This window comes from Streptococcus koreensis (assembly GCF_003627135.1).
GTDB lineage: Bacteria > Bacillota > Bacilli > Lactobacillales > Streptococcaceae > Streptococcus > Streptococcus ilei.
The window spans coordinates 1,184,729-1,242,399 of record NZ_CP032620.1 but is presented as its reverse complement, the minus strand read 5'-3'; the positions used below and the strand labels follow the sequence as shown (position 1 = coordinate 1,242,399).

At 42.7% G+C, this 57,671-nt stretch carries 50 protein-coding genes and 1 tRNA gene (2 of these 51 running past the window's edge); 8 read left to right on the top strand and 43 right to left on the bottom strand.

Annotated elements, in window-relative coordinates; translation table 11 throughout:
- From D7D50_RS06255 to zwf, 3 genes are all read left to right on the top strand, one after another.
- Positions 1–368 carry the final stretch of a permease gene (locus D7D50_RS06255; protein WP_117744490.1) on the top strand. The gene continues 538 nt to the left of window position 1, outside the view, so the window shows 368 of its 906 coding nt (coding positions 539–906); its start codon lies off the left edge, out of view; the stop codon is at positions 366–368.
- Complete coding sequence (locus tag D7D50_RS06250; protein ID WP_120701753.1) at positions 365–1,180, top strand: TIGR03943 family putative permease subunit; 816 nt, start codon at positions 365–367, stop codon at positions 1,178–1,180. The genes D7D50_RS06255 and D7D50_RS06250 overlap by 4 nt, the downstream gene beginning before the upstream one ends.
- Positions 1,181–1,343: 163 nt before the next feature.
- Complete coding sequence (gene zwf / locus D7D50_RS06245) at positions 1,344–2,810, top strand: glucose-6-phosphate dehydrogenase (protein WP_120701752.1); 1,467 nt, start codon at positions 1,344–1,346, stop codon at positions 2,808–2,810.
- 217 nt (positions 2,811–3,027) lie between these two features.
- Here the strand turns inward: zwf and ftsY are convergent, their stop codons facing one another.
- The 13 genes from ftsY to ccpA form a co-directional block, all read right to left on the bottom strand.
- The gene (ftsY, locus tag D7D50_RS06235) at positions 3,028–4,695 is read right to left on the bottom strand and encodes a signal recognition particle-docking protein FtsY (RefSeq protein WP_120701751.1); all 1,668 of its coding nucleotides are present in this window, start codon (positions 4,693–4,695) and stop codon (positions 3,028–3,030) included.
- Positions 4,695–5,516 carry a Cof-type HAD-IIB family hydrolase gene (locus D7D50_RS06230; protein ID WP_120701750.1) on the bottom strand — a complete coding sequence of 274 codons (822 nt, stop codon included), beginning with the start codon at positions 5,514–5,516 and terminating at the stop codon, positions 4,695–4,697. The genes ftsY and D7D50_RS06230 overlap by 1 nt, the downstream gene beginning before the upstream one ends.
- The gene (locus D7D50_RS06225; RefSeq protein ID WP_120701749.1) at positions 5,513–6,310 is read right to left on the bottom strand and encodes an HAD family hydrolase; all 798 of its coding nucleotides are present in this window, start codon (positions 6,308–6,310) and stop codon (positions 5,513–5,515) included. The genes D7D50_RS06230 and D7D50_RS06225 overlap by 4 nt, the downstream gene beginning before the upstream one ends.
- Positions 6,300–9,845, bottom strand: coding sequence for a chromosome segregation protein SMC (gene smc / locus D7D50_RS06220; RefSeq protein ID WP_120701748.1), 3,546 nt, complete (start codon positions 9,843–9,845; stop codon positions 6,300–6,302). The genes D7D50_RS06225 and smc overlap by 11 nt, the downstream gene beginning before the upstream one ends.
- Positions 9,836–10,537 carry a ribonuclease III gene (rnc, locus tag D7D50_RS06215; protein ID WP_117744497.1) on the bottom strand — a complete coding sequence of 234 codons (702 nt, stop codon included), beginning with the start codon at positions 10,535–10,537 and terminating at the stop codon, positions 9,836–9,838. The genes smc and rnc overlap by 10 nt, the downstream gene beginning before the upstream one ends.
- A 158-nt stretch (positions 10,538–10,695) precedes the next feature.
- Positions 10,696–11,058 (bottom strand): YbaN family protein, encoded by a 363-nt coding sequence (locus D7D50_RS06210; protein WP_023023915.1) that lies wholly within the window; start codon positions 11,056–11,058, stop codon positions 10,696–10,698.
- A gap of 83 nt (positions 11,059–11,141) precedes the next feature.
- Positions 11,142–11,951, bottom strand: a complete 810-nt coding sequence (locus D7D50_RS06205) for an MBL fold metallo-hydrolase (protein WP_048689535.1) — start codon at positions 11,949–11,951, stop codon at positions 11,142–11,144.
- Between the two features lie 8 nt (positions 11,952–11,959).
- Positions 11,960–13,306: a cell wall metabolism sensor histidine kinase VicK gene (gene vicK / locus D7D50_RS06200; RefSeq protein ID WP_117744499.1), complete on the bottom strand. Its 1,347-nt coding sequence runs from the start codon at positions 13,304–13,306 to the stop codon at positions 11,960–11,962.
- Entirely contained in the window at positions 13,299–14,000 is a 702-nt protein-coding gene (gene yycF, locus D7D50_RS06195) for a response regulator YycF (RefSeq protein WP_117744500.1), read from the bottom strand. The genes vicK and yycF overlap by 8 nt, the downstream gene beginning before the upstream one ends.
- A gap of 371 nt (positions 14,001–14,371) precedes the next feature.
- Positions 14,372–16,315: a threonine--tRNA ligase gene (gene thrS / locus D7D50_RS06185; RefSeq protein WP_120701747.1), complete on the bottom strand. Its 1,944-nt coding sequence runs from the start codon at positions 16,313–16,315 to the stop codon at positions 14,372–14,374.
- A gap of 806 nt (positions 16,316–17,121) precedes the next feature.
- Positions 17,122–18,444, bottom strand: a complete 1,323-nt coding sequence (locus D7D50_RS06180; RefSeq protein ID WP_120701746.1) for a glycosyltransferase family 4 protein — start codon at positions 18,442–18,444, stop codon at positions 17,122–17,124.
- A 1-nt stretch (position 18,445) separates the two neighbouring features.
- A complete protein-coding gene (locus D7D50_RS06175) occupies positions 18,446–19,444 on the bottom strand; it encodes an LTA glycolipid anchor biosynthesis glycosyltransferase, IagA/BgsA family (RefSeq protein WP_120701745.1) in 999 nt (332 codons plus the stop codon).
- A gap of 361 nt (positions 19,445–19,805) precedes the next feature.
- A complete protein-coding gene (gene ccpA, locus D7D50_RS06170) occupies positions 19,806–20,810 on the bottom strand; it encodes a catabolite control protein A (RefSeq protein ID WP_120701744.1) in 1,005 nt (334 codons plus the stop codon).
- A gap of 160 nt (positions 20,811–20,970) precedes the next feature.
- Between ccpA and D7D50_RS06165 the strand changes: the two genes are divergently transcribed.
- Positions 20,971–22,053, top strand: a complete 1,083-nt coding sequence (locus D7D50_RS06165) for a M24 family metallopeptidase (protein ID WP_120701743.1) — start codon at positions 20,971–20,973, stop codon at positions 22,051–22,053.
- A 24-nt stretch (positions 22,054–22,077) separates the two neighbouring features.
- Positions 22,078–22,416 carry a cytochrome O ubiquinol oxidase gene (locus D7D50_RS06160; protein WP_117744506.1) on the top strand — a complete coding sequence of 113 codons (339 nt, stop codon included), beginning with the start codon at positions 22,078–22,080 and terminating at the stop codon, positions 22,414–22,416.
- Positions 22,417–22,787: 371 nt separating this feature from the next.
- Here the strand turns inward: D7D50_RS06160 and D7D50_RS06155 are convergent, their stop codons facing one another.
- The 4 genes from D7D50_RS06155 to D7D50_RS06140 all read right to left on the bottom strand — a co-directional run bounded on the left by D7D50_RS06155 (position 22,788) and on the right by D7D50_RS06140 (position 27,722).
- Entirely contained in the window at positions 22,788–23,237 is a 450-nt protein-coding gene (locus D7D50_RS06155; RefSeq protein ID WP_023023935.1) for an Rrf2 family transcriptional regulator, read from the bottom strand.
- 143 nt (positions 23,238–23,380) lie between these two features.
- On the bottom strand, positions 23,381–24,223 hold the full coding sequence (locus D7D50_RS06150) for a metallophosphoesterase family protein (RefSeq protein ID WP_120701742.1): 843 nt from the start codon (positions 24,221–24,223) through the stop codon (positions 23,381–23,383).
- A 68-nt stretch (positions 24,224–24,291) separates the two neighbouring features.
- On the bottom strand, positions 24,292–27,009 hold the full coding sequence (locus tag D7D50_RS06145) for an FtsX-like permease family protein (RefSeq protein ID WP_120701741.1): 2,718 nt from the start codon (positions 27,007–27,009) through the stop codon (positions 24,292–24,294).
- Positions 27,010–27,020: 11 nt separating this feature from the next.
- The gene (locus tag D7D50_RS06140) at positions 27,021–27,722 is read right to left on the bottom strand and encodes an ABC transporter ATP-binding protein (RefSeq protein WP_023023941.1); all 702 of its coding nucleotides are present in this window, start codon (positions 27,720–27,722) and stop codon (positions 27,021–27,023) included.
- A gap of 546 nt (positions 27,723–28,268) precedes the next feature.
- Between D7D50_RS06140 and D7D50_RS06135 the strand changes: the two genes are divergently transcribed.
- Together D7D50_RS06135 and nt5e are read left to right on the top strand one after the other, a co-directional pair.
- A complete protein-coding gene (locus tag D7D50_RS06135; protein ID WP_023023946.1) occupies positions 28,269–28,829 on the top strand; it encodes a TetR/AcrR family transcriptional regulator in 561 nt (186 codons plus the stop codon).
- A gap of 323 nt (positions 28,830–29,152) precedes the next feature.
- Positions 29,153–31,354, top strand: coding sequence for a cell surface ecto-5'-nucleotidase Nt5e (gene nt5e / locus D7D50_RS06130; protein WP_120701740.1), 2,202 nt, complete (start codon positions 29,153–29,155; stop codon positions 31,352–31,354).
- Between the two features lie 70 nt (positions 31,355–31,424).
- Here the strand turns inward: nt5e and D7D50_RS06125 are convergent, their stop codons facing one another.
- The 20 genes from D7D50_RS06125 to D7D50_RS06030 form a co-directional block, all read right to left on the bottom strand.
- Complete coding sequence (locus D7D50_RS06125; RefSeq protein WP_023023951.1) at positions 31,425–32,255, bottom strand: PrsW family glutamic-type intramembrane protease; 831 nt, start codon at positions 32,253–32,255, stop codon at positions 31,425–31,427.
- Complete coding sequence (locus D7D50_RS06120) at positions 32,248–33,909, bottom strand: C69 family dipeptidase (RefSeq protein ID WP_120701739.1); 1,662 nt, start codon at positions 33,907–33,909, stop codon at positions 32,248–32,250. Before D7D50_RS06120 ends, D7D50_RS06125 begins: the two co-directional genes overlap by 8 nt.
- A gap of 213 nt (positions 33,910–34,122) precedes the next feature.
- The gene (locus D7D50_RS06115; protein WP_120702337.1) at positions 34,123–34,818 is read right to left on the bottom strand and encodes an LrgB family protein; all 696 of its coding nucleotides are present in this window, start codon (positions 34,816–34,818) and stop codon (positions 34,123–34,125) included.
- Positions 34,818–35,189, bottom strand: a complete 372-nt coding sequence (locus D7D50_RS06110) for a CidA/LrgA family protein (RefSeq protein WP_120701738.1) — start codon at positions 35,187–35,189, stop codon at positions 34,818–34,820. The genes D7D50_RS06115 and D7D50_RS06110 overlap by 1 nt, the downstream gene beginning before the upstream one ends.
- Positions 35,190–35,320: 131 nt before the next feature.
- Complete coding sequence (tehB, locus tag D7D50_RS06105) at positions 35,321–36,181, bottom strand: SAM-dependent methyltransferase TehB (RefSeq protein ID WP_117744514.1); 861 nt, start codon at positions 36,179–36,181, stop codon at positions 35,321–35,323.
- 159 nt (positions 36,182–36,340) lie between these two features.
- Entirely contained in the window at positions 36,341–38,086 is a 1,746-nt protein-coding gene (locus D7D50_RS06100) for a C69 family dipeptidase (RefSeq protein WP_120701737.1), read from the bottom strand.
- 182 nt (positions 38,087–38,268) lie between these two features.
- Entirely contained in the window at positions 38,269–38,736 is a 468-nt protein-coding gene (smpB, locus tag D7D50_RS06095) for an SsrA-binding protein SmpB (protein WP_023023962.1), read from the bottom strand.
- Positions 38,699–41,059 carry a ribonuclease R gene (gene rnr, locus D7D50_RS06090; RefSeq protein WP_120701736.1) on the bottom strand — a complete coding sequence of 787 codons (2,361 nt, stop codon included), beginning with the start codon at positions 41,057–41,059 and terminating at the stop codon, positions 38,699–38,701. Before rnr ends, smpB begins: the two co-directional genes overlap by 38 nt.
- A gap of 126 nt (positions 41,060–41,185) precedes the next feature.
- Positions 41,186–41,419: a preprotein translocase subunit SecG gene (secG, locus tag D7D50_RS06085; RefSeq protein ID WP_006595869.1), complete on the bottom strand. Its 234-nt coding sequence runs from the start codon at positions 41,417–41,419 to the stop codon at positions 41,186–41,188.
- Positions 41,420–41,462: 43 nt separating this feature from the next.
- Positions 41,463–41,612 carry a 50S ribosomal protein L33 gene (gene rpmG / locus D7D50_RS06080; protein ID WP_081453577.1) on the bottom strand — a complete coding sequence of 50 codons (150 nt, stop codon included), beginning with the start codon at positions 41,610–41,612 and terminating at the stop codon, positions 41,463–41,465.
- Positions 41,602–42,801 carry a multidrug efflux MFS transporter gene (locus tag D7D50_RS06075; protein ID WP_227877771.1) on the bottom strand — a complete coding sequence of 400 codons (1,200 nt, stop codon included), beginning with the start codon at positions 42,799–42,801 and terminating at the stop codon, positions 41,602–41,604. The genes rpmG and D7D50_RS06075 overlap by 11 nt, the downstream gene beginning before the upstream one ends.
- A 16-nt stretch (positions 42,802–42,817) precedes the next feature.
- The gene (gene coaE, locus D7D50_RS06070; RefSeq protein WP_120701735.1) at positions 42,818–43,414 is read right to left on the bottom strand and encodes a dephospho-CoA kinase; all 597 of its coding nucleotides are present in this window, start codon (positions 43,412–43,414) and stop codon (positions 42,818–42,820) included.
- Positions 43,415–44,239: a DNA-formamidopyrimidine glycosylase gene (gene mutM, locus D7D50_RS06065; protein WP_120701734.1), complete on the bottom strand. Its 825-nt coding sequence runs from the start codon at positions 44,237–44,239 to the stop codon at positions 43,415–43,417.
- 45 nt (positions 44,240–44,284) lie between these two features.
- A complete protein-coding gene (gene era / locus D7D50_RS06060; RefSeq protein ID WP_016465947.1) occupies positions 44,285–45,184 on the bottom strand; it encodes a GTPase Era in 900 nt (299 codons plus the stop codon).
- A gap of 29 nt (positions 45,185–45,213) precedes the next feature.
- Positions 45,214–45,612 carry a diacylglycerol kinase family protein gene (locus D7D50_RS06055; protein WP_120701733.1) on the bottom strand — a complete coding sequence of 133 codons (399 nt, stop codon included), beginning with the start codon at positions 45,610–45,612 and terminating at the stop codon, positions 45,214–45,216.
- Positions 45,593–46,090 carry an rRNA maturation RNase YbeY gene (gene ybeY, locus D7D50_RS06050; RefSeq protein WP_117744522.1) on the bottom strand — a complete coding sequence of 166 codons (498 nt, stop codon included), beginning with the start codon at positions 46,088–46,090 and terminating at the stop codon, positions 45,593–45,595. The genes D7D50_RS06055 and ybeY overlap by 20 nt, the downstream gene beginning before the upstream one ends.
- A 102-nt stretch (positions 46,091–46,192) precedes the next feature.
- Complete coding sequence (gene tetB(46), locus D7D50_RS06045) at positions 46,193–47,929, bottom strand: tetracycline efflux ABC transporter Tet(46) subunit B (protein WP_120701732.1); 1,737 nt, start codon at positions 47,927–47,929, stop codon at positions 46,193–46,195.
- Between the two features lies 1 nt (position 47,930).
- Entirely contained in the window at positions 47,931–49,655 is a 1,725-nt protein-coding gene (tetA(46), locus tag D7D50_RS06040) for a tetracycline efflux ABC transporter Tet(46) subunit A (protein WP_120701731.1), read from the bottom strand.
- Between the two features lie 403 nt (positions 49,656–50,058).
- Positions 50,059–50,131 (bottom strand) — tRNA-Thr (locus D7D50_RS06035).
- A 50-nt stretch (positions 50,132–50,181) separates the two neighbouring features.
- Entirely contained in the window at positions 50,182–50,751 is a 570-nt protein-coding gene (locus D7D50_RS06030; RefSeq protein ID WP_120701730.1) for a GNAT family N-acetyltransferase, read from the bottom strand.
- 208 nt (positions 50,752–50,959) lie between these two features.
- Here D7D50_RS06030 and ald point away from each other — a divergent pair, with 208 nt between their 5' ends.
- On the top strand, positions 50,960–52,072 hold the full coding sequence (gene ald, locus D7D50_RS06025; RefSeq protein ID WP_023023983.1) for an alanine dehydrogenase: 1,113 nt from the start codon (positions 50,960–50,962) through the stop codon (positions 52,070–52,072).
- Positions 52,073–52,115: 43 nt separating this feature from the next.
- Here ald and D7D50_RS06020 read toward each other — a convergent pair whose 3' ends face one another.
- From D7D50_RS06020 to D7D50_RS05995, 6 genes are all read right to left on the bottom strand, one after another.
- The gene (locus D7D50_RS06020) at positions 52,116–53,120 is read right to left on the bottom strand and encodes a PhoH family protein (protein WP_174705353.1); all 1,005 of its coding nucleotides are present in this window, start codon (positions 53,118–53,120) and stop codon (positions 52,116–52,118) included.
- Positions 53,121–53,211: 91 nt separating this feature from the next.
- Complete coding sequence (locus tag D7D50_RS06015) at positions 53,212–53,427, bottom strand: YozE family protein (RefSeq protein ID WP_120701728.1); 216 nt, start codon at positions 53,425–53,427, stop codon at positions 53,212–53,214.
- A 10-nt stretch (positions 53,428–53,437) separates the two neighbouring features.
- A complete protein-coding gene (gene cvfB / locus D7D50_RS06010; protein ID WP_023023990.1) occupies positions 53,438–54,292 on the bottom strand; it encodes an RNA-binding virulence regulatory protein CvfB in 855 nt (284 codons plus the stop codon).
- 106 nt (positions 54,293–54,398) lie between these two features.
- Positions 54,399–54,956, bottom strand: coding sequence for a ribosome recycling factor (gene frr, locus D7D50_RS06005; protein WP_120701727.1), 558 nt, complete (start codon positions 54,954–54,956; stop codon positions 54,399–54,401).
- Positions 54,957–54,974: 18 nt separating this feature from the next.
- The gene (gene pyrH / locus D7D50_RS06000) at positions 54,975–55,706 is read right to left on the bottom strand and encodes a UMP kinase (protein ID WP_006595852.1); all 732 of its coding nucleotides are present in this window, start codon (positions 55,704–55,706) and stop codon (positions 54,975–54,977) included.
- A gap of 452 nt (positions 55,707–56,158) precedes the next feature.
- Positions 56,159–57,671: the 3' portion of an accessory Sec-dependent serine-rich glycoprotein adhesin gene (locus tag D7D50_RS05995; protein ID WP_120701726.1), read on the bottom strand. 3,179 nt of this gene lie beyond the right edge of the window; the window shows 1,513 of its 4,692 coding nt (coding positions 3,180–4,692); its start codon lies beyond the right edge, outside the window; it ends in the stop codon at positions 56,159–56,161.

The following is a 57,671-nucleotide window of genomic DNA, read 5'->3' as shown; positions in this document are numbered from 1 at the left end:
ATGAGTTTTTCGACACTGGACGGTATCTGGTCTTTGGTTGTTTGTTTGCCAGCGTGGTTCAGGTCTATGTGCCAACTCGAGTGCTGACTTCTATTTCAGCGACACCACTCTTAGCTATTCTCCTCCTCATGCTTCTTTCCTTCCTGCTCTCATTGTGTAGTGAGGCAGATGCCTTTATTGGCTCCTCCCTCCTCTCTAGTTTTGGCTTAGCTCCTGTCCTAGCCTTCCTGGTTATCGGTCCCATGCTAGATGTCAAGAACCTCTTGATGATGAAGAATTATCTGACCAATCGCTTTATTGTCCAATTTATTAGCATCGTCAGCCTAGTTGTCTTGGTTTATGCTTGGTTTGTGGGGGTGGTCCTATGATTCGATTTCTCATTTTAGCAGGCTATTTCGAACTGACTATGTATTTGCAGCTTTCTGGTAAGCTCAACCAATACATTAATATGCATTATTCCTATTTAGCCTATATCTCTATGATTCTTTCCTTCCTTTTGGCTGTCGTCCAGCTCTATATTTGGATGAAGAATCTGCCCGTTCATAGTCACCTAACCAGTAAAAAAGCCAAAGTCATGAGTATCATTTTACTCCTGATTCCTTTGATCGTTGGAATTGGTTTCCCGACAGTGACCTTGGATTCCCAAACGGTTTCAGCCAAGGGCTATCATTTCCCCATCGCAGCTGGCTCTTCTAAGGATATTCAAAACGACGAAGGAACAACCAACCAATATCTCAAGCCTGACACAAGCAGTTATTTTACCAAGTCTGCTTATGAATCCGAGATGAGAGCTGCAGCTAAGAAGTACCTCAAGCAAGATCATATCCAGATCACGACAGAAAACTACATGGAAGTCATGGAAGTTATCTACGACTATCCAGATGAATTTGCTGGAAAAACCTTTACCCTAACCGGCTTTATTTATAAGGATCCTCAAGATCCGGGTAGCCAGTTCCTTTTCCGTTTTGGGATTATCCACTGTATCGCCGACTCAGGAGTCTATGGTCTGTTGACCAAAGGAGCCTCCCAAACCTATGACGATAATACTTGGGTCCAAGCTACTGGAACTCTAAAGATCCAATACCATAAACAGCTTGGCCAAAGTCTTCCGGTCTTAGACATAAGGGAAGCTCATCAGGTAGAAAAACCCGCCAATCCTTATGTTTATCGGGTATTCTAGGCAGTCTATCACTCTGCAGGTTGTGACCTTTTGGTCCAACCTTTTTTTGTGCTTTCTTCTCCTTTTATTTCCTATGAAAGTCAGAATACTTTTACTTTCAAAGAGAAATTTTCTGAATTTTATGGTAGAATATGGTTTATCAAGTTAGAAAATAGGTATGAACATGTCTTCAAAAGTAATTGTAACCATTTTCGGGGCTAGTGGAGATTTAGCTCACCGCAAACTCTACCCTTCCCTTTTTAGACTCTATAAAGCTGGTAATCTTTCAGAGCATTTTGCAGTGATTGGAACAGCTCGTCGTCCTTGGAGCAAAGAATACTTTGAATCAGTTGTCGTTGACTCCATTTCGGATTTAGCAGATAGTCCTGAACAGGCGCAAGAATTCGCTAGCCACTTTTACTACCAAAGCCACGATGTTAATGATACCGAGCACTACATCAAGCTTCGTGAACTCCAAAATCAGCTCAATGACACCTACCAAGCTGACCACAATAAACTCTTCTTCCTATCCATGGCACCCCAGTTCTTTGGAACCATTGCCAAACATTTGAAATCTGAAGGAATTGTGGATGGAAAAGGCTTTGAGCGTCTAATCGTAGAAAAACCATTTGGAACTGACTTAGAAACAGCCAGTCAGCTCAACAAAGAACTGGAAGAAACCTTTGAGGAAGAGCAAATTTTCCGAATTGATCATTACCTTGGTAAAGAAATGATCCAGTCTATTTTTGCCCTCCGTTTTGCCAATCTAATCTTTGAAAACATTTGGAACCATGACTATATCGACAATGTCCAAATCACCTTTGCAGAACGTCTGGGTGTGGAAGAGCGTGGTGGCTACTATGATGAATCTGGTGCCCTCCGCGACATGGTTCAAAACCATACCCTTCAATTGCTTTCTCTCTTAGCGATGGACAAACCAGCTTCCTTCACCAAGGAAGACATCCGTAAAGAGAAGGTAAAAGTTTTTGAACAATTGGTCAATCCTTCTGAAGAAGAATTAAAGAAATTGTTTATTCGAGGCCAGTATCGTTCTGGAAAAATCCAAGGGAAAAAGGACATCTCTTACCGTAGTGAACCAAATGTCAACCCTGAATCCATGACCGAAACCTTTGCTTCTGGTGCCTTCTTTGTGGATAGTGATCGCTTCCGTGGAGTACCTTTCTTCTTCCGTACAGGAAAACGTCTCACAAAAAAGGGAACCCATGTGAATGTGGTCTTTAAACAGATGGACTCTATTTTTGGTCAAGAAATTGAACCCAATGTGCTGACCATCTACATCCAACCAAACGAAGGCTTCTCTCTCTCTGTCAACGGGAAAGAAGTCGGCGAGCAATTCCAGATCGCTCCGATATCCTTGGATTATGAAACTGATGCGACAGCGACCGGTGCTTCTCCAGAGCCTTACGAAAAGTTAATCTATGATGTCTTAAATAATGACTCTACCAACTTTAGCCACTGGAACGAAGTAAAAGCATCTTGGAACTTGATTGACCGGATTGAGAAATTATGGGCAGAAAATCAAGTCCCTCTTCATGAGTACAAATCTGGAACCATGGGACCTCAAGCATCCTTCGACCTCTTGAAGGATTACAATGCTGAATGGGTCTGGCAACCAACGATTGAAGAATAATCTATCCATCTTACAAATAATACAACTGAAAAGAGGCTGGGACAAAAGTCCTAGCCTCTTTTCAGTTGTATTTGGATTGTCGAGCAAGACGCAGTGGTTGAGCGGGCTCTACTACGCAGGTTTCATCAGCTTTTACAGCCCTACTCAACTGTGCGGAGGTGGGATGACGAAATCGAATTCTAACGAATTACCGATTTCTGTCCCACTCTCTTTTTGTTTATATCAAGCCTTCTAACAAGCCACGCATAAAGTTCTCAGAATTGAATTCACCGATGTCATCGATTTTTTCACCAAAACCAATTAATTTTACAGGAATATCCAACTCTTCTCGGATTGCAAGGACCACTCCTCCTCGAGCTGTTCCATCAATTTTAGTGAGGACGATTCCAGTAATAGGCGTGATCTTGGAGAATTCCTTGGCTTGGACCAGAGCATTCTGTCCTGTGGAAGCATCTAATGCCAAGAAGGTTTCGTGAGGGGCTGTAGGATCCACCCTCTTGATAATGCGACCAATTTTTTCTAATTCAGCCATCAGATTGTCTTTGTTCTGAAGGCGACCAGCAGTATCAATCATCAAAACATCGACTTGCTCTGCCACGGCCCGTTCCATTCCATCAAAGACGACACTTGCAGGATCTGACTTTTCAGGACCAGTGACAACAGGCACATCCACACGGCGTCCCCATTCAGCTAACTGAGCAACGGCACCTGCCCGGAAGGTATCTGCTGCGACCAACATCACTTTTTTCCCTTCCTTCTTGTACTTATGAGCTAGTTTTCCGATAGAGGTTGTTTTCCCAACGCCATTCACTCCCACAAAGAGCATGACCGTCAAGCCATCTTTAAAGTTAATTTGCTCATTGTATTGGCCATCTTTTTCGTAGAGATCCACCAATTTTTCAATGATCACGCGACGCAAGACATCCGGTTTCTTGGCATTTTCCAAACGGGCTTCATAGCGGAGCTCTTCTGTCAGATTCGAAGCGACCTGGACCCCTACGTCACTCATAATCAAGAGTTCTTCTAACTCTTCAAAGAAATCTTCGTCGACAGAACGGAAGTTGGCAAAGAAAGCATTAAGAGCTGCTCCAAAGCCGGTCCGAGTTTTCTTTAAGCTCCGATTGTATTTTTCTTGAACCGTTTCTGTAGGTTCAGCAATCTCTGGCTCACTTGCAGGTTCTTCTACTAAAGATTCTTCCTCAGTCTCTTCTGAAATCTCGGATTCACCAGTAGGTTCTTCTACAGGCGATCCCACTTCAAGCTCTTCGGTTCCTTCCTCAGAACTTTCAGCAATTTCTTCTTCAAGGATTGGTGCTTCGCTTACCACATCCAATTCTAGCACACCTTCAGGCTCTTCTTCCACTAGTTTGTCAGACTCTTGAGAAGGGCTTGAAGTCTCAGAAGTTGTTTCAGCCTTTACAAGAACTTCCTCTTCCAGGGCTTCTTGGACAAGATCTGAAGAAGAGTCTGGGTGCTCCTCATCAACACCCACTTCTTGTAGAGCTTCTGCATCTAAAGTCTGATCTTCAGTCACAGGGGAAGTCTCAGATACTTCCTCAGGAGAGGTTTCCTGCTCTACTTGAGAAGGTGCCTCTTCTTCGACAGCTGTTTCTTGATTTACAGGCTCTTCTAAAGGCACTTTTTCACTAGATGCTTTCGACTCTTGAGATGGTCTCGCTGATTCGGCAGCCATTCGCTCTTTTAATTCAGCATAGTAGGCTTCCATTGCCGAAATCTTAGCCTCATCACTTTGTGAAGGCTTATTTGATACCGGCTCAGCTGGCGAGCTTGCTTCTTCCTCGCTTCCCCCAATCTCTTCTGTAAGATCTTGGGTTTGTGGTTTTGTTTCTTCTTTTCTTCCAAATAGTCGGTCAAATAATCCCATTATTGACCCTCCTTCAATACATATTCTTCAATCGCTCTTCCGACTGCATCTTGATCATTGGTGTAGTCCGAGACTAGAGTGGCAATCTCCTTCACCTCATCCACCGCATTGGCCATAGCGATTCCGAGTCCTGCCCATTTTAACATGCTGGCATCATTGGCTTCATCACCGCAAGCCATGACTTGACTAGCATCGATCCCTAAATACTCCACCAAGGCCTCCAAGCCTCTATCCTTTTGAACTCCTTTGGGGCACCATTCCAAGAGCATGTCCCTTGATTTAAAAATCTCAAAACGCTCCCCTAATTCAGGAGAAATCTTTGGAATAGCGCTATCCAAATAGTCCTGATGAAAGGCTGTCACACACTTGTTATAGGAAATCTGACTGGACAAATCTTCAATAGAAACGGGAATAAAGTTCAAGTAAGGATTATAGAGAGGGTAAAGAGATTCTTGATCAGATACAAGTGTATAAACAACCCCTTCGCTGATGGCATCTAGGGGCAAACCAAGGTCCTCTGTCTCTTCATAAATCCGAAGGACATCATCTCGAGAGAAAACTGTTTTGGCAATGATCTCTCCTGTATTCTTTTGTACCAAGCCTCCATTAAAGGTAATGGTGAATTCATCTGACAAGCCGGCAGTCCCAATCTCTTGAAGCAGAAAATCCATAGCCTTGAGGGGACGACCCGTCGTCAAAACTACCTTGACCCCTTTTTCTTGAGCTGCACGAATGGCAGCTAAGTTCCGAGGGGAGATTTTCTTCTCTGAGTTTAAGAGAGTACCGTCCAAGTCTAGTGCGATAACCTTAATCTGACTCATAATTCTTCCTCCATGAAGCGAAGGATAGATCCTGTCGAATGGTGAGCTAATACTTTTTCAGCCAATTCCAAAATCTCTGGACGGGCATTTTCTGGCGCAATTGGATGGCCAACAACCTGCATCATATGAAGATCATTGAGGTTATCCCCAAAAGCTAGGACTTGATCTCGACTAATGCCTAGCTGATCCATTAGTGCTTGGATGGCGACTCCCTTGTCCACATAATCCAAGACAATATCAATGCACTCATAACCAGTGGTCATAGCCTTAACACCCTCAACATTTTGGGTAACCCAGGCTTCCCCTTCCGCTAATACTTCTTGGTCAAAATTGGTGGTCATCTTAAAGACAAGATCATCAATTTCTGAAAAATCAGACACCATTTGAATATTTTCATTGTAGTTTTGTGAAGCAGCTAGATAGTCTGGATCAACGGTTTTTAGAACATAGCTCCCACGTTTTCCCGTTAACAAGCACTTATTTTTATCAAAATAAGGACTTTCTTGTAACTTGGCAAACATGGCTTGGTAAAATTCAGGACTCATGGTCGCTTCATAGACATCTTCACCATGAAACTCAACAACACTGCCGTTTTCAGCTATAAAAATAATCTGATCCTGAACCTCTTTAAAGATTGTCTTCAAAGAGAGGAGAGCCCGACCACTTGCTACCGCAAAGTAGATCCCTTTTTTTTGAAACTTCTTTAATACCTTTAGGAATAAAGCTTGATCAAATTGATGATTTTCATCCAAAAAGGTCCCATCCATGTCTGTTGCGACTAATTTAATTTCCATTATCCATTCCTTCTATATCTTTCAGCTTCACAGATACAATCTTAGAGACTCCAGATTCTTGCATGGTCACTCCGTAGATGGAATCTGCTGCCGCCATGGTTCCCTTACGGTGGGTGACCACAATAAACTGACTTTCCTTATCAAAACGATTGAGGTAATCCCCAAAACGTTTAACATTGGCCTCGTCTAGAGCCGCTTCTACCTCATCCAAGATGACAAATGGAATAGTCTTGACACGAATGATTGAGAAGAGCAGCGCCAATGCTGACAAAGCTTTCTCCCCACCACTCATCAAATTCAAGGATTGAATTTTCTTACCTGGCGGTTGAACAGAAATCTCGACCCCAGCTGACAAGAGATCCCCATCCGTCAAGATGAGATCTGCTGATCCTCCCCCAAACATCTGTTTAAAGGTGATTCGGAAGGATTCACGAATCGCTTCAAACGTAGACTTAAAGCGTTCTTTCACCTCATCATTCATATCATTAATGGTTTCAAGAAGAAGATTCTTCGCTGCCAAGACATCTTCTCGTTGACCAGAAAGGAAATCAAACCGAGTCTTGACCTCATCGTATTGTTCGATAGCATCAATATTGACAGGTCCTAAGGCTTTAATCGCTTTCTCCAAGTCTTTTAAGACTTGCTCAGACTGGGCTAGATTTTCTAGTTCGTTGGCCTGATTAGATGCCTCTTCAAAACTCATCTTGAATTCATCGGTCAGAGCTAACATCAATTTATTTAGCTTATCCGCCAAGCGATCACGATTGGATTCTGCTTTGGCCTGTAGGCGAATCCACTCCTCATTTTGACGACGGGCTTGTTCCATATGACCCGCTACATCTTCAGACTGGCCTTCCAAATCCTCTAATTCAAATTGCTTACGAATCACAGCTTGCTCCAGAGCGGTTTTCTCTTGAAGGGTTGCTTGCAGTTGTTTTTCAAGGACAGAAACATCGATTTGCTCATGTCGATCTTCTCCCTGCTCAATCGCATATTGGAGAGCTTGGATTTCCCGTTCAGTAGAAGCCAACTCTTGCTGCAAGCGTTCGGCATCTGTCTGGTCATAGGTCAATCGACTCTTCAACTCTGTTTTCTGTAATTGGAGCTTGGCAATGGTTGCTCGTAAATTTTCAATTTTCTCAACAACGACATCTTTATTGAGCTTGACTTCTTCAATCTCAGCAGTAACTTGCTCTTTTTCCGCCTCAATTTCTTTCAGTCGCGCTTGCAAGTGATCCCGTTTTTGGAGGAGCTCCTGGTCGCTACCTTCATCCAGCTCTGTACGGATAAGTTCTAACAGTTCTTGGGCATCCAGGAGTTGCTGGTGAGCTTGCTCAAAAGCCAGTTGAAGACGTTGCTCTTCTAATCGAGCTCCTTCTCCTTGGGCTTTCAAAGATTCTAGTTTTTCTTGTGATCTGGTCACTTGTTCCTGTTGCTCTTGAACCTGGCCTTCTACTTCCCGCAAATTCTTCTGAATAGAGGCCAATTCTTGGTGCAAGCGATCCAGTTCTGGTTTGATAAAAATCGAATTATTGGTTCGATTCGCTCCCCCTGCAAAGGAACCACCTGTGCGAAGTTCGGTTCCATCCAGCGTCACCATACGAACCTGGTAGGCGACCTTACGAGCAGCCGCCTTGGCATGGTCAATGGTATCAAAAATAGCCGTAACCCCCAAGAGGTTTTGGAAAATCGACTCTAGGGAAGGATCATAGTCCACCAAACTGCTAGCCATCCCAAGGAAACCGGGACAGGCTTCAATCAGTTCTTGATTCTTTCCAGCTAGGTAGCGTGGTTTAATGGTGGTCAAAGGAAGGAAGGTTGCCCGACCCGAGCGATTCTTCTTCAGATGTTCGATCGCCCGTGTTGCTGCTCCTTCGTCTTCTACGATGATATGCTGACTGCTGGCTCCCAGAGCAATCTCTAAGGCAGTCTGATATTCTGGTGAGAAGGAGAGTTTTTCACTGACAGCTCCTACAATCCCGCCCAGACGAGCCGCTTCTTGCAGGACACTCTTCACACCCGCATAAAAATTGCTATGATTCTTTTGAATCGCCTCCAAACTGTTAATGCGAGCCTGTTTCTCCTTACTTTGATCCAGTAGATCAAACATCTTGGCTTGCCCTGTTTGATAGGCCTGGCGAGCTTCCTCAAACTGTTTCGCTTCTAACTGATAGGTCTCAAGCAAGTGTTTCAGATGCTCTTGAGCGAGTTGATAAGCCTCTTTAGCAACTTGCTCTTTTTCCTGCAATTCTGTCACCAATTGGATTTGATTTTTGTAATCTTCCTTTTTACTTTGTGACAATTGAGCTGAAGCTTCCAATTGATTTTCAATAGTTGTTAATTCATTTGACCGCTCTGCTTCATCCTGCATCAAGGCCACGTATTTTTCACGTAGATACTCGATCACCTGATCTGGATCTTCTGAGAAGCTGGCCAACTCTTTCTCCAGACCTTCAATAGCTTCTTGGCTCTTTTGGAGTTCTTCTTGAAGACTCTTTGTATTGACTTGTTTTTCTTCCAACTGATTCCGAAGAACTTGTAGGCGTTCTTCCAGAGCATTGACCCGCTCTTGATTTTCCTGACGGCTTCGAGCGACCTGTTGCGACTCCAACCGTGCCAATTCGATTTGTTTCTCCAAATCACTTAAGAGGCGAGTTAATTCTATGAGGCTAGCCTGATCATCTGATAATTGGTGTTGAAGGGCCTGACGACTCTGTTTCAATCGGAGGCTTTCTGCCTCGTACTCTTCTCTTTTCTGGTAATAAGCCTTTAATTGCTCCTGGATAGAGGCCTCTTCTTGGACTGCTTGATCATAGTCTTTTTTATTGACTTCGATCTGAGCAATCAAAACATCCAAATAAAGGACTTGGCGTTGTTGATCCAATTCTAAGAAACGTTTGGCTACAAGAGCTTGCTTTTCTAGAGGTTTGATTTGCCCCTCTAACTCAAAAATAATGTCTTCTAAACGGTCCAAATTATCCTGCGTTTGGACCAACTTAGATTCCGTTTCCTTACGACGCGTCTTAAATTTAAGAACCCCAGCGGCTTCCTCAAAAATAGCCCGTCTCTCTTCTGGTTTCGAGTTGAAGATTTCCTCGACCTTCCCTTGGGAAATAATGGAGAAAGAGTCTCTCCCAAGTCCAGTATCCATAAAGAGATCATGGACATCTCTCAAACGGACTTTCTTGCCATCAATCTTGTACTCACTGTCACCCGAGCGATAGATATGACGTTCTACTCGAATTTCCTTAGCAGCATGTTTGATAAAGCCATCCCGATTATCCAGCACTACCGTTACACAGGCGTAATTCAAGGGTTTACGAGTCTCCGTCCCTGCAAAAATCACGTCGGGCATCTTGCCTCCACGTAGGCTCTTGACACTTGATTCCCCTAAGGCCCACCGTAGACTTTCTGTAATGTTTGATTTTCCAGATCCATTAGGGCCAACTACTGCGGTTACCCCTTGGTCAAATATGACCCGAGTCTTATCTGCAAAAGACTTAAATCCTTGAATCTCAATTTCCTTTAAATACATGAGGGATCCACCTTATTTTCCACTGCTTTTTTTGCTGCTTCTTGTTCGGCAGCCTTTTTAGACCGGCCACGTCCTTGACCGATTAGTTTCCCATTGACAGACACTTGAACTTCAAATTCCTTGGCATGAGCTGGACCTGACTCACTCGTCACCTCATAAGTAATCTGTACATCTCCGTGGATTTGAAGGATTTCTTGCAAGCGTGTCTTATAGTCAATCACTTGTTCAAATTGACCTGCCTCGACTTTAGGAATCATGACTTGCTGAATGAAATTCCGAACAGTCTCCACTCCTTTATCCAAGAGCAAGGCCCCTAAAAAAGCTTCAAATAAATCTCCCAAGATGGTATCTCGGTTACGTCCTCCAGATTTTTCCTCTCCCTTGCCAAGTTTGATAAATTGATCGAAACCACAATCACGAGAAAAACCTGCCAGGCTTTCCTCACGAACAATCATGGAACGCATTTTTGACAAATCACCCTCTGGCTTACTTGGGTAGAGGGCAAATAAATATTCGGAAATCACTAGCTGGAGAACAGCGTCTCCTAAAAATTCCAAACGTTCATTATGTGAAATTTTTAAGAGGCGATGCTCATTCGCATATGAGGTATGTGTAAAAGCTGTTTCCAACAATTCTGTATCGTCAAAAGTCAGCCGAAATTTCTCAGCAAGAAGGTTATATAAGGCTTGCATCACGTTTCTACTTTCTTTCTTCATTTATGCATCTGGATCAAATCTTATGACTCATTTCGTCCAAAAGATACACCCCTCTATTATACCAAAAAAGAGTGCGTATCGCACTCCTTTCCCTTGTTTTCACGATAGGATTTATAGGCTATTCTTTCCTTATATCATTCTTCTTTATCCGGAATCACTTTGAACAAATAATAGCTTATAAAAATAGTTAATCCCACTAGACCTAATTTTACAAACCAGAGTGGTGCCAGGTAAATGGAAATCCCCATCAAAAGATAAATTTGTAGAATAATTCTTTTTTTCCGCTTTTTTGAGATCGACTTGGTTTCCCGATAATCCGCTACATAAGTTTGGTACAACTTGGTCCCATGCAACCATTTTTCAAAGCGTTGAGAACTCTTGGCAAAACAAGCCATAGCTAATAAAAGAAACGGGGTCGTTGGTAAAATAGGTAATGGAATCCCAATAATCCCTAATCCTAAGGAAATAAACCCTACTGTTATATACACGTATTTCAAACTAACTGCTCCTATCCTTCCACTTATTTCAAGCTACACTACTGACCTAAAAAGGAGATGAGCTCATCTCCTCTTTTAATCATTTAGATATCTACTAATGGAGTCGCTGTATCTGGAGATGTATCCAAGACGTCAAAATCGTGCCCCACTGCTAGATCTGCTCGAGCCAGTTGATTAACCATGGTCATATGGGCCAATTCCTTGATATTGTTTTCCTTGGATAAGTGGCCCAGATAAATCTTTTTGGTCTTATTGCCTAGGGTCCGAATCATAGCATCTGCGCCATCTTCATTAGAGAGGTGGCCCAAATCGGATAAGATCCGTTGCTTTAATCGCCAAGCATAAGAGCCTGCCCGTAGGATTTCCACATCGTGGTTGGACTCGATCAAATAGCCATCTGCATTTTCAACAATCCCTGCCATTCGATCACTGACATAACCTGTATCCGTCAGCATGACAAAGCTCTTCCCATCCTTCATGAAACGATAGAACTGGGGAGCTGCAGCATCATGGCTAACACCAAAACTTTCCACATCCAAATCCCCGAAGGTTAAGGTCTTACCCATTTCAAAAAGATGTTTCTGGGAGTCGTCGACCTTCCCAAGGTACTTGCTTCCCTCCATGGCCTTCCAGGTAGCTTCATTGGCGTATAGGTCCATCCCGTATTTACGAGCTAACACACCAACGCCATGAATGTGATCTGAATGTTCATGTGTGATCAAAATAGCATCAAGATCTTCGGGTTTGCGATCAATCTCTGCAAGCAAACCTGTAATTTTCTTCCCGGACAAGCCTGCATCTACTAGAATTTTCTTCTTAGGAGTCTCTAAGTAAAACGAATTACCACTCGATCCTGAAGCTAAAATACTATATTTAAACCCTTTTTCATCCATTTGTTTTCTTATTCATCCTCATTATCCCATCCATCATCCCGGATAGCATCTTTATCATATGGTAGAACAATCGTGAAAGTAGAACCTTTTCCATATTCACTCTTGGCCCAAATAAATCCATTGTGCTGCTTGATAATTTCCTTCGCAATGGCAAGCCCTAAACCAGTCCCACCCTGGGCGCGACTACGGGCTTTATCCACACGATAAAAGCGGTCAAAAATACGAGGGAGGTCCTTTTTAGGAATCCCTAAGCCCTCATCCGAAATCGAAATAATCAACTGGGCATCCGTTGTTTTCATCCCCACACGAATTTCCCCACCATCTGGGGAATATTTAATGGCGTTATTTAAGATATTGTCTAAGACCTGCGTCATCTTATCTGTATCAATTTCAACCCAGACAGGAGAAATGGGATATTCACGAACAATATCATATTTCTTCTCTCCAGCCTGATTCTTCATCTTATCAAAGCGGTTCAAAATGAAGGTAATAAAGGCTGTAAAGTTGGTCAATTCAACATCCAATTGACTGGTTTCATTATCAATCCGTGAAAGACTCAATAAATCCGTCACCATCCGCATCATCCGGTTGGTCTCTGTCAAAGATACTTTAACAAATTCCGGTGCAACTGGATCAAAAATGGCTCCGTCATCCAAGGCTTCCAAGTAGGATTTGACACTGGTCAATGGAGTTCGGAGTTCATGACTAACGTTGGATACGAATAAACGACGCTCCCGCTCTTCCTTATCCTGTTCGGTTGTGTCATGCAAAACGGCAACCAGACCAGAAATAAAACCAGACTCTCTCCGAATCAAGGCGAAGCGAACCCGTAAAGAGATGTACTCCCCATTTTCATCCTGCGAATCGATCGTCAGTTCCGGAACATTGGTAATCAAGTCACGCAGTTCATACTCTTCACTAATGCCAAGCAAATCCAGAATACTAGTGTTCATGACCTCTTCGACCACGACATTGAGTTGTTTGGCAGCCATTTCATTAACCAGGATAATCTGTCCTCGACGATTGGTCGCTAAGACCCCATCTGTCATATAGGAAAGAATACTAGTCAAGCGCTTGGTTTCTTGCTCCAAATTTTCATGCGTCAAACGGATAACTTCTGATAAATCATTGATATTGTTGGAAATCTCTGTCAATTCAGGACCTCCTTGTAAATCAATAATATCTGAATATTCTCCGGCAATCAAACTCTTAATTTTATCATTCAACAAACGTAGCTTCATGTTATCCCGGCGATTTTCTAGGATCAGCAAGGCCACCACGATAATAAATCCAAGAGTGATTAATATAAAAACAAAATTATAAGAGGTCATGACTTCTTTGATGTGATTAATCATTGTTTCTCATATAGTAACCGACACCGCGGCGCGTTAAAATATACTCCGGACGACCTGGAATATCTTCGATTTTTTCACGCAAACGTCGAATCGTTACGTCCACTGTCCGAACATCTCCAAAATAATCGTAGCCCCAGACTGTTTCCAGTAAATGCTCACGGGTCATGACTTGCCCTACATGGGTCGCCAAGTGATAGAGCAACTCAAATTCGCGATGGGTCAGCTCGAGCTCTTTGCCTTTTTTCTGAGCAAGGAAGGCATCCGGAATGATTTTCAAATCACCAATCACAATATCTGAATCTGATATAGACTCTGTCTGTGATTCTACCGTTAGTTCTGTCCGACGCAACAAAGCTTTTACGCGAGCTTGAAGCTCACGATTGGAGAATGGCTTAGTCACATAGTCATCCGCACCAATTTCAAGACCGATGACCTTATCAAATTCGGTATCTTTAGCAGATAGGACAATAATCGGTACATTACTGGTCTTTCGAATGGTACGCGCTACTTCCAAACCATCAATTTCAGGAAGCATGAGGTCCAGAATCAAAATATCTGGGTTCTCAGCTTCGAAAACAGCCAGTGCTTCTTTCCCATCGAAGGCAGTCAAGACTTCATAACCTTCTTTCGCCATATTGAATTTTATAATATCCGAAATCGGCTTTTCATCATCTACAACAAGAATTTTCTTCATACATGTACCTACTTCTATTTTTTCTTTGCTTCTTCAAATCTCTTTCCTTTCATTATAGCAAATTTCTTTTAAAAATGGGAGTTATACTTTGATTTGTAAAGAAAGAGAAAGAAAAAGGTTATGCAATGGAAAAATGATATCTAGATAATAGAAGCCACTCGAACAGCACTTAACCATCCACATAAAAGAGGCTGGGACAAAAGTCCTAGCCTCTCAATTGTCTTTGGATTGTCGATCAAGACGCAGTGGTTGAGTGGGCTCTACTACGCTGATTTCATCAGCTTTTACAGCCCTACTCAACTGTGCGGAGGTGGGACGACGAAATCGAATTCTAACGAATGACCGATTTCTGTCCCACTCTCTTCTATCTTTTATTTTTCAACACGAGATTTATTTGCGATATCAGCAAGAATCAATTCGACAAATGCATCTACCGGCATGGTTTCTGTTTCTTTTTGTCCATAGCGACGAACATTGACAGTTCCGTCTTCCATTTCCTTGTCACCAACGATCAATTGGTAAGGAATCTTGCTAGTTTGTGATGCACGGATCTTGAATTGCATTTTCTCATTACGTTCATCCACATCAGCACGGACACCACGGTCACGGAGCTTCTTCGCTACCTCCCAAGCGTAGTCAACGTGTTTCTCGTTAGATACTGGGATGAGGGTTACTTGATGTGGTGCAAGCCATGTTGGGAAGGCACCCTTGTAGTTCTCAATCAAGATAGCTGTGAAGCGTTCCATAGTTGAGATAACCCCACGGTGGATCATAACTGGGCGATGTTCTTCACCATCCGCTCCGATGTATTTAAGGTCGAAGCGTTCGGGAAGCAAGAAGTCAAGCTGGATTGTAGAGAGGGTTTCTTCTTTTCCAAGGGCAGTCTTAACCTGGATATCCAATTTTGGACCGTAGAAGGCAGCTTCACCTTCAGCTTCAAAGTAATCAACGCCCATTTCATCAAGGGCAGCACGAAGCATGGTTTGGGCATTTTCCCACATTTCATCGTTATCAAAGTACTTGTGAGTATCTTGAGGGTCACGAAGAGAGAGGCGGAAACGGTATTCATTCAAGTTGAAATCTTCATAAACATCGATAATCAACTGAAGAGCACGTTGGAATTCTTCTTGGATTTGTTCTGGAGTCACAAAGAGGTGACCGTCGTTAAGAGACATTTCACGTACACGTTGAAGACCAGTAAGGGCACCTGATTTCTCATAGCGGTGCATCATCCCGATTTCAGCGATACGGATTGGCAATTCACGGTATGAGTGAACATGGTGCTTGAAGACTTGGATGTGGTGTGGACAGTTCATTGGACGAAGGACGAATTCTTCCCCATCTCCCATATCCATAGTTGGGAACATGTCTTCTTGGTAATGATCCCAGTGACCAGAAGTCTTGTAAAGTTCTACAGAAGCAAGCGGTGGAGTGTAAACGTGTTGGTAGCCAGAAGCCAACTCTTTGTCTACAATGTAGCGCTCCAACTCACGACGAATGGTCGCACCATTTGGCAACCAGAATGGAAGTCCTTGTCCGACTTCTTGTGAAATCATAAAGAGATCAAGCTCTTTACCAAGTTTACGGTGGTCACGTTCTTTAGCTTCTTCACGCATTTGAAGGTAGTTTTTCAAGTCTTTCTTGTCAAACCAAGCTGTACCATAGATCCGTTGCATCATCGCGTTGTCGCTATTTCCACGCCAGTAGGCACCAGCTACGTTGAGCAAGTGGAAAATTTGGATACGACCAGTTGATGGGACGTGTGGGCCACGGCAGAGGTCTACGTACTCACCCTGGCGGTAGATGGTCAAACCACCTTCGTCTTCAGAGTGCTCTTCAATCAATTCTAATTTGTATGGATCATTTTTGAAGATTTCACGCGCTTCATCTTTAGTCACTTCTTCACGAATAGATGGGAAGTTCTCTTTCACGATTTTTTGCATTTCTTCTTCGATACGAGGAAGGTCTTCATTCGAAATTTGTCCTGCTTGGTTATCTGTATCGTAGTAGAAACCATCTTCGATAGCTGGACCAACACCCAAGTGAATGTCTGGGAAGAGACGACGAGCTGCTTGGGCAAACAAGTGTGCCGCTGAGTGACGCAAAATATCCAATGCATCTTCGTGATCAGGTGTCACGATTTCGATGCTTCCATCTTCAGTGATCGCACGAGTAGTGTCGATGAGTTTGCCGTTGAATTTACCAGCAAGAGCTTTTTTAGCTAGAGAATTGCTGATGGATTGAGCAATGTCAAAAGTTGTAACGCCAGATTCGAATTCACGAATAGCGCCATCTGGGAAAGTAATTTGAATCATGATTTTCTCCTTAAAATTAATCTAAATTAATATCAATAATTGATGTTCTAAACTCATTCATTCTTATACGAAATAGAAGAGTTGAGGAAGTTAAAAAACCTACAAGAGATAGGACTATAAAAACATGTTTCCATAAGGGGAGTGTAGTTCCATCTACAATTGGATAGAGTCGTATTGGATAGGTTGTTAATGCGTTAAAAAGATAGACAGTAGCTGTTAAACTACATAAGTATCCAATCTGAACTTTAAGTTTTGTCTTAGTAAGCATTAGGATGCTATAAAAGGGAATCCCAAAAAATAGAAGCGGTATCCCTAAGGCATAAAGGCTAATAAGAATGGTAACCGGTCCATCCCAAAACATTAGAGAGATAAATAACAACATATATGTGACCAAATAAAATAATATTGTACTGGTCTTAGAAAATAGGATTGTATTTCGACTCAATTAGCCTTCTCCCCTCAATTTTGGTTCAGCCTTTTAAATATGCTTAATCCAAAAATAAAAAGCGACCTCCTCGAAAGGACGTCGCAACGTGGTTCCACCTTCATTTATGTTCCTCAAAAAAGAGGGACACCTCTGATTGGCTCTAACGTAGCCACCGTTTTATGTTTGCATAAAAAGTTTACCGAGTAGTCCCAAATCTATCCTCTACGCGATTTCCAGCCCCACGCGTTCTCTATCAGATTTCCTAGATTTGATATGTCTCTGACTAGTATTATAGCACGATTGAAAAAATTTGCAAGAGGAAATAGCCTCTCATCCGTAAGAGGTCCTTCTTTTGAACCTCTTACGGATTTGATTTACTCTAATCCAATAACTTGGTAATGTTCCGTATCTTTTTCACCTGTTTAAAGGAACCCTTCATGATTCTCACAGACCCATTTACTGGCATAGCGATGACCTTTTGTGGAATTTTCACAATAGACTTGGTTACCCGTTTGGTACGACTTTCCTCAGGATGACGTTCATTGTAAAAATCTTTCGAAATAATGGCATCCAGATAGAACTCATAGACCCTGCGCCCAAAGTTTGTAGAAGAAATTTCATACAGCTTCTCCTCCCACTTAGCCTCATCCTTTTCTGGTGTGGCTAAGGTCGCTTCTAAAATAGCTGCTGCCAAATCTTCTTCCTGGTCATACAAGATTCCGAACATCCGATCATTGATCACATTATCTAAGTAAGGATTACTCTGAGCAATTAGGGGTGTCCCACTAGCGATACTCTCTAAATAGGTCAAGCCTTGCGTCTCACTAGTCGAAGCCGAAATAAAGAAATCCGCTGCTTTATAGTAAAGAGCTGTTTCGTTTGGTGGAATCATTCCTGTGAAGACCACCGCATCTGATACACCAAGCTTGGCCACTTGTTTTTTTAAATCATCCAGATAAGGCCCATCTCCAGCCACAATCAATTTAATATGCGCATTTTCTTCTAACACTTTAGGCAAGGCCGCAATAACGGCTTGGATATTTTTCTCGTAAGAAACCCGAGACAAGCTCAAGAGCATGGTTTCACCCTCTTGAATCCCTAATTTTTCACGAAGGGCTTGCGTCTCCACTTGTGTGATTTCAGGGCGTTCAAATTTTGCCAGCTCAATTCCTGTCGGAATAATCCGCTTTTCAGCCTTAACCTTATATTTCAGCAAGAGGTCATACACGATTTCACTCGGACAGATTACCCCATCCAAGTCATTCATATAACCACGAACGATGTATTTGACCATACTTGGTCGGATAACCATCCCCTTAGCAATATAACGAACATAATCTTCATACTGGGTATGATAGGTATGAATCACTGGAATCCGAAGCTCCTTAGCAATCCAAACCCCGAGTAGTCCTAAAGAAAACTCCGTCTGTGTATGGATCATATCCAGTTTGTATTGTTTGGCAATGGCCAAGGCTTTGGTAAACCCTCGATAAGCAATCCGCCGATCCTTAAAAGCAAAGAAAGGGATACTTGGAATGCGGATAATTTGCCAATCCTCATAGCGGTTAACATCCTTATCCGTCGTCGTAAAGATAAAAACAGTATGTCCCAACTTCTCCAATTCTGTTTTAAGGGTTCGAATACTGGTCGCAACCCCCGATACCTGCGGAAAATAAGTATCTGTAAATAATCCAATACGCATATTACATCTCCAATACCTGCTGATAAGCTTTGACTAGTTGATCGGCTACCAAATCAATTGAGCGGCTTTGAGCGACCCGGTCTCCCGCATCTCGCTTATCCACTTGACCAGACAAGACTTTTTCAAGAGAGTCCACAAATTCATCCACCGAATGACACAATTCTGCCGACTCTTGGTCCACCCAACCATGATAAACTGGAATATCCCGGAGGACGACATGCTGGTGAGCCGCTAAGGCCTCTAGGACAACAATCCCTTCCGTTTCCTCGTAAGATGGGAAGAAGAAGGCATCCGCACCCGTCATAGCCCCTTGGAAAACAGCTCCTTTAAAATAGCCAGGGAATTCCACATTGCTCGGATGATCTTTCTCTACCAGACGACGAATAGCGCGAGGGATCAACCATTTATTAATCGATCCCAACCAAATAAAGCGGACATCTGGCATCCGACGAGCAACTTCTACAAAGTCTTCAATCCCTTTTCGTCTAAAATAGAGACCCGCACATAAAACGACCTTCTCGCCTTCTTGGATATTAAAGTGCTTCCGAAAAACCTCTTCTTTTTTAGGATCTTTTTTATATTTAGACAAATCGATCCCATTGGAAACAGCGACAATAGGAGTCTTGACCCCGTAGGATTGAATCAGCTGCTTAGAATACTCTGAAGGGGTAATAATAAAATCGGCTTTTTTATACATGTGAGCCAAGTATTTGCCAAATAAGGAAGCAAACAAATTGGACCCGATAAATGAATTTTGGAAATCTTCCCGTGTGGAATGCCCATGCATAATGACCTTTTTCCCCCGACGTTTGGCAGCATGTAATAGCAACAAACTCCGAGGGCCATAGGTATTAATATGGACCACATCATAATCTCCTAAAATATCTGTCGTATAGGGAATCCCAGCCAAATCCAAGGCATGCATCTGATGTTGGAGGGCACGGCCAATCCCTGATTTTTGTAAAACGGATTTTCCTTCAAGATACAGTAAAACTTTCATACCCTCTATTATACCTAATTTAGCAGACCCCTTCAAGTTTTACCGGAGATTCATACAGAGACAAGAAAAAAGGAAGCCTTGGCTTCCTTCCAGATTAAAGACAAAGTTCTCTTAGAAACTTTCCTTAGGTGAGTCCGGACGTCAGCGAACTTCAAAGAAGTTCCATGACTTAGTTTTGGACCTAAAGTTCCAAAACTCCCGAGTGTTAGAAACACAATTGTTTCTAACACTTTTCTCACGGCGGAAAGTTTATCTCTGCTTAGATAACTCAAAAAAGCCATTATTTGAAAATTATCTAGCTATTTTGTATTAAAAATTGTTTGTCTACAGTCAAAAAGGAAGCCTTGGCTTCCTTTGGTTTTTACTTCTTCGTGGTCCCACGATGATTGATGGTATGGGCAAGAAGAACTTCTCTTTCTTCCAATTCTTCTTTATGCATAATTTTTGTCAACATCCGCATACTGATAGCTCCCAAGTCATATAGTGGTTGCCCAACAGTTGAAAGGTTTGGACGAGTGTAGCGTGTAATTTGTGAATCATCACTGGTAATCAACTCAAAATCTTCCGGTACTTTCACACCTTGATCAGCTAGACCATTGAGCAAACCTGCTGCCAATTCATCCCCAGTCACAAAGGCTGCTGTCGCTTTGGATGCAATGATGCGTTCAGCTAAGTTATAGCCTTCTTCATAGCGGTATTTAGACTCAAAGACCAAGCCTTCGCTATAAGACAATTTTTTTGCTTTTAAAGCATCTTTGTAGCCAGCCAAGCGAATCTTTCCATTGATATCATCCACTAATGGTCCACTTACAAAAGCAATCTTTTTATTTCGTTTAGCCAATAATGTAACCGCATTTACAGTCGCTTGCTTGTAATCGATATTGACACTTGGCAATTGATGTTCGACATCGACTGTCCCTGCGAGAACAACTGGTGTTCGAGAACGAGAGAATTCAGAACGAATCTTTTCTGTTAAGTGGTAGCCCATGAATATAATTCCATCGACTTGTTTTGAGAAAAGAGTGTTGACAACAGAAACTTCTTTATCATCGTCTTCATCGCTGTTGGCAAGGACGATATTGTATTTATACATTTCTGCGATATCATCAATTCCTTTAGCTAAAGTAGAGAAGTAACTATTAGTAATATTTGGAATCACAACACCTACCGTTGTGGTTTTCTTACTCGCAAGTCCACGAGCAACCGCATTCGGACGATAGTCCAAACGTTCAATGACTTCCAATACTTTTTTACGAGTATTTTCCTTAACGTTCTTATTACCGTTCACGACACGGCTAACAGTCGCCATTGATACACCCGCTTCTCGGGCAACATCGTAAATGGTTACAGTATCGTCTGTATTCATAATACTTCCTTTCTTTATTGAAAATTTCGTTTTCAGTCTTCTATAACAACTATTTTATCACTTATTGTAAACACTTTCAAGCATTTTAACATCTTTTTGCAAACTCTTGATTTTTTAGGAAAAATTTGACAAAATATTATCAATAGAAAGAAGGTAGCTTATGTCTAAATTAGATCAAATTGTAGCATTTCTTGAAACCGAAAAAACGGATATTGCAGTAGTTTCTGACCCTGTCACTATCAACTACTTAACAGGATTCTATAGCGATCCTCACGAACGTCAGCTCTTCCTATTTGTCTATCCAGACCATGAACCACTTCTGTTTGTTCCTGCTCTTGAGGTAGAACGGGCGACTGCTGTTGTGGATTTCCAAGTGGTTGGTTATGTGGATTCTGAAAATCCTTGGGAAAAAATCAAAGGAGCTAGCGCCAATCCAGAAGCCAAAAAAGTCGCTTTGGAATTTGATAATTTGATTTTGACCAAATACCATGGACTTCGTTCAGTCTTTGAACAAGCAACATTTACCAATCTCAGCCCTCGGATTAACCGCATGCGCTTGATCAAATCTGCTGATGAGATCCAAAAAATGTTAGTTGCTGGTCAATATGCGGATAAGGCTGTCAACATGGGATTTGACGCCATCTCTCTGGAAAAAACTGAAACTGATATCGTCGCAGAGATCGACTTTGGCATCAAACGCTTGGGCTACGAAATGAGCTTTGAAACCATGGTCTTAACCGGCAACAATGCAGCCAACCCTCATGGCATCCCTGGAAGCAACAAAATTGAAAAGGATGCTCTTCTTCTCTTCGACTTGGGATGTATGGTTAACGGCTATGCTTCAGATATGACGCGAACAGTTGCGGTTGGAAAACCAGATGACTTCAAAAAAGAAATCTACCACTTAACTTTAGAAGCTCAACAAGCTGCTCTGGATATGATCAAACCTGGTGTGACGGCTCACGACGTCGATCGCGCTGCTCGCAGTGTCATTGAAAAAGCAGGTTACGGTGAATACTTCAACCATCGCCTCGGACACGGTATCGGAATGGATGTGCATGAATTCCCTTCTATCATGGAAGGAAATGACATGGTCATCGAAGAAGGCATGTGCTTCTCAGTCGAACCAGGCATCTACATCCCTGGAAAAGTCGGAGTGCGGATTGAGGACTGTGGCTATGTCACAAAAGATGGCTTTGGCCTCTTTACCGAAACCAGCAAAGACTTGCTGTATTTTGATTAAGTTAGATAATAAGGAGTTTTTTGTATGATTGTTTGGCGTGGTAAAGGCTTGCTCGTTCCCCTCGCTCTTATGATTGGAGGAGCTTTGGCGAATATGATTTATTCCTTCCTGCATCTTAATGTAAATAAGAGTACAGATAGTATCATCTTAGGATGTATGTTGGGGATTCTTGCTGCGGCAGTCAATTATTTGCTAACAAAAAAATTTGTTTCCGATCAAGTTCGGTATATGATTGATGAGGAAACAGGGCAACGTATTGCTTTCCGCGATCGTTCTTCTTTCATGTTCATTCCTAATCGTTACTGGACATGGATTTATGCAATTGGATTTATTCTAGTTAGTGTCTTATTTACTAAAAAATAAAAATTAGATAAACTTTAAATCATTTCATTCAACAAAAAAGCCTTTCAGTTTACACTGAGAGGCTCAGATTAAAGAAATAGTATTCCTAGAAACTTTCCTTAGGTGAGTACGGACGTCATGGAACTTCTACGAAGTTCCATGACTTAGTTTTGAACCTAAGGTTTCAAAACTCCCGAGTGCTTGAAACGAAAACGTTTCAAGCATTTTTCTCACGGCGGAAAGTTTCGGATATGCTTTAATGATTCAAAGCAACATGATAGTTTTTTGAAAAATTACCTAGCTATCTTAAGTAAAAAGTAGTTTGTCTACATTCAAAGCCTTCCAGTATATACTGAAAGGCCTTTTTACATCAAGTTTCTTACAGAATCAAATCAAGAAACGGTTGCTAGCTCCATTTGTTTCTTGGTTTGCTCCACTACTTCTTTGAGGCTGGTCTGAGCCATTTCCTTTTCCATGGCCAATTGAATCTTTTCCAGCTTCCCATCTAGGACGCCATGGATGCTATTTCCAATCGGACAAGCTGGATTTGGATGCTCGTGGAAACCAAATAATTGACCAGTCTTCCCAAGGCATTCAACAGCCTGATAGATATCTAACAAACTAATTGCTTCCAATTCTTTGGCCATCTCGGCGCCACCTGTTCCACGCGCCACATGGATCAATCCTGCCTTTTTTAATTGAGACAAGGTCTTCCGAATAATGACAGGGTTCACTCCAACGCTGCCAGCAATCATATCACTGGTCACCTTGGTACAATCTCCTTTTAAAGCAATCATGACTAATACATGGGTTCCAATGGTAAAACGACTTGAAATTTGCATGGATACTCCTCTCTTCCATCTAGATAGGGATGTCTTAAACTGGATCTAAAGCCATCAGTAACTAGATACATTTACTCTTCCGACGTTAAAGTTCTTTCTTTTAGTCTATTATACCCTTATTTGTTGTAATGTCAACTGTTACACTAGTTGAAAAAATCTCTCAACCATGCGTCTACTTCTACATTGTGTCCCTCTCGCTGGGCTATTTCATGTAGAAGCTCCTGATTATGGGTATGGTGAATCCCATTGACTAAACTTTCATAGTAAACTTGGAAGTAAGGTAGTTTCAGATCCTTAGCGAGTTTGAGTTCTTTCTCAATGTCATAGGACACCCGCCGAAAGTCAACATCTTTCAAACCCGATTCATCAAACTCTAGAATAGCATACATGGCCCGGAGATCCTTTCGAAGATTGGCCTGCAAAAAGAAGGGCTGGCCGATAGAACCTGGATTCAAGATGAGCTCTCCACCACTTCCATATCGGAAAAATTGTTGGTGAATATGACCATAGACTGCTAGATCACAAGGGGGATTGGTTACGAGGCGATCAAAATCTTTCTGGTCTCCTATATGGATCAATTCTCGTCCCCAGTTTTTGTCTGGCAGATGATGGGTGATGCCCACTATTAAGCCAGAAACTTCCCGATGCACTTGCATGGGCAGACTTTGCATGGCCTCTATTTCTTCTGGACGAATTTCTTCTAAGATATACTGACAATGGCGCATCAAATAACGGTGACTAGCCCTTGATGGATCCAGCATCCCCTTCATCGCTCGCCACAAGCTATCTTCCCAATTTCCTAAAATCTGTACGGTGATAGGCAATTCTTCAAGTAGGTTCAAAAGATGTCGTCTACCAGTCCCCGGCATAAGGACATCCCCTAATAACCAGTATTCTTCTACACCTGCCCGCTTGGCATCTTTAAGCACAGCCTCTAAAGCAGTTGTATTCCCATGTATATCCGAAAGCAAAGCAATTTTTATCATGTCTCTTCTCCTTTTCTCATTATACCAAAGCTATTAAAAACTTCCACCCTAGGGTAGAAGTTTATTTTCTATTCAACAGATTTCAAAGCCTCCAGCATGTCTACCTTGCGTAGATGGTGATTGACCAAGATTCCTAAGCTAGCTAGGATCAGAATGACACCAACAATAGGATAAAGATAGACACCAAGAGCTACTCGTGGATAAAAGAGAATGGCATCTGGGGCTATCATGGCAATCAAGAAGCGATGGAGATAATAGCCTCCTACCAAGCCCAATCCTATCCCAACAAGAGATAAAAGGATGGTTTCTCGATAAATATAAAGTGTGACTTCTTGATGATGAAAACCTAATACCTTTATGGTTGATAACTCACGGATTCGTTCTGCAACATTGATATTGGTTAAATTGTATAAAATAACAATCGCCAGCAAAATAGATACTAGAACTAAAATCATCATGGTCTTATTCAATGATTGGGCTACGGAATGAAAGAGAGAAATCAAGGAAGTGTTTTGCGTGACAGCAAGCACGGCTCCATCTTCCATCATGTCCCGACTGACCTTCTGGACCGACTGATGCGAAGGTGACTGTAATCGGACCAAATAGGCATTCTTCTTAGCCTTTTTTCCATAGATTTTCTGATAGTTTGCTTGATTCATATAGACGAAATGGCCTACATAATTTTCAGTAATCGCAGCCACCCTAATCTTATGGCCATCTATCCGTAAGTCATCCCCAACTCCCACCTTAGCTAATTGCGCTAATTTACTACTAATCACCGCCCCATTGGATAGGTCGAGTCCTCCCTCTTCTGAGCGGAGACTGATAAAAGGTTCCAAGCTGTTTTTTGATGATACCATTAATGTAACTGTTTGCTTTCCAAGTCCGGATGGATAAGAAGCCTCCAGTCGTTTTGTAAAAATGGCTTCTGTTTCTTTTATATCTGCCTGCTTCAAGCGCTTCTTCAAGGATTGTTCCTCTTCGTCTGTCAGACTGGATTTGATCGAGAGAATCATATCGTATTTAAGGATTTCCCCAAACTGACGTTGGGGCACTCCACCGACAGATGATTGAATTCCCAGACCCGCAAAGAGAAGGGCTACCGAACCAGCAACACCAAAGATGGTCATAATCATCCGCTGTTTGTAACGAAAAATATTTCTAACGGTCACCTTTTGGGTGAAACTTAGACGTTTCCATAAAAAATGAAAGCGTTCGAGCAAAATACTGGATCCAGAAACTGGTGGCTTGGGGAGTAGGAGCAGACTGGCCTCTTCCTTCAATTCTCTTCTAGCAACCAGATAAGCTGGAAAGACACTTGAAAGGAGAGAAAGTCCTAGGGCTAATAAACTATAGGACCCATAAAAATACTGTTGGCTTGGTCCTACGACCATCCCCTGAGTGATAATTTGCGAAATGGTCCCTGATAAAACATAATGACCGAGAAGAGTTCCGATGCCGGTCCCAATAGTTCCAGCAACAAAGCCATACAAGAGGAATTTTGCCAAGATATCTTTCGTTCGATAGCCCAAGGCTTTGAACAAGCCAGCATGGCTCCGTTCTTCATCAACAAAACGAGTCATGGTCGTAAAGGTGACCATGGCAGCGACTGCGTAGAGCACCACAGGAAATAGATTGCCTACCTCGGAGATACTGGCACTGGCATTACTATACATGAGGTAACCCTGTCCGCCTGGAATGGTTTTTCGATCGTAAACATGATAGTTTGGTAGAGCTAGATTCTCTAATTCTTCCTTTGTCTTTTCCAGGTCCTTTTGTTTAGTTGCTAGTTCTGATTCACCCGTCTGTATGTTGACCAATTCCTGATCTAGTTGCTTTTGGGCTTCTGCCAACTCGCGTCGTCTCGCTTCTAATTCTTCTTTGGGAAAGAGTGTAGACAGTTGATTCAGTTTATTGGATTGCTCCGTCAATTGTGTCTGTGCTTGACCTGCCTTTTCGCGTGCGTCTGCTAACTGTTTGTTGGCAGCATCAAGTTCTTCTTGGCCTTTTTGGATCTTTTGTTTCCCATCAGCCTGAAGTTTTCGATAGCGCTCCTGTCCATTTCCAGCTAGGAGTTTTTCCAACTCCTTTTGATGGGAGGCCAGACGATCTTGGTAGCTAGTTGAGAATGGGTTTAGCCCCCTCAAATCATCAAACCGAATCCGAGCAAGGCTATAAACAGGACTAGTAAAGGCTCCTTTTGAGAGGACCCCATAAGCATCTAAGGAACCACTTCCACTCGTAGCTTGTCCCAAGTCTTTTTCGGACCACATCTCAGCAGACTTTACAAAGCCAACAATTCGATAATTTTTTGACTTTAGAACAGATGGACTTCCTGCCTTTGCATGGATACTTATCTGATCCCCAATCTGGTAACGATCTTTCCAAAATGCTGCTAGAGCGACCTCATCTTGTTTCTGCGGAAGTCGCCCTGAAGTCAGCTGAAAGCGCGAGATGGTTTCTGGAGTGGAAAAGAGTCGAATAGCCATGTCCTTTCCATCTATTGTCACATCCGTCAGGTAGGAAAATTCCAAGCGAGCCCCAGTCAAGCCTCTCAGTTCCTCTTGATCAGTCTTGTCCAAACCAAAATCCCCCATTACTGCTAGGTCCAACATCTCTTGTTGGTCAATAAAGCGTTGGGCAGTCCGATGCATATTTGGGGTCGTTACTTTTAAACCGACGAGGGCTAAGGTTCCTAGCATCATCAGTGTTAAAATGGATAAAAAGCGCCCTTTGGAACTAGTAAAAGAATGGAATAAATCTTTCCAATATACTTTTCGCTTCATGACTAGCCCCCCTAATACTCTAGGTTTTCGATATCTAACGGAGATTTATGGATGGTCACGGTTTTTACTTGGGCATCATGCATCTGAATGACGCGATCTGCTATTGGTGCTAAGGAAGCATTATGGGTGACGATGATCACTGTTGCTCCTTTCTTACGAGACATGTCCTGAAGAATTTTTAAAACCTGTTTGCCGGTTTGGTAATCCAAAGCCCCTGTTGGTTCATCACAAAGGAGAATCTTAGGATTCTTTGCCACTGCGCGTGCAATAGCCACCCGTTGTTGTTCCCCACCAGATAACTGGGCTGGGAAGTTGTTCATTCGCTCTCCCAATCCAACCTCTCGCAAGACTTGTTCAGGATCTAGGGCGTCAGAAACAATTTCAGATGCTAGCTCAACATTTTCCTTGGCCGTCAAATTGGGAATGAGATTATAAAACTGAAAAACAAAGCCAACATCATTTCTGCGATAATCCGTTCGTTGGTGTGATGAGAAACTTGAGATGGCTTTCCCATCCACCAGAACCTCTCCTTCATCATTGGTATCCATGCCTCCCAAAATATTGAGAAGGGTTGATTTTCCTGCGCCTGATGCTCCCAAAATGATGACCAATTCGCCTTTCTCAATTTCAAAAGTAACATCTTTATTGGCAATGATGTGAGTCTCACCTGTTTGATAGCACTTGTAACTATGTTTCATCTCAATATAAGCCATATTTCTTCTCCCACTTAAACACAAGTTCCTATCTTTATTATAGTCCTTTTTCACGGGAAGACCAAGGATAATCAATCTATGAAAACGACTAAAATTCCTGGAATGAACAAGCTCTTGACAATTATAAACTTATGGAGAAATCTGGACTATAAACTAATACTTTTCTATGCAAAAATAGACAATGAATAGGCTTGATCTTATCTAGTTCAAGAGAGAGAATTCTCCAAGCATCATCTGACCTCCTTTTCTTAGTTTGTGATATAATAACAAATATATTCGAATTATTTAATTGGTTTAGATAACTGATATTTCAAGTTTTTTCTTGTTTTTTTATATAATAGCCCCTTTGAAAGTAGAGCTGGGAAAAAATGTTATAATCCTGCCAAAGTGGCTTTCACAGTATAAGAACAAGACCCGATTTTAAGCTATTTAGACTTATAGAATGATACTAAAATTTTATTCTGTTGAGGAATAAATTTGATTTCTGTATAATATGATGATTAGTGAACAATAATTTATACCAAACTACATGATAAAGGAGGAACTATGACCCGAAAAAAGAGAAAAACGAATTCTAAAAATGCTATCCGAAGTGCCCTATCACGCCTACTTCTTGAACAATCACTTGAGAGTCTTACCATTAGCCAATTAACAAAAGAAGCCGGCATTAATCGAGGGACATTCTATCTCCATTATGTAGACAAACAAGATATGTTCAACCAGCTAAAATCTGAACTATTAGGCGAGTTGGGAGAACTATTCGCTACAAGCACTGTCAATCGAGCAAATTTTCTTGCCTCCCTTCAATATATTCAAGATAATTATGATTTTATTTACGCCTTGATGCAGATGGATTACCAAGAGTTTCAGTTTCTAATGAAAAATTTCACCCTGCAACTTCTTGACGATACTCCACACGCCAAAGACCATTTGGTAAATAAATTCCAAGTTCCTTATAAGTATGCTGTTGAAATCTTTGCAGCTACGATTGAAGCAGTGATCACGAAATGGTTGTCAACTGGAGCAAAAGAAGAGCCGATCGAAATCGCAACTGTCGTATTAAGTGTTACTGACTTTACCACTTGGAACCAACCTATAACTGAATAAGAAAATGGAAAGTGGGACAGAAATCGATAATTCGTTAGAATTCGATTTCGTCGTCCCACCTCCGCACAGTTGAGTAGAGCTGTAAAAGCTGATGAAATCAGCGTAGTAGAGCCCACTCAACCACTGCGTCTTGCTCGACAATCCAAAGACAATTAAGAGGCTAGGACTTTTGTCCCACTCTCTTTTTTATTGCTAAGGCCAACTAGATGAAACACCAAAGCTCGCACAAGAATTATTTACCCAAGCATCAGAAATCGTTTTCTTTTTCTTCTATTTTTAGCTATAATATTTAGTACGGAATAAAATAGAAAAGAGGACCGTTTATGAAAAAGAAGAAACTTCTTTTACCGATCTTATTGCTTGCTCCTGCCTTCCTAGCTTCTCAGGTAGCTGCAGATGAGCAAACAGCTCCTGAAACTAGCCTTGAAGCAGCTCCTGCTTCAACAAATGCTACGGATGCTGCGACTCCTGCTTCAACAGAAGCCAGTACTGCTACTTCCGAAGGTGCTACAGAGAGTTCAGCTGAGTTGCCTGAAGCAAATATCCTACATACCAACGATGTTCATGGTCGGATCGTCGAAGAAAAGGGTGTGATTGGAGATGCTAAATTAGCCGCCGTCATCGATGAAGAACGGGCGAAAAATCCATCTACATTGGTCGTAGATGCTGGGGATGCCTTCCAAGGACTCCCGATTTCAAATAGTTCGAAAGGGGAAGAACGGGCGAAAATTTTGAACGAAATTGGCTACGATGCTATGGCAGTCGGAAACCATGAGTTCGATTTTGGTTTGGATGAGGCTAAGAAATACAAAGAAATCTTAAACTTTCCACTTCTCAGCTCCAACACCTACATCAACGGTGCTCGCTTATTTGAAGCTTCAACCATTGTCGATAAAGATAAGAATGTAGTTGGGGATGAGTTTGTCGTTATCGGTGTAACAACTCCTGAAACAGCTACTAAAACCCACCCTAAGAATGTCCAAGGTGTCACCTTCACGGATCCTATATCAGAAGTAAACAAGGTCATTGATGAAATTGAAGCACGTGCTACTGCTGAGGGCAAGACTTACAAAAACTATGTTGTCCTTGCTCACTTGGGGGTAGATACTACTACACCAGTCGAATGGCGAGGATCTACCTTAGCTGAAGAACTTTCAAAAAATCCAAAACTGAAAGGTAAACGCGTCACCGTCATTGATGGACATTCCCATACGGTTCAATCAACCACTTATGGAGAAAACGTAACCTATAACCAAACCGGTAGCTACCTGAACAATATCGGCAAAATCACCTATCAAGCCAACCAATTGCTTGGAAATCCTCAACAAATTTCAGCTGCTTCAACAAAAAATGTAGTACCAAATGCAAAAGTAGCTGCCATGGTCCAAAAGATCAAGGAACAATACGATGCCGAGAATGCAAAAATTGTTCGTGACAATAGTCCTGTAGAACTAAATGGTCAACGGGAAAATGTCCGTGTCCGCGAGACCAACCTTGGAAATGTCGTAGCGGATGCCCTCTACGAATATGGTCAAACCGGATTTAGTCATAAGACTAACCTCGCTGTAACTAACGGTGGAGGCTTGCGCGAAACCATTGCCAAAGATAAGCCAATCACTAAAGGAAGCGTCATTGCTGTTCTCCCATTTGGGAATACCATTTCTCAAATTAAAGTAACCGGTCAGAATATTGCTGATATGTTTACGAAATCTCTTGGATCTATTTTACAAGAAAAAGATGGCAAAACAGTTCTTGATGAAAACGGTCAACCCCTCCTTGAACCAAGCGGAGGCTTCCTCCAAGTTTCTGGAGCAAAAGTTTATTACGATACTACCCTACCAGCTGAAAAACGCGTCCTCTATGTCGAAATTAAAAATCCAGAAACCGGTCAATATGAACCTCTCAACCTTGCTAAAGACTACTACTTGACTACCAATGACTTCTTAGCAGCAGGTGGGGATGGTTACACCATGTTAGGAGGAGCTCGTGAGGAAGGTCCTTCCATGGACGTTGCCTTTGCAGATTACCTTGCTAAGGCAGATCTCACAGCTTATGCAGTGATTAATCCAAATTCTCGTACAATCTCTCTTTCTGCTAGCAAAGATTCAGATGGAGATGGTGTGGCAGATATTGAAGAAATCAAACAGGGAACAGATCCTGCCAATCCAAAGTCCTACCCAGGAAGTAATGACCAACCAGTTATCCCATCTACCGGTAAAAATGAGCAACCAACTAATCCATCTACCGGTAAAAAGGATCAAACATATATTCCAGCTCTAGTTGGTACGAATTCTCCTAATCAACTAACTCACCAAATAAAGAATACTTTACCATCTGCTAAGGATGATAAACAGGTCGATGCCAGCAACTATCACTTGTCAGTGACAGTCGCTAAAACATTCACAGCAGGCTCTGCTACCCTGCCAGAAACAGGAACAACTGACTCTCCTGCTACCTATATGCTCGCTCTGTTGACATCCGTCTTAGCCTTCTTTGGTCTAAAGAAAAAAGAAGAAAGCAAATAGAATCTAGAAAAAAAGCTTAGAAACAAAAGTTTCTAAGCTTTTTAATGTATGATAGCTACTGAATCTTTCCTTAGTTTTTCTTTAAAAGGGCTAGATTCGGTTTTTTATAAGCAAAGAGAACCACCTCAATAAAGGTTCCAACTTGGAAGGCAAAGAGCAAGCCTACCAAAATATTGATCCGATGATCTGTTTCATAGAATGGGGAGTTCCATAAGAAGTGATTCGCCACCGTGGAAACCACACACCAGAGACCAAAGAGCTTTTCTTTTTGTTTGGTGCTCTGAGATAAGATGAGAAAGGCTCCAACAGAGACAACAGCCGTGTAGACTGCATGAGATGCTAAGCCACCAGAAATACGGTTCACCGCCTCCGTTACTGCTGAGAGGTCTCCAGATCGTGTTTGACGCGCCACATAACCAAGATCTTCAATGATTTGGAATCCAAGACCAGATCCAAAACCGGCGATTAAAATCGATTTCAAATCTTTACGACCCAAAATCAAGAGAATCCAGAAGGCCACTAGAGCTTTAAAAAATTCTTCAGCAAATGGGGCTGTCAAAGCATCTGTCCATTTATTAAAGGTACTAACATCCTGAATGAGATGACTATTAAAATGGTCAATTAGGCTGTTCCCTGAAAAACTGAGCCAGCCAGCAACAAAAGCACCGCCAAACATGGTAGCCCACAAAACAAGCAGGGGAACCTCAAATCTTTTTGCAAGTCCTTTAATAAAGAGATAAAGAGGAACGACAATCACTCCTAAAACGAGCAGGTTTAAAACCAAATCTCTCCCTGCTACTTGGCTAAACTCTTGTTGAGAGAGAAAACCTAGCTCAAACTCCATACCAATCCCTGCTAAGACCAGAAATAGGAAGAGCAATATTCGTTGAAACTTATTCATCCTTCTTACCTCCCTTTGCTTTCTTTGTTTTGATGAAGAAAACTCCTACACCGATCACTGTCACAAGGGCTAGGCCAATCGTGATGATGAAGTCATAGTCAAATGGTACCAAATTGATCTCTTCTTCTTGGTTTGCATCTTCTTCATCCGTTAAATCGTCAATGGCGCCTTGTCCATATTGAGCAATCACTTTTTCTTCTGCTTCTTGACGAATTTCTTGTAGACGATCAAAGGTCTTTTGCGCACGAGCCATGCTCGTTTCTGTCGCTTTTAGACTCGCCTGCTCTGGCTGTGAAGCGAGGGCAATTTGTTCTTGGTCACTGATTTCTTGCTCAGCCATCCATTGAGATTCTAAGCGTTCCATTTCGGTACGGATTGCTCCATCTCCAAATAAATCAGGATATTTAGCAACTAAATCATTGATCCGAGACATAGTCCAATACCAAGATTGGGGATTATAGGCTGTTCCTAATTCTTGATAAGCTTGATAAGTATTGGTGATGTTTCCATAGTATGGAAGATATGGGGCATTTCGTGGGCTTCCCATCGCTAACCACATGGTTCCCCCACCAGCACTATCAGGAACATTGTCCTTTAGTTGGAAAATATGGGCTTCCATAACATTCGGATTCGAAATCGGGTATTTATAGACTTCATCAAACTTCCCTTTTTCTGGGATCCCTTTTCCATCTAACTCCATTTGATCTTGTGGTTTGAAGTCTGTTCCTTCTAAGCGATTGCGTTGGAGATTCATCGCATCTCGTAGCGTCAATTTCCGATCCGTTGTATGCATCAAGTCAAAATAGTCGTCATCATAGTTCACATCTGCATCTGGATCCAGTGATTTAATACCAGACCAAACACGAGAACGGTCCGCCTCATGCAAAGGGGGATTGTAGGATTGAGATACATGGAATTGGCCATCGATTTCTTTATAGGATCCTGCATCACGGGCAACTTTTTCAACATCCTTGGAGGCAATCGTCCGTTCTGTATTTGTAAAATCTACATGTCCTAAGAAGAAGGTATTTGGGAAGACAGCATAGCGATCTTCTGGGAAGAGAATCGCTACATACTGGTGACCAGAAAGAATCTCCATGTACCAGATTCCTTCCTTGTCCGCAATCGTCACAATATTACCTTCTGCCGCCCCTTTTTCTTCCACAATTTTTGCAATTAGCTCGACTCCTTCACGAGCCGTTTTTACACTCGGAAGAACAACACTAGTGAGAGCAGACTCAGCCAAGCCGTCTTTTACATAAGGATCGACCTTTTGAATCTTGTCATTTGCAGAAGCTGAGACAGTCGCTGAAATGGACACTCCATGCTCATTAAAACCAGCTTCATCAAATACACCCTGTTCTGGTGTCACATCTGGGACAGCTGTATATTTATAACTTACTTCAGGGAGCTCATACTTAAAGCCATTGGTGGCATCTTCAAAGACATCCCCTTTCTTGTTATAAGTTCGTTCTCGCACCACAAAGTTCTTATTGTGGTTCGGTTCTAAGTCCTCTGTACGTCCGTACAAAGCATTCCCATCTGCTGTTAATTTTTTTCCGATGATAAAACCTGTACAGGCCTCTACCGGTTGGGCAAAGAGGAAGAGAGCAGTGATCAAGCCCAAGGCTGATCGAGCATATCGTTTCTTCATATTGAACTCCTTTAACTAAATATTAACCGTATAACCTCTTTTAGTATACCTTTTGATCCAAGGTTTGGCAAGCGCTTACAACTACTGTAACCAATTAGTAATCTATCTGAAAATTATTTGATTTTCAAATTATCATATCCCTCTCTATCTACCTGTACAATAAAAAAAACTTGGAACTTCTTCCAAGCTTTTTTCTGAACACTATCATCCTTTTTAGGAAAGAATAAGGCTCGCCACAAGGGGACTTACAAAGACGTAGAAAACACCTGTTATCCCAATTGCTAAACCTCCCATAGCCCCGGCTACTTGACCATACTGAAAGGCTGTACCAGTACCAACCGCATGGCCTGTGCCCCCAAGAGCCAAACCAATGGCAACAGGATCCTCTACTTTTAGGAATTTAAGAATAGTCGGTCCTATGACACTGGTTAGAACCCCTGTTGCTACAACGACAACCAAGGTAAACGTAGTAATCCCCTGCATTTTCTCAGTAATCCCCACTGCCATGGCTGTTGTCACAGACTTAGGAAAGAGGGAAATAGCTAGAAAGTACTTCATCCCATAAATCTTAGCCAAGACAGCTGTGAAAACTGTGTTAACCACTACTGCTAAAAAACTACTAAGAAGAATACTCTTGGCATGGTGCTTCATCAAATGGAAACTCTTATACAATGGAATACCTAAGACAACCGTTGAGGGGACAATCAAATTGCTGAGGTAAGTCCCCCCAATATTATAGGCCTTATAGGAAATCCCTGTCAGTTTCAAGAAGGCGATGACCAACACCGTAGCAACTAAGAGAGGAGTCGTGATGGGATGAGGGAAGCGACGAAAAATCATCATCCCAATTAGATAGGCAAAGATGGATAAAGATATCCCAAAGAGAGGATTTGACCATAAATTTTCCATCATTTTTCCCCTCCTTCATAATTACCCTCATATCTGGTCTTGATAAATCCAACAACAAGCGCAATGAGACTAATATTGATGATGATAGCTCCCAGAATAATCAACACGATTGGAAATAAATAAGGCTGGATGACATCAAACTTATCCATAATCCCAACCGCTGGAGGTAAAAATAAAATGGTCATATTGGCTAATAGAAAAGACCCTACCAGGTTCACATGACGGAGGCGGAGCCATTTTAATTGCAAACAAAGAAATAGAATCAATAAGCCAATCATACTACCAGGAACTGGTAAATGAAATAATGTCGATATTCCCTCCCCGACTAAAGAGATGGTAAAGATAATCATCAGTTGAACATAGAGCTTCACATGTTTTACCTCAATATTGTTAAAAGATACACTACCAGTCTACTCCTTTTCTGTAAAAAATCAAGTGTTCTCAGAAAGTTTTCAAAAAAGACAAGGTGCCTCCTCAAAGGGAACCTTGTCTAGCTAATTATTTATTTTTTCTTTGCCAACATAGTCGCAAAGCGTAAGGCAATCCGATTGCCATGCTCATCTCGTCTATGAAGATGACCTGGATTCTCATTGTATTTAATAAGTTCCCAATCTTTGTAGTAGTCTGCAAGTTCGCCTTCTTTAAAAGTAAAGGAGAAAGGAACCTGGCAAGGATAGTCCTCTGTATCCATGGCACAAACAATCAAGTTATAGCCACCAGGATTGGTCTGGTCTTGCATATTTTGGATAATAGCTGGAATGCGATCTGCTTGTAAGAACATGAGGACTACCGTTGAAACAATCAAGTCATAGGTTTGCGTCAGGGCTGCTGAGTTAATATCATAGAGTCCCACCGTCATTTCCAAATCTTCTTGTTCCACAATACTTTGTAGGATTTCCAGAGCCAATTCATTTTGATCGACCGCCGTCACTTCAAAGCCCTGTTGGGCTAAAAATAGGGCATTGCGTCCTTGCCCACATCCCAAGTCCAGGGCCTTCCCTGGAGAAAGGGACTCCATAGCTTCTAGTACTTCTGAATGGACGGGGTTGCTATTATATTTTTTTGGGAAATAATCTTTGGGCTCACAGTAGAATTCTAAAAACCATTCCACATCATCTGTAAGGGCCTCTACACGGTGCCAAGCTTGCGGTTGTGCCATAGGATTATCCGCACCTGCTTCAAAAACATGGCTGGCTACTTCTTCCCCATCTTCTGTCAGCTCGACAAACTTCAACTTTCCTTTGAGGACGGTAATCTTTCCCCAGGTTCCTATCTTGGTATTGTGCTTTCTTTGGACTGCTTCTGGCATGGTATCCTTAGTCCACAAAGGCATCCGCTTATAGGCAATCAATTTTTTAGGCATCCGTTTCTTCTCCTTCTTTCTATCTATTCCTATCATACAAAAATTGCAAGCAAATAACAATAAAAAGAGTGGAATTGCAAGCTTCCTTTGTGAAGACTTCTATTCCACTCTCTAAGAATCCATTTGAGACAGGAGGCTTATCTATCAGTCTCTATCTTCTTATTCTTCATTTTCATTCTTTTTTGATTTTTTAAAGTAGAAACCTGCCAAGCCAAATCCTGCAAGAGCTAAAACTCCTAAGATGGCGGATAAACTGCTATTTGAATCACTTGCCTTCGTAGAAGACTGACTAGAAGCTGTTTCTTCCTTCTTATCTGTTTCTTTTGCTGATGCTTTTTCAGCTTCAGCTGCTGCTACCAGATTGGCCTTGTTATAGCCGTCATAAACAAAGTCTGCTTCCAAACCTTTTTCCGTACGAATCTTATCTTCCATCTCGCTTTCAACTTGCTTGATTTGTTTGAAGATGGTTTCCGCACGTTTGAGAGAATCACTTGTTACTTCGTCTGCAGTAGCTTTCGCTTGATCATCAGTGAGTCCACTGTATTTTTGATCCAAAGCTGCTTGTTCCTTAATCCAACCTTTTTCCAATTCTTTCCACTTCTCTTGGATGCTGTTGCCAAAGAGGTCTGGGTATTTCATGACCATTTGGTCAATATGCCAAACAGCCCAGTACCAAGAAGTTGGATCGTACTTAGCAGAACGAACCTTGAATGGTGCATAGGTATCATTGACAATACCATAGAATGGCACATAAGGGGTGTTCCGGCTTTGAGCGAGCCCCAACCAAACGACACCACCAAATGGAGTTGGCAAGTCCTTCTTAATTTGGTAAACGTGGGCGTTGATGACGTTTTCATTTCCAAGAGCATACTTATACTTATTGGTATCTACTTCTTTACCTGGTTCCACCAAGTCATCTGGAGTATATTGTTTGAGGTGTTCGAAACGGTTCCGTTGTTCAGCGAAAACATCCTCTAGACTATACTTCTTAGAAGGATCCGTTGGTTTGCGCAAGAGGTCAAAGTGCTTATCATCATATTTGACATCCGCTTTCGGATCCATCAAGGTAATCCCTGCATAGGTCCGTGAGCGGTTGCGTTCGGTATATTCATCTGGACCATAAGAGTCTGCGATATGGAAGTTCCCATCTTTATCAGTCTTGTAGTGGTCTGCTTTTTTAGCAACTGCTTCCACATCTTTCGAAGCAATGACATTGTCCTTGTCCTTGAAATCCACATTTCCTAGATAGTAGGTATTGGCAAAGATGGCATAGCGGTCTTGAGGGAATTTAATGGCTACATATTGGTGTCCAGATAGGATTTCCATGTACCAGAGTTCATTTTTATCTGCTACAACAATAATGTTTCCTTCGGCAGATCCTTTTTCATCAAGTACCTTGGCAACCAATTCAATTCCTTCACGAGCTGTTTTGGCACGTGGAAGAACCAAGTCTACCATAGCAGCCTCAGCCAATCCATTTTTCACAAGTGGGTCTGCTTCCAAAATTTTATCGTGTGGGGTTGCAGATACTGTAGAAGTCATGGAAACACCAGCTTCATTAAAGCCGTGTGCTCCAAAGTTCCCGTTGGAACCATCTCCATGTGCCGCATCATAAGTTGCGGTATATTTCATTTCATGACTCAAGTGCGGATAAGCAAAGCCGTTGGATTCATCCTCCAACATATCCCCATCCTTATAGTCCTTGGCAGGTACCACTTCGTAAGTTTTATTGTGGCGACCACCATCGGGAGCATAAGGATAGTCTTCAGTCCGCCCGAAGAGCATGGAACCATCTGTCGTTAGCTCCTTCCCAACAATGATGGCTGAGCAAGCCTGAGCAACTTGAACGGGAATCAAGGCAAAGGCCATGAAAGCAATCATTAGTTTGACCAGTAGTTTTCTCATAGTCGATCTCCTTTATGACTACAAAAGAGGCTAGAAAAAATTTTCAAGCCGACGAAAAACAACTATACCAACGCTACCTTCAGTATACCCTTATCCAGATAGAAATGCAAGCGGTTTCAAAAAAGATCATTAAAAATAGGAACAGTTTTAAGCCTTTGCTTCAGCTGTTCCTATTTCTTGTTTTAACGTGTATTGTATTGTTTCATCACACGAGCAATATCGCGATTTTGTTCCCGCCGTTTGATGGATTCACGTTTGTCATAATCGTGCTTCCCTTTTGCTAAGCCCAGCAAGAGCTTGGCATAGCCGTCTTTAATGTAGACTTTAAGTGGGACCAGCGTCATCCCTGTTCCTTTGGTTTCTTGCTCTAATTTCTGGATTTGTTTTTTATGAAGAAGAAGTTTGCGACGGCGCTCTGGATCTTGGTTCCAGATATTGCCTTCTTCATAAGGAGCGATATGAACATTGCTCAACCAAACTTCCCCATTTTTCACTTGGGCAAACCCATCTTTCAAATTGATACGAGCTGCTCGCACACTTTTTATTTCAGTTCCTGTCAGAACCATTCCTGCTTCTAGCGTGTCTACAATTGTATAGTCATGGTGCGCCTTTTTATTTTGTGCGACGACCTTTCCCTCGCCCTTTGCCATGCTTGACTCCTTTCTTTGCTACTTCTTTGTAAAAAGGTTTCTTACTCTTTTTCTTCTTGTCTTTTGGAGAATGCTTGCGCTTGTTATCTCTAAAGCCTCCTTGCTTTCGCTCTCCTTCTTTCTTGGAAGGACGGCGTTTAGAAGATGGACCTCCTTCCTTACGCCCAGAAGCTTTATGGCCTTTTTCAATCAGATCCAGCTCACTTGGGATATAAGAAAAATCGATTTCTCCAGTCATCTTATCCGCTCTTTCAACCCTAATTCGGATCTCTTGACCAACTCGGAAGGTCACGCCTGATTTTTCCCCTCGCAAGGTCAAATCACGCTCATTAAAATGATAAAAACCAGGTAAGGTGGTGATGTGGATCAAACCTTCTACAGTATTTGGAAGTTCAACAAAGAGTCCAAACTTGACGACACTGGATACCAGAGCATCGTACTCTTCGCCAACATAGTCCTCCATATACTCTGCCTTCTTCATGGCTTCTACTTCTCGCTCCGCATCAATAGCGCGGCGTTCCCGACTAGAGGATTGGCTAGCGATATCTGGAATAACCTGTTCAAAATGACTAGCCACTTCAGAATCTTTTCCATACTCTCGCACCATACGGTGGACTAATAAGTCTGGATACCGGCGAATCGGACTGGTAAAGTGAGTATAGAACTCCGCAGCTAGCCCATAGTGACCATGGTTGTGCTCGGAATAGCGCGCCTGCTGCATGGAACGAAGCAACATCATGGACAAGACATCAGCATAAGGTTCCCCTTCTACCTTCTTCATGATATCCTGCAAGGTTTCCTGACTCATCGAACTAGCTGTCCCATAAATAGGTATGCCAAAGCTAGAGGCATAATCGATAAACTTTTGCACCTTCTCTGCTTTAGGTTCTTCGTGAACCCGGTAAATGAAGGGAAGTTTTCGTTTGGCAAAATGCTCAGCTACTGTCTCATTGGCAATTAGCATAAAGGATTCAATCATCCTTTCTGCAATTCCCCGTTGACGCAAGACGATGTCGACCGGTTTTCCTTGAGGATTGACCAGGATTTTAGCTTCACTGGTATCAAAGTTAAGGGCTCCCCGCTTTTCCCGCATTCCTTCTAAGATCTGATGAAGGCCAACCATAGCTTCAATACTTGGAACAATAGCTTGGTATTCCTCACGCTTCTCTTGGTCTCCTGCAATGATCTCATTGACATCACTATAGGTCATCCGGAAGGTCGTTTTAATAACTGTTTGGGTAATCTGGTAACGAAGGACCCGACCACGCTCGTCAATCTCCATAATGGCTGATTGGGTCAAGCGATCCACTTGAGGATTTAGGGAACAAATCCCATTGGAAAGTCGCTCTGGTAACATAGGAACGACTCGGTCTGTCACATAGACTGAGGTGGCGCGATTGAGGGCTTCCTTGTCTAGGGCAGAACCTTCAGTCACATAATATGAGACATCTGCAATGTGAACTCCAAGTTCATAGTTTCCGCCTTCCAAGCGTTTAATGTGAACCGCATCATCCAAGTCCTTGGCATCGGCACCATCAATGGTAAAGATGATTTCATCTCGAAGGTCCAAACGTCCCTCCATATCTTTCTCACTAGGCTTGTCTGGAATGCTTTCTGCTTCTTTGAGGACTGCTTCTGGAAATTCTGAGACGATATCCATGGACTCTAGGACTTCCAAGACATCGATTCCAGGATCTGTGACATGCCCAACCACATCTTGAACAGTGGCCACAAAGTAGTTGTGTTTGCGACTCGGATACTGCTCAATGGCAACCTTGAGAACTTCCGTCCCCTCCAATTGCAGGGCTGGCTTTTTCACGTAGATCCGTTGGCTAATCTTTTGATTCTTTGAAACGATGTAGCCTGCATACTTGGGCTTTTCTTCATCCAAAACAATCTGGCCGACAACTGTTTGGAGACTATGCTCCAAGACATCTATGATTTTCCCCTCTGCCGCTGTCCCCTTTTGCCGATCGGCTACCTTGGTGATCACAACCTCAACTGTATCCCCATCAATGGCGTGGTTGACATCATTTCGTCCAATAAAGAGATCCTCTTCTTCCCCCTCTAAGCTGACAAAACCAAAGCCACTCTTATGAGCATGAAAAATCCCTTTCACAGTAATAGTCCCTTTTGGTTTAGCATCAAGGAGACTTAAAAAGCCATTTTCTTCAAAGGTTAGTTGACGACGTCGCTCCATTAGCGAAATGGTCTTAATCAGTTCACGAAAACCTTTGGCATCTGTACTCCCAATGGCTTGTGCCAATTGATCAACCTGAGCTTTTCCCTCCTGTTTTAAATAATCAATAATTTTACTTTTCATATCTTGCGCTGGATAGCCAGCCTCCTTTATTTTCTTTCTTTTAGAGAGTTTTCTTTACAAGTGACAATCTCCCCATCAAACGACTCATAGATGAAAAAATAGGCAAAGACAATGTCTAAGCCTATCTTATTTACTGGATAATACCATTAAAATCATCGCAATGAGTAACCAAAGGAAAATCATTACTCCTGTTAGTCGTTGCATCACTGCTTCGAATCCACGAGCTTTTGAACGTTCAAACAAATCATTTGAACTTGCATCGAATACGTTGCTAGATTGATTTTTAGTTGGTTGCATGAAGATAGCGATAATAATTAATACAGATAGTACCAATAAAATAGTAATCAACGGTTTAGTCATAATTAAAAAACTCCTTAAAATCTTACCTATTTTACCATAAAAATCATTTCGTTTCAAGATGTAATGTCACTTTTCTCTCTTTGGGACAATACTTCAAAACTTCAATTTTTTCCGGGTGGGTCTTCATATTTTTGCTTGTCAAATAATTCTGACTGCCACAACTCGTGCAGGTTAGTTGTACTTTAATGCGCACTGATTTCTCTCACTTTCAAATACTTTCTAAAGATGAATAAAAGGAAGGCTAAATCTGTAAAAGCTAGAATAGCAGTCCCATAGAATACCCAATGGTAATTGACATGCATGGCGATACTAGAGCCCATCACGGGACCAAGAACTCCCCCTACATAAAAGAAGAGTTGATTGTAACTAAAAATCCGAGAGATCCCTTCTTTGGGAGTCATACGGTTTAAGAGGGCGGTCACACCTGGCATCAAGGCCCCTGTTCCAATACCAAATAAGAATCGAAAAATACCTAATTGAAAAGGGGTCTGCGCAAGGGCGCAGAAGATATAGAGGATCCCACTATAGAGAAGGGCCAAGAGCAAAAGGCGGTGATTGCCAATTCTATCTCCTAGCTTACCCATCCAACCAGAGGTAAGAATACTGGAAATCCCCATCGCTGATACAATCAAGCCGGAGACAAAGATAATATTGTTACTCTGGCCTAACTCCCGCACATACAAAGGAAGAATGGGAGAAATGGACTGGCCAATCATCTGGATGGTCATACTGGTCAAAAAGAGACCTAGTAAAATGTCCTTATGCTGGATAGAAGCCAGTAAAGTCCAGCTTGAAATGTGCTCCTCCTTTGAAATTTGTTGGTAGTCTTCCTCAATGCCCCACCAGGTCAAAACAGAGACGAGAAAGAGGAAAAAACCAACGAGGAGAAAGACATTACGCATTCCAAATTGCTCTGCAATCAATCCCCCCAACAGGGGTCCCATCAAGGTACCTGCAATGGTTCCTGTCGATAAGGTCCCTAAAGCATACCCAGATTGATTCTTTGGCACCTGACTAGCAATGAGAGCCGTGCTGTTAGGAACAAAGCCTGAAAAGACACCATTTAATAAGCGTAGGAGCAATAACCAAAAGACGGAGGGGACAAAAGCGATTCCTCCCATGGTCAAGGTCATGGCAATCGAGGCTCTCAGCATCATGGGTTTACGACCATAGCGGTCTGCCAAACTCCCCCAGATTGGGGCCATCAGGGCAGATGTCAAGGAGGAGGAGGCAACAGCAATCCCTGCATAAAAAGGAACGGCCGGACCTCTCACTCCCAACTCCTCCACAAATAGGGCCATAAAGGGGACCACTAATGAAAGACTGGCCCCTACAAAAAAACAACCAATCCAGGCAATCAAAAGATTTCTACGCCATTTTATTTCCTGTGAAATAGGATCATCTTCTTTCTATTTGTTCTAAAGCCCTATCGATTTGCTGATAGAGGTGATCTCGCTTGCTATTGTTATCAATCACGAGATCCACAAGAGCTTTTTTCTCCTCCAGAGACATCTGGGCCGCCAAACGATCGCGCACCTGGTCCTCTGTCAAAGCATTTCTTTCCATCAAACGTTCTAACTGAGTATGCTCCGTCACATAGACCAGCCAGACTTTGTCAAACCAGTCCAGATATCCCTGCTCGATTAACAAGGGGATATCCATGAAAAAGAGGTCTTCTGTTTCTGCCAGTCGATCCCGTTCTCGCGCCAAGGCTTTGCGAATCATTTCGCCTTGTACCTGGTTGGACCAGGCGATCTCATTCTGGCTTGAAAAAATGCGTTCAGCCAGGGCAGGACGATTCAAATCTCCAGTATCTAGGAGTATTTCTGTCCCAAAATGCTCTACCAAAGCTTGATAGAGCTCTCCACCTTGTGCCTGTAAGTCATGGACCACACGATCAGCATCAATGACAGCATAGCCTTTTTCTCTCAAATAGGAGGTCACAGTCGACTTACCAGAGGCAATCCCTCCTGTTAATCCAATAATCTTTCCCATTTACTTTACCTTTTGACAATGGGGACAAAAATGAGTCCCCCGTCCTCCAAGTTGGATTTTCTCGATTGGAGAGCCACAACGACTACAAGGCTGACCCGTTTTCCCATAGACTTGGTGTTCTTCCTGCATAGTGCCATCTTCTCCGAAGGCATTGCTGTAGGAGCGAATGGTGGAGCCTCCCTTTTCGACAGCCTGAGCTAATACGGCAATTGTTTCTTTGCGAACGGCTCTGGCTTCTGTAGCAGTCAAACTTTGCCCCAAACGGGCTGGATGAACCTTGGCTCGATAGAGCACCTCGTCCACATAGATATTGCCCAGACCAGCCACCAATTTTTGATCCAAAAGGGCTGATTTAATGGGTTTCTTTGATTTTTTCAGAGCTGCTTGGAAGGCGGGCCCTTTAAATTCCGCTTCTGTCGGCTCTGGACCAATTTTTTTATTCACAAAATAGCTGTCTACAAGCTCAGGCACTAGGACTTCCATGGTCCCAAACTTGCGGACATCTTCATAGACCAGGGTGCTACCATCTGTAAAATGAAAGAAGACATGGGCGTGCTTGCGAAGAGGAACTTCATCTGGATAAAAGAAATACTTGCCTTCCATCCGCAAATGCGAGATGAGGACCAGATCCGTCAGATAAAACAAGAGATATTTCCCACGGCGCCCCATGGCCCGAATTTCTTGACCTGGGAGATCTTGACAAAAAGCATCTAGATCCGTATGAATCATCTTAGAATACTTTACTTCCACTGACTGAATGGTTTTTCCAAGAATTAATTTCTCAAGACCGCGTCGGACAGTCTCTACTTCTGGTAATTCAGGCATAGAACTCCTTTCAAAAACAAGAAGCAGGCTTCTGCCCACCTCTTCTTAATATTCTTTTTCGTTGTATCCGAAATCAGCAAGATCCAATTTCTTATCCCGCCAATTTTTCTTGACCTTGACCCAGGTTTCTAGGAAGACCTTGTCCCCTAGCATGAGCTCGATATCCTTACGCGCAAGGGTTCCAATCTTCTTGAGCATGGCACCGCCTTTTCCGATGACAATGCCTTTTTGGCTATCGCGCTCGACCATGATGGTTGCTCGGATATGGACCTTATCTGTCTCTTCATCCCGCTTCATAGAATCCACCACTACGGCAACAGAGTGAGGAATTTCTTCCCGCGTTAAATGCAAAACCTTCTCACGGATCATTTCAGAGACCAAGAAACGCTCTGGATGGTCAGTAATCTGATCCGCAGGGAAATATTGGAAACCTTCTTCTAAGTTTTCGCTCAAAATATCAATCAAATGCGAAACATTGTTTCCTTGAAGGGCTGAAATCGGCACAATTTCCTTGAAGTCCATCTGACTACGGAAGTCATCGATTTGCGCCAAGAGTTGGTCAGGGTGCACCTTGTCGATCTTGTTGACCACCAGAATAACCGGCACCTTAGCAGCCTTGAGGCGTTCGATGATCATGTCATCGCCCTTCCCACGCGGTTCATCTGCTGGCACCATAAAGAGAACCGTATCGACTTCCCGAAGGGTACTATAGGCAGACTCTACCATAAAGTCTCCAAGGGCTGTCTTAGGTTTATGAATCCCCGGCGTATCGATAAAGACGATCTGTTCCTTATCGGTCGTGTAGATTCCCATAATCTTGTTGCGCGTTGTCTGCGCCTTATCACTCATGATGGCAATTTTTTGCCCCATGACGTGGTTCAAAAAAGTTGACTTCCCAACATTGGGACGTCCTAAAATAGCTACAAATCCTGATTTAAATGTCATAGTTTCCTTTCATGAGGGAAATCTCCCCCTTATCCAAATACTAGAGCCCATAATTTGGGCACAAATATCATGAGACCCGTCACCAAGGCAAAGCCTGAAATAACGAGAACTGCTCCTGCCGCCATATCCTTGGCATTTTTGGCCAGCATGGAGAAATGGTAATCACTCGCCAAATCCACTACATTTTCAAGAGCAGAATTCATGATTTCAAAGGCAATCACCAAAGAAACACTTAGGAGTAGAAAGAGCCACTCTGTTGCTGAAATGCCAAAAAGAAAGCCGGCAACAATCGCTAAGAAAGCTGAAAGAGCATGCTTGCGCATATTTCTTTCTTCTTTAAAGGCTGTGAAAATCCCTGTTAAAGCAAATTCAAGACTGGCAATCAGTTCTCGATTTTTCCATTTTCGTTTATTGTCTTGTGAGTCCATAGGCTGTCAAAATCTCTTCCTGTAAGCCAAACATTTCCTTCTCTTCTTCCGGAGTGTAGTGATCATAACCGTTGATATGAAGGAAGCCATGCACTGCTAAAAAGCCCATCTCGCGCTCAAAGCTATGGCCATACTCAGCCGCCTGCTCACGCGCCTTGTCTACAGAAATAAAGAGTTCTCCAATATAGGTATCAAACTCTGCCATCATTTCTGCTAATTCTGGATGGTCTTCTAAATCTTCTTCTGAAAAAGCAATGTCCATCTCTGGTTTGTATTCCAGACTAATCACATCCGTTGGGCGATCCGTATCACGGTATTCCAAGTTCAATTCATGGCTGCGTTCGTTGGTTACAAAGGTCACTGCCATTTCCTTATCTTCTTTGCCCAATTTTTTTGCAGCAAATTCTAAAATTTCCTGGGTTTGTTTGATCATTTCTTGAGAGACTTGACCGGTCTCATCAACCATTTCAATATACATCTTGGATCACCTCACTATCATTTCAATTATAGCATAAAAATAGCGTATATACTAGAATACACGCTACTTTTACTATTTGAAGATTGACATTCATAGCCACCCTTATTCAACTGTTTGTTGGATGGCATGCATCTGGGCATAGATGCCACCATGGGCAATCAAGTCTGCATGTTGGCCCCGTTCGACAATGCGCCCTTCTGATAGAACCAAGATCTGATCCGCATCTTGAATAGTCGATAAGCGGTGGGCAATGATAAAGGTCGTCCGGCCTTTCTGTAAGACTGCCATAGCCTTCTGAATGATCTCCTCTGTCTCCGTATCGATGTGGGAGGTCGCTTCGTCCAGAATCAGAATTTGCGGATTCATATAGAGCGTCCGCGCAAAGGAAATCAACTGGCGCTCGCCACTTGAAAAGGCAGATCCTTTTTCTACGACTGGATGGTCGATTCCCTTTTCAAGGCGCTCTACAAAAGGCCAAGCCCCGACTTTTTTCAGCGCATCTTTGATCGCATCCCGGTCAATATGATCCTGACTCATGGCCACATTACTGGCAATGGTTCCTGTAAATAGATAAGGATCTTGCAGAACAATGCCCATGTGGCTTCGCAGGCTCTCACGAGAGACTTGGCGAATATCTTGCCCATCGATCAAAATCGCTCCATCTTGAGGATCATAGAAACGATAGAGCAGGTTCATAATGGAAGACTTACCTGACCCAGTATGGCCCACAAGGGCGATGGTTTCCCCAGGGCTCGCCTGAAAGGCAATATCCTGTAAAACTGGCTTGCCTTCTTCATAAGCAAATTGAACATCATCAAACACGACTTGAGCCTTTTCTATCTTCAGCTCCAATACACCATCGGCCTCTAAGGGTTGATCCAAGAAGGCAAGGACACGACTCCCCGTCTCTAGTGATCGCCGAATATTCGGAAATTGACGACTAAGGGCAGCCATTAGTTCAAAGAGGTTCATGACATAGTTGATATTGATAAACAAGAAACCAGCCGTCACACCAATATTCCCTTTTAAGTAAGACATGCCAGCGATGGTCAAAATACCTGCAATGACCAAATACTTGAGCAATTCCGTCAAGGTCCAAGAAGCGATTGAATCAGCTAAAAGGATCCGGTCATTAGCCCATAGCATCTTCTGGGTAGTGGCTTCAAACTCCTCGATAACATGGGGCTCTTGCCCGTAGAGTTGGATCATGCTGGCACCATGCAAGAGTTCATTGACCTGGGTATTGACCTCGCTTCTCGCATCAAAGAAATCCTTCATTGGCTGGTCCGTCATGACCTTGTAGAGATACTGGATCCCGTAGAAAATCGGAAAGACCAAACACAAGAGAAGGCCCATCATAGGGCTCAGGTAAAAGAGAATCCCTAGAACAAAGAGAAAACGTACTAAAAAGATAATCAACACCATACAGGAGTTATAAAACTGAGTCCGCAAGGTTTCCGTATCATTGACAATTCTTGTCGCGATCTTTCCAGCCGGCTTATCATCAAAATAAGAAATCGGTAGACCTTGCATGACTTGAAAGGCTTGGTCTCTTAGGTTAGCCGTCACTTGATTGCTTCCGTGTAGCAAGATCCGATTCCCTAGGTAGCTAATCAGCTGTCCAATGCTTAAGACCAAGAGATAAAAACCTCCCATCTGGAGTAGCTGACCTTGCTCTCCACTATGGGTCAGTGCGGTCAAAGGCCCATCAATCATCTTTTGAAGAATGAATGGAGACAACTCAGAAAAGATGGTCGCTAATAAGAGACAAATAAAGCCAACAAGAAAGACTGTAGGATAAAGCGTGATCCTAGATAATAATCGTTTCAATACTTTCATCTTATTCTCCTTCCTGTTTTTGTTGCCGTTGGTATTGTTCGTAGTACCAACCCTCTTGAGCCAGCAGATCACTAGCTCTGCCTTCTTCGACAATCTGTCCTTGATCCAAAACAATGATCCAATCCGCCTGATGGACAGCAGACAAGCGATGAGAAACAATGATGGTCGTCTTGCCTTTCCGCTCTGTTTGAATGCTGTCAATAATGGCCTGTTCGGTCTTGGCATCCACTGCAGAAAGGGAATCATCTAACAACAAGAGATCTGCATCCCTTAAAAAGGCACGCGCCAGAGAGATCCGTTGTTTTTGACCTCCTGATACAGAGACCCCTTTTTCACCGATCATGGTGTCCATTCCCTGAGACATCCGCTCGAGATCATCCGCAAAAGCAGCTTGGGCTACCGCTTCCACTAAATCCTCTTCACTAGCACCATTTTTACCCAGAGCAATATTGTCACGAATGGATTTCGAGAATAAAATATGTTCTTGGGAAACATAGCCAATTTTATCTTCAATGGAGCGCCGGTTGTAGGCAACGATCGGTTGCTGGTTGACCAAGAATTCTCCCTCACCAACTGGGTACTGCCGCAAGAATTGTCGAACCAGACTAGTCTTTCCTGATCCGGTACGACCAACAATCCCTACTGTTTGGCCTTTCTGAACGGTCCAATCAATGCCTGACAGGCTCTCTCGTTCAGCACCAGGATAGCAGAAGGAATAATCCTTAAACTCTACCGAATCAATTTGTTCCAAGAAATGCGGACCATCTGGCTCTAAATCATCTGTTTCATCAATCACTTCTTTTAACTTCTTAAAGGACATTTGCCCTGTCTGATAGACCAAGATAAAATCTGATAGCATCCACATAGGCTCAACCAAGAAGACCAAATACAGTTGCAAGGCCAAGAGTTTTCCTAAGCTCAATTGCCCACTAGCTAAGGATTGACCTCCAAATACCAAGAGTAAGACAGTCGAAACTCCAATAAACAAAAGGGCTAAAGGGCCAAAAGAATATTGAATAGAGGCGATCTTATCTCCTGTTTTAGCAAGACTAGCTGTTTTTGTTTGGAACTGTTTGACCTGCTGGTCCCGTCTACTATAGGCACGCATGACCCGAATCCCTTCGATAGACTCCAAGACCTCATCGTTTAACTGCGCGACTGCTTCCCTGTTTTGCTCAATGTAGTCCTCCTGCTTTTTACTCAAAAAATAGGTGGATACGACAAGAAATATCATGGGGATAAAACAAATCAAAGTCAATTGCCAAGAAAGGAAAAACATGGCCAATATAATAAAGGTAAATAAACCGCCACCATAAAGGATGATCATCATTCCGTAACCAGCCATATCGGCCATGCCATCGACATCTGTCGTAAAGCGCGTCAAGAGATCTCCTGAGCGGAATTTCTCAAAAAAGGGACGCCGCATGGCTACTAGCTTACGAAATGCTTGCTCCTGAAGGGTTGACTTAAAATGAATGGACGACTGAAAAAGGCGCAACTGCCAATAAAAAGCCGTCAGGTAATTGAGGATGGCTGATCCTACCAAGAGGACCATATCCCATACAAAGTTGGATTGCGTCAGCGTCTGCTGACTCAAATGATCCACTAAACGCTGAATAACTTGCGTCGGGATCAATAAGGTATAATCATAAAGAATCAGGACCACAGCAATGCTAATATAGCGCCACTTGCGCTCTCTGATATACTCCCAAATAGCTCTTATCATCTACTCTCCTTTTCAAAATGGCACAGAAAAAACCCAAGTAGGAGCTGAGTACGTGCTCAGTCCACACTTGGGCCTTCTGATGCCTATCACCAATTCAGTTAAGGCAGGCAAAAATGCATACAAAAAACCCAAGACAGACTCCTCCATCTTGGGTTTCATTCATTTTTTAAATCGAACTCAACTGAGATTGGAGAAGTGGTGTATTCAATTGTGTCATCAAAACATCTACTTTGTTCATGACGGTTTTCTCCTTTCTCTTTGTTGCTATAACTTTACCACGTATTTCTATGCTTGTCAACGTTTTTTTGAATATTGTTGAAAAAGAGTCTGCAAATAGACTCCCAGTTAGAAGATAAAGACAAAAAAGAAGCCTAGATCCTCTCTAAGCTTCTCTCTTCTACTATGCTAGTTGCCGGGATTGAACCGGCGACCTCATCCTTACCATGGATGCGCTCTACCGACTGAGCTAAACCAGCAGTACCTATCTACTATATCATGGAGATAGGCCTTTTGTCAATATCCTGACTCATTTTTCTGCCAAATATTCTTCCTTCGCGAGGACATAATGGACTCTCGTCACCATTCGCCCTTTTTCATGCGGGTCTAGCATCGCATAAGCTTCTTCGTGGGAAAATTGCATCCCTGCTTTGGCCATCACCCGTCCAGAAGCTGGGTTTTCCTTATCATGAACGGCAATGAGCTTGTTCATCCCTAACTGTTCAAAAGCTAGGGCAATCACTGTCTTGGTAGCTTCTGTCGCAAGACCTTGGTTCCAATAGTCTTTATTCAGAACATAGCCGATACTCCCCTTCTTCAGAGAAAGATCCAAATCCAGTAAATCAATCGTCCCGATAAATTTTCCATTTTCTTTGAGCTCGATCCCCCATCTTCCAAGTGGGCTAGCTAGGTAAAAGAGGGCAATGTTATTCCGCGTCTCTTCAAGACTTTGATTGGTTGTAAAAGTATAGCGCGTAACAGTCTCATCAGAAGCGTACTCAAACATAGCCGGTGCATCTTCAAGAGTGACCGGACGCAAACGTAAACGCTCTGTCTCCATTTCACGATAAGCTGCTAACTTCACATATAAATTTTCCATTAGACACTCCTTCTTTAGGGATTAGTTTAGCAGAAAACATAAAGGAAGGCAATCTAAAATTTTTTCTTGATTTTTGACTAGCTTTTATATAAAATAAAATCATTCGATTAAAAAATTGGGATGAGGAGTAAAAAGGTCATTGAGTTAGGAGAGCAATCTCACACCAATGGCCTTTTTACACCTATATTCAAGCAAGGAGAAGAAAACAATGTTAATTGGTATTCCAAAAGAAATAAAAAACAACGAAAATCGGGTCGGTTTGACACCAGCTGGCGTACACAGCTTGGTGGGCAAGGGCCATCAAGTTTTGGTGGAAACCAACGCTGGACTTGGTTCTGGCTTTGCGGATGAAGATTACACAAAACAAGGGGCAACTATCGTTGCCACTGCTGCAGAGGCTTGGGCAGCTGAATTGGTCGTCAAAGTAAAGGAACCCCTCGCTGAAGAATACGGCTTCCTTCGTGAAGACCTCTTGCTCTTCACCTACTTGCACATGGCTGCCGCTCCTGAATTAGCAGATGCCATGGTCGCTGCTAAGACAACTGGGGTAGCTTACGAAACAGTGCGAGACCTTGAAGGACAATTACCACTCTTGGTCCCAATGAGTGAGGTTGCTGGACGGATGGCCGTGCAAATCGGCGCTCACTTCCTCACCAAACAAGAAGGAGGATCAGGTGTTCTCTTAGGTGGTGTACCAGGTGTTCCTAAAGGAAAAGTCACCATTATCGGAGGTGGGGTCGTTGGAACCCATGCAGCTCGTATCGCTCTTGGACTCGGTGCCCAAGTCACCATCTTGGATATCAGCGCCAAACGTTTGTCTGTTCTAGAAGATGTCTTCGGTCACCAAATCCAAACCCTCATGTCCAATCCATTTAATATTGAAGCCAGTGTCCGTGATGCTGATGTTGTCATCGGAGCTGTCTTGATTCCTGGTGCAAAAGCTCCAAAATTAGTGACGGACGATATGGTCAAACAAATGCGTCCAGGTTCTGTGATCGTCGACGTTGCAGTTGACCAAGGTGGGGTTATTGAGACAGCAGACCGTGTGACTACTCATACGGAGCCTGTTTACGAAAAACATGGCGTGCTCCACTATGCCGTTGCCAATATTCCAGGTGCTGTCGCTCGCACGTCTACCATCGCTCTTACCAACGTAACCCTTCCTTATGTGGAAGCTTTAGCTGACAAAGGCTTCCATAAGGCTATCGCCCTTGATGAAGGCTTACGCCAAGGGGTTACTACTTATCAAGGCCACATCACTAGCCAACCAGTTGCAGAAGGCCTAGAGCGCGACTTCACACCAATCGACGAATTAGTATAATTTCTGACATTTAAAAGGCAAAGATCATAAGATCTTTGCCTTTTTATTCTACTTCTTCTTCCACATCCAGGTTTTCTTTGAGCACTGGATTTGGATTTGGGATGGGCTCATAAGCCCGGATAATCTCTGCTACTACAGGATGACGCACGACATCCTTGGCAGAGAAATGTACAAAGTCAATTTGAGAAATGTTCTTCAACTTCTTCTGGGCATCAATCAAGCCGGATTTGACATTTCGAGGAAGGTCGATCTGGCTGGTATCCCCATTAACAATCATCTTGGAGTTAAAACCAAGACGGGTCAAGAACATCTTCATCTGCATGATAGTGGTATTTTGCGCTTCATCGAGAATGACAAAGGCATCGTCCAAGGTTCGACCCCGCATATAAGCTAAGGGCGCAATCTCGATAATCTCCCGCTCCATCATCCGAGTAGTCTGGTCTTTTCCTAAAATCTGGTAAAGAGCATCATAGACCGGTCGTAGATAAGGGTCTACTTTTTCCTTGAGATCCCCCGGAAGGAAACCAAGGCTCTCTCCTGCTTCTACAGCTGGGCGAGTCAAAATAATGCGCTTGACTTGACCACGCTTGAGGGCGGTCACGGCCAAGGTCACCGCTAGAAAGGTTTTCCCAGTCCCCGCTGGTCCGATCCCAAAAGTGACATCATGGTGCTTGACGCTATCGACATAGATCTTTTGACCCAGCGTTTTAACCCGAATGGGCTTGCCATAACTATCCTTAATAATCTCTTCTTCATATAGAGCGATGAACTTATCCAGCTCATTATTGCGGACCATTTGAATAGCCGTCACCACATCCGGCGTCCCGATGGTCATACCACGGTTGACAAGAACCAAGAGGGCTTGGATAACCTGACGGACCTGCTCGCAGCTTCCTCCCTCTCCAATGATCTGAACAATTTCTGTCCGGGCATGAATAGTCACTCCAAATTCTTGCTCCATCAAACGCAAGTGACGTTCATTGGATCCAAATAGATGGAAGAGATCATCTGGATGACTTAATTGAATATCAATTGAATGTTCTTTCAAATAAAGAACCTCTCTATCTCTGTAAGTTTTCTCTATTATAACAAAGAGACCGAGAATTGACCATCCCCGGCCCATTTTGATTTTCTTGTGCTTAATGACCTAGGTATTCTTCCCAAATCGCGTCAAAATCTCCTAGATTAAAGGAGAAACTGGCGTGCTCTTCCAGAAAGCGACTGACCTCATCAAAATCATCTGTATGTTTTGGAAAGGCAGACTCGTGAAAAGCTAGATCTGCTAGAATGGCCTTGGGAGCATTGCTTTTGGGATTGCGCTCTGTCATCAGCCAAGTATAAAATGATTTTCGCATAGAACTCCCTTTATTTTAATTCGGTACCAAAGGCATCCTGTGTAATTTTCCCTGCTTTCATCAAGCCTCCCAGAGCTTTTTTGAACTGCCCCTTGGAAATGCCAAAGATTGCCTTAATTTCTTCTGGGGAAGACTTATCATTCAAGGTCATAAAGCCTCCATTGCTTTCTAAATATGCCAAAATCATCTGTGCATCATTTTCCAGCATTTCAAACGAGCGTGGCTTTAGTGACAAGTTTAAGGTACGATCCACTTCTCGGAAACCGATGACTCGGGCATCTAGGACTTGACCCAAACGAGGTTCGGCATAGCGCTCACTTGGATGGATAAAGCCCAGCATATTGTTCTCAGGTAAGTAAACAAAGGTCCCTGAAAGCTTTAAGCGATAGACGATAGCCGGCCAGTTTTGGTTCTGCATGTTATTGTAGGCTGGACGGGCAATCCGTTGGAAGTCTTCTTGGTAAGCCAAGACACCCCAGATCCGGTCTTTTTTATCGACTTCCAGACGAACAAAGAGTTTATCACCTTTTTTCGGCCACAGATCCTTGATTTCTGGCAGGATATCAAGAGAGACGACGATCTCCTTGTCTGGTAAGCCCGTATCGACAAAAACACCCAGGTCCTTACGAACTTCTGTCACTGTCCCCCAGCCAAATTGGTCCTGACGTGCTGTGACTTCTAGAGTGGTCAAACGCAAACGTTGCTTCATATCGGTATAGGCAAAGCCTTTGACGGATTCTCCAAGAGCATGCTCTCCTTCAGCCTTATCCAAGGCATAGGTCTGCCCATCCTTTTGGACAAAGTAAAAGCGGTCATTCTCATCCGTAACAAGGCCCACGATATCATGTGCGAGATTGGTATTCATTTCTTCCTTCTTTCTGGCTAATGATAATCAATAGCCCTTTAATGGAAATAAAACCCAGCCAGCAGTGCCAACTGAGTTCATTTCCTCTGTAAACTGCTGGAAATGTTTAGACTTCAAGCAATTCTTTTTCTTTGTGTGCTGTCATTTCATCGATATGTTTCACAGCATCATCCGTTACTTTTTGGATTTCTTTTTCGAGACCCTTTAATTCATCTTCAGTGATTTCTTTAGCTTTTTCTTGCTTCTTGGCTTCATCCATCGCATCACGGCGGATGTTACGGATCGCTATTTTAGCATTTTCACCAACTTTTTTCACTTCTTTAGCCAAGTCACGACGTGTTTCTTCTGTCAAAGCTGGGATGACCAAGCGGATAACAGAACCATCGTTGGCTGGAGTAATACCGAGGTCAGAAGCATTCAAGGCGTGCTCGATATCTTTTAATGAAGACTTGTCAAAAGGTGTGATCAACATCACACGAGCTTCTGGAATCGTGATCGATGCGATTTGATTCAATGGAGTATCAACTCCGTAATATTGAACATAAATACGATCCAAGAGACTTGCATTTGCACGGCCTGCACGGATACTTCCAAATTCACGTCCCAAACTTTGGTGAGACTGAGTCATTCTTTCTTTAGCTTTTTCTACGATTGGATTTGCCATTTTATTCCTCTAACTTCCTTATTTTTCTACATTATTAGAAACGGTAGTACCGATATTTTCTCCAAAGACAACGCGTTTGATGTTCCCTGGCTCATTCATGTTGAAAACGACTAAGTCAATATCATTGTCCATTGAGATGGTCGATGCTGTCGAATCCATGATACGAAGGCCTTTATTGATGACATCACGGTGAGTTAATTCTTCAAACTTCACAGCTGTCTTGTCTTTCTTTGGATCAGCATTATAAACGCCGTCAACACCATTCTTAGCCATCAAGATTGCGTCTGCTTCAATTTCAGCGGCACGAAGAGCAGCCGTTGTATCCGTTGAGAAGTATGGAGAACCAATGCCTGCACCAAAGATAACAATACGCTCTTTTTCCAAGTGACGAAGGGCGCGACCACGGATATAAGGCTCAGCGACTTGTTGCATGGCAATCGCTGTTTGGACACGCGTATCTACTCCAACCTGTTGAAGAGAATCCGCCATCACCAAGGCATTCATAACTGTTCCAAGCATTCCAGTGTAATCTGCTTGAACGCGATCCATACCTGCTTCCGCCGCAGGTTCTCCACGCCAGAGATTTCCTCCACCGATAACGAGAGCAATTTCAATTCCAAGGTCATGAACTTCTTTGATTTCAAGGGCCATCTTTTGAACCGTTTTGATATCAATTCCGACACCCCGTTCACCGGCTAACGCTTCACCTGATAACTTAATTAAAATACGTTTATACTTAGGTTCTACCATTTTGTCACTCCTTTTATGATCTGTATTATTTTACCACAAAAAGCGTTTTTTATATAGTGATATCTATCAAAAAAATTTTATCTTGTCGTCTTAAAATCGATTATTTTACCTCATACTTTTCTATTGACCATTTCTGAGTGTGCCAGCTCGTATGGATAGGTGATTCCCCCAAAAGTAGAACTTCCTTTCAACATTCCAAATTAATGAAGTTGTATGACTTTCTTACCTATCAAAAAGAGCCTCTTGAGAGAAACAGGATGTATCTTTCAACCTGTTCAGGACTGGAGGCTCTTATTATAAAAATCTCATTGATGATAAGGATCGTAGTTGACTAGGCGAAAAAAGGGGATGCATCATCCCCTTTTTCTAGGTTTTAAAACCAATTCTAGTCTTCAAGTAGACCTTGCTATTTAGAATGAAGCAAAATCAATCATTCACCAAAGGAAGAGGAACTATTTTTCGTCTTCTTTTTTTCGACGACCAAATGCTACGATTCCTACAAGTCCTGCAACTAGTCCGAGTACAGTTGATCCTACAGATGTAGTTTCACCAGTATTTGGAAGTTGTTCTTTAGCTGGTGTTGGGTCCACCGGTTTACCTGGTGTTGGATTCACTGGTTTACCTGGTGTTGGATCCACCGGTTTACCTGGTGTTGGGTCCACTGGTTTACCTGGTGTTGGATTCACTGGTTTACCTGGTGTTGGGTCCACTGGTTTACCTGGTGTTGGGTCCACTGGTTTACCTGGTGTTGGGTCCACTGGTTTATCTGGTGTTGGATTCACTGGTTTATCTGGTGTTGGTTCTACAGGCTTGTCTGGAGTTGGTTCTACAGGTTTGTCTGGAGTTGGCTCTACAGGCTTATCTGGAGTTGGCTCTACAGGCTTATCTGGAGTTGGCTCTACAGGCTTATCTGGAGTTGGCTCTACAGGCTTATCTGGAGTTGGCTCTACTGGTTTGTCTGGAGTTGGCTCTACTGGTTTGTCTGGAGTTGGTTCTACAGGTTTGTCTGGAGTTGGCTCTACAGGCTTATCTGGAGTTGGCTCTACTGGTTTGTCTGGAGTTGGCTCTACTGGTTTGTCTGGAGTTGGTTCTACAGGTTTGTCTGGAGTTGGTTCTACAGGTTTGTCTGGAGTTGGCTCTACAGGCTTGTCTGGAGTTGGCTCTACAGGCTTGTCTGGAGTTGGTTCTACAGGTTTGTCTGGAGTTGGCTCTACTGGTTTGTCTGGAGTTTCCTTCAGTTTGTAAACATAAGTGACATTCTTATCGCCTTCAATCACTTTACCAGTTGTTGGGTCTGTTGACTTCAAGTGACCATCTTTATCAACTTCACCAACTGTGTAGTTACCAGCTGGTACCAATTCGTAAGTCTTACCTTCGAATTCAATCTCTTGTGGACGGTTGTCTACCACTGTGTCATAGTCTTTATCCACTGGTTGAGCTTTTTCGTCCGTCACATCTGACTTGATAGTCTTACCTTCTGTATCTACATAGTGTACGTAGACGTTACCCTTAGGCTCAGCTGGGGTTTCCTTCACTTCTTTATAAACGTAAGTGATAGTTGATTTAGGTTTGTCAACTTTACCTTTAATTGGATCAGATGATTCCAAGTGTCCATCTTCGTCAACTTTACCTACTGGATAGTCACCTTTCGGTACGATCTTGTAGGTCTTACCATCTGGTGTCTTGATAGTATTCGGTTTTTCACCTTCCTCAGTGGTGTTATATGGTGTGTCATATGGTGAGTTTGGTGTATCTTGACGAGGTTTTTGAATTTCTTTACCTTTTTCGTCTACGTAAGTGATGATAACTTCACCTTGTTTAGGTTTTGTTGGATCTTCTTTCAATTTGTAGACGTAAGTGACATTCTTATCGCCTTCGATCACTTTACCTTTTGTTGGGTCTGTTGACTTGAGGTGACCTTGGTCATCCACTTCACCAACTGTGTAGTTACCAGCTGGTACCAAT

What these genes read in the sequence shown, in the direction of transcription:
- D7D50_RS06250 (WP_120701753.1), top strand. Translation starts at nt 365, where the DNA reads ATGATTCGATTTCTCATTTTAGCAGGCTATTTCGAACTGACTATGTAT.
- zwf (WP_120701752.1), top strand. Translation starts at nt 1,344, where the DNA reads ATGTCTTCAAAAGTAATTGTAACCATTTTCGGGGCTAGTGGAGATTTA.
- ftsY (WP_120701751.1), bottom strand. Translation starts at nt 4,695, where the DNA reads ATGGGATTATTTGACCGACTATTTGGAAGAAAAGAAGAAACAAAACCA.
- D7D50_RS06230 (WP_120701750.1), bottom strand. Translation starts at nt 5,516, where the DNA reads ATGAGTCAGATTAAGGTTATCGCACTAGACTTGGACGGTACTCTCTTA.
- D7D50_RS06225 (WP_120701749.1), bottom strand. Translation starts at nt 6,310, where the DNA reads ATGGAAATTAAATTAGTCGCAACAGACATGGATGGGACCTTTTTGGAT.
- smc (WP_120701748.1), bottom strand. Translation starts at nt 9,845, where the DNA reads ATGTATTTAAAGGAAATTGAGATTCAAGGATTTAAGTCTTTTGCAGAT.
- rnc (WP_117744497.1), bottom strand. Translation starts at nt 10,537, where the DNA reads ATGCAAGCCTTATATAACCTTCTTGCTGAGAAATTTCGGCTGACTTTT.
- D7D50_RS06205 (WP_048689535.1), bottom strand. Translation starts at nt 11,951, where the DNA reads ATGGATGAAAAAGGGTTTAAATATAGTATTTTAGCTTCAGGATCGAGT.
- vicK (WP_117744499.1), bottom strand. Translation starts at nt 13,306, where the DNA reads ATGATTAATCACATCAAAGAAGTCATGACCTCTTATAATTTTGTTTTT.
- yycF (WP_117744500.1), bottom strand. Translation starts at nt 14,000, where the DNA reads ATGAAGAAAATTCTTGTTGTAGATGATGAAAAGCCGATTTCGGATATT.
- thrS (WP_120701747.1), bottom strand. Translation starts at nt 16,315, where the DNA reads ATGATTCAAATTACTTTCCCAGATGGCGCTATTCGTGAATTCGAATCT.
- D7D50_RS06180 (WP_120701746.1), bottom strand. Translation starts at nt 18,444, where the DNA reads ATGCGTATTGGATTATTTACAGATACTTATTTTCCGCAGGTATCGGGG.
- D7D50_RS06175 (WP_120701745.1), bottom strand. Translation starts at nt 19,444, where the DNA reads ATGAAAGTTTTACTGTATCTTGAAGGAAAATCCGTTTTACAAAAATCA.
- ccpA (WP_120701744.1), bottom strand. Translation starts at nt 20,810, where the DNA reads ATGAATACAGACGATACTGTAACCATTTACGATGTTGCCCGAGAAGCG.
- D7D50_RS06165 (WP_120701743.1), top strand. Translation starts at nt 20,971, where the DNA reads ATGTCTAAATTAGATCAAATTGTAGCATTTCTTGAAACCGAAAAAACG.
- D7D50_RS06160 (WP_117744506.1), top strand. Translation starts at nt 22,078, where the DNA reads ATGATTGTTTGGCGTGGTAAAGGCTTGCTCGTTCCCCTCGCTCTTATG.
- D7D50_RS06155 (WP_023023935.1), bottom strand. Translation starts at nt 23,237, where the DNA reads ATGCAAATTTCAAGTCGTTTTACCATTGGAACCCATGTATTAGTCATG.
- D7D50_RS06150 (WP_120701742.1), bottom strand. Translation starts at nt 24,223, where the DNA reads ATGATAAAAATTGCTTTGCTTTCGGATATACATGGGAATACAACTGCT.
- D7D50_RS06145 (WP_120701741.1), bottom strand. Translation starts at nt 27,009, where the DNA reads ATGAAGCGAAAAGTATATTGGAAAGATTTATTCCATTCTTTTACTAGT.
- D7D50_RS06140 (WP_023023941.1), bottom strand. Translation starts at nt 27,722, where the DNA reads ATGGCTTATATTGAGATGAAACATAGTTACAAGTGCTATCAAACAGGT.
- D7D50_RS06135 (WP_023023946.1), top strand. Translation starts at nt 28,269, where the DNA reads ATGACCCGAAAAAAGAGAAAAACGAATTCTAAAAATGCTATCCGAAGT.
- nt5e (WP_120701740.1), top strand. Translation starts at nt 29,153, where the DNA reads ATGAAAAAGAAGAAACTTCTTTTACCGATCTTATTGCTTGCTCCTGCC.
- D7D50_RS06125 (WP_023023951.1), bottom strand. Translation starts at nt 32,255, where the DNA reads ATGAATAAGTTTCAACGAATATTGCTCTTCCTATTTCTGGTCTTAGCA.
- D7D50_RS06120 (WP_120701739.1), bottom strand. Translation starts at nt 33,909, where the DNA reads ATGAAGAAACGATATGCTCGATCAGCCTTGGGCTTGATCACTGCTCTC.
- D7D50_RS06115 (WP_120702337.1), bottom strand. Translation starts at nt 34,818, where the DNA reads ATGGAAAATTTATGGTCAAATCCTCTCTTTGGGATATCTTTATCCATC.
- tehB (WP_117744514.1), bottom strand. Translation starts at nt 36,181, where the DNA reads ATGCCTAAAAAATTGATTGCCTATAAGCGGATGCCTTTGTGGACTAAG.
- D7D50_RS06100 (WP_120701737.1), bottom strand. Translation starts at nt 38,086, where the DNA reads ATGAGAAAACTACTGGTCAAACTAATGATTGCTTTCATGGCCTTTGCC.
- smpB (WP_023023962.1), bottom strand. Translation starts at nt 38,736, where the DNA reads ATGGCAAAGGGCGAGGGAAAGGTCGTCGCACAAAATAAAAAGGCGCAC.
- rnr (WP_120701736.1), bottom strand. Translation starts at nt 41,059, where the DNA reads ATGAAAAGTAAAATTATTGATTATTTAAAACAGGAGGGAAAAGCTCAG.
- secG (WP_006595869.1), bottom strand. Translation starts at nt 41,419, where the DNA reads ATGACTAAACCGTTGATTACTATTTTATTGGTACTATCTGTATTAATT.
- coaE (WP_120701735.1), bottom strand. Translation starts at nt 43,414, where the DNA reads ATGGGAAAGATTATTGGATTAACAGGAGGGATTGCCTCTGGTAAGTCG.
- mutM (WP_120701734.1), bottom strand. Translation starts at nt 44,239, where the DNA reads ATGCCTGAATTACCAGAAGTAGAGACTGTCCGACGCGGTCTTGAGAAA.
- era (WP_016465947.1), bottom strand. Translation starts at nt 45,184, where the DNA reads ATGACATTTAAATCAGGATTTGTAGCTATTTTAGGACGTCCCAATGTT.
- D7D50_RS06055 (WP_120701733.1), bottom strand. Translation starts at nt 45,612, where the DNA reads ATGGACTCACAAGACAATAAACGAAAATGGAAAAATCGAGAACTGATT.
- ybeY (WP_117744522.1), bottom strand. Translation starts at nt 46,090, where the DNA reads ATGTATATTGAAATGGTTGATGAGACCGGTCAAGTCTCTCAAGAAATG.
- D7D50_RS06030 (WP_120701730.1), bottom strand. Translation starts at nt 50,751, where the DNA reads ATGGAAAATTTATATGTGAAGTTAGCAGCTTATCGTGAAATGGAGACA.
- ald (WP_023023983.1), top strand. Translation starts at nt 50,960, where the DNA reads ATGTTAATTGGTATTCCAAAAGAAATAAAAAACAACGAAAATCGGGTC.
- D7D50_RS06015 (WP_120701728.1), bottom strand. Translation starts at nt 53,427, where the DNA reads ATGCGAAAATCATTTTATACTTGGCTGATGACAGAGCGCAATCCCAAA.
- cvfB (WP_023023990.1), bottom strand. Translation starts at nt 54,292, where the DNA reads ATGAATACCAATCTCGCACATGATATCGTGGGCCTTGTTACGGATGAG.
- frr (WP_120701727.1), bottom strand. Translation starts at nt 54,956, where the DNA reads ATGGCAAATCCAATCGTAGAAAAAGCTAAAGAAAGAATGACTCAGTCT.
- pyrH (WP_006595852.1), bottom strand. Translation starts at nt 55,706, where the DNA reads ATGGTAGAACCTAAGTATAAACGTATTTTAATTAAGTTATCAGGTGAA.